This is a genomic window from Paenibacillus sp. MMO-58, from assembly GCF_037146255.1.
GTDB lineage: Bacteria > Bacillota > Bacilli > Paenibacillales > Paenibacillaceae > Pristimantibacillus.
Genome location: NZ_JBBCVY010000002.1, coordinates 1,149,802 through 1,207,472, shown reverse-complemented (window position 1 = coordinate 1,207,472; position 57,671 = coordinate 1,149,802). Strand labels below are relative to the sequence as shown.

Here is a 57,671-nt window from a genome sequence, read left to right as displayed (position 1 = left end):
AACCAAACATTGCGCCTCCGGCTATATCCGTTGCCCAGTTCCCCGGGTCCATGTAACCTACGGCCACCAGGTAGCCAGGTCCGGAAAAGGCTAACAACTTTTTCAACCAAGAGCCTTTGGTTGGTATGCGGAGCGAGCGGTGTACTTCTGGCAAGGATGGCTGCGTACCTTGTGTACGCCAAGCTTCATCTTGCGACTGCGTAACGGATGTCTCCATCATGAAAATCACCTCTTGTCTTTTCCTTAGCTAATATTGTTGCGCTAGTGCAACTTTTCTGTCTAAAAAAACCACATACTTAGGAGTATGCAGGGCGGATTTTATTGTTTCTTGATTTTATTGTACCAGTGCAACTTTTTTTGTCAATGACAACTTTCGCGCCTGGAAGATGGAATTACCACAAAGTATGGATTTGTTCTGCGTTTGGTGAAGAGAAAATACAAAGGGTCGTTCTTTTAAAAGAACAACCCTTTATTCCTTAGTCTTCATTATGATCATCGCGATGTTCATGATGTCCGTCGAAAGTATGCTGGACATTCTCCATGAATTCTTCGACGGCTTCGCTGACCATGTCTAGCGGACCAGAGTCCTCATGATCCTTGGGCGTATTGATTCCGGCTACCGTATTGGATGTTTCGTTATAGAACTCATCGTATTCATCATTATGCTTATCTCGTCTGTTCATGAAACAACAACCTCCTCAGCCAACATTCCAAGTCTTAAGGTAGTTTACCCAATCTAAACGAAATGAATCACAAGGACACTTTAAAGTGAGAAATTTATGGAAAGTAAATTATTTTCGTGTTTTATGGAATAAGTAAGGGGAGGATGGTTATGGTTTAAAAAATGATTACCCGATACTGTACATGCACACTTAGGCCTATGCCCACATACAATGTAGAACTGACGTAATAATGAGCCGGAGGATAGCATTGTACGGAGTCTTTCCACTACAGCATGGGGGTGTACAGTATGGGGTTGTTTGCAGCTATAGCGCTATTCATTAAGCAGTTATCACTGCTTGTATCTTATGTGAAAAATAATGCTTTCCCGCAGCCACTGCATGAAGAGGAAGAAATGAAGCATTTGCAATTGATGGCAGAGGGTAATGCTCATTCGCGCAACTTACTTATTGAACATAACCTTCGCTTGGTAGCCCATATAGTAAAAAAATTCGACAATACAGGCGAGGATCTTGAAGATCTGATTAGTATTGGTACCATTGGCTTGATAAAAGCCATTGAAAGCTTCCAGACCGGTAAGGGCACAAAATTGGCCACTTTTGCAGCTCGTTGTATTGAGAATGAAATACTTATGCATTTGCGTTCGCTTAAAAAGACACGTAAGGATGTTTCCTTGCATGACCCAATTGGTACGGACAAAGAGGGGAACGAGATTACGTTGATCGACATTCTCGGCACGGAAGCCGATGATGTCGTGGACCGGGTGCAGCTAAAAATTGAGAAAAGCAAGATCTACCGCAATCTCGATATCCTCGACGAACGAGAGCAGGAAGTGATCCGCGGCCGGTTCGGCCTGGATCATGGTGGAGACGAAAGGACGCAGCGGGAGATCGCGAAGGAATTGGGCATCAGTCGGAGCTATGTGTCAAGGATAGAGAAGCGGGCGCTTATGAAGCTGTATCATGAGTTTTATAAGGCGAAGAAGTGAATTAAACAGTAGGTCTTATCGCTGGCAGCCATGAGGTCAGGGGTTCGATCCTCCTTGGCTCCACCATAAAAAAACACTCAAAACCCTTGTGTATCAAGGGTTTTGAGTGTTTTATTGGGATGTATTATTTGTTTTGTATGAATATAGAAATTGGGGACCAAAAATTTATTTTGTGAAGCTTGAGGTATTAGAATAAACATAAGTTCTTACTTTAAAGTTTCCTCATCCATATGTTTTTGCCCGCCGGACTATTGTGAATTTGATTAAGATAATGCTTTAAATAATTCCTTCATTTGATTGCGTTATCCTACACGTTGTTGAATAACAGTTGAATAATGCAAGTCCTTTGCTCAAAAAACACCATTTAAAGAGGTAGCTTTTCAAATGACATTCTTGAATAGGGAACGTTTGTTCGTTAATAGCAGCTATGAGGTGTTTTGCGTAGATAAACGCGAACAGTAAGAAACTTCACGGCAATGGTCGATGGAATCATCCGGAATGATGCTTCCAGAGCACCGGGAGCAATATATTGAGCTCATGCAACGGAACGTATAAAAGCATCTGGTCAAAAGCCTGAGTCGCTTCCTGCGTCACTCGGGGAGCTGCAGCTGATGCATAATTTCGTTTTGCTACCGATGGCTTACGCAATAGCTAAGAAAAATCGCAGGCAAGTCGAAGAGAAGGCGCGATCGATGCGCGACCTCTTTACCAAGGCTACCGATATCGTTCTGAGCCGTATGCATGAAGATATAATCGAAATAAAACAAACGCTGAAGAGTGCGAATATCACGGTCATTGCCGGTGAAAGTATTGATGGAGTAGCAAGCTATTCCTACGTTTGCGATTACATGCGAGTATGCGAAAGACCAAATCGGCAAGATGATCGAACGATATATAAATGGATTATTATAAATTCAAATAAAGCTGTGCTCAAAGTAACACAGCATTATTTGTTAGAGGACAAATTCAACAAAACTAGGACTTCTCATGAATCCTTTTCTTGTCCAACATTGAAATTTTACCAGGCATGAAAGCTTTGGATCTATCTAAATGTTTATCCTCACCTGTCACCAGTTGCTCGTATATACCGGAGAAAGCTCCGAGCTTGAGGCGTAACAAACTCGGTAAGTCCAACATACTTTTGATCATTAACAAGACTCCAGCCGAAATCGCTTTTACGGTAGTTCAATCGTAAATCAAAACAATTGGGGAAAGTAAATAATTTATAAACAAGACAGGGGCATCCCAGTACGTTGGGATGCCCCTGTCTTGTTTACAAGATATATGCTAATTGATGGTATGTGTAGACCGTCTTTCGATAAGTTGTGTATCAACTGCGATTTTAGTCCGTACTGCATTGTCCTGTTCAATATCTTGAATAAGCACGTCCACAGCTTGTATAGCTAAACGTTCTTTATCGACGTGAATAGTAGTTAGTTCAGGTGTCACGATCCTTGCTTCGGTTATATTATCAAATCCCACCACGGATACGTCCTCGGGTACTTTGAAGCCCATCTCAGATAATGTTTTGAGTGCACTAATAGCAATGTAATCACATTCGCAGAAAAAGGCACTGGGCAGTTTTCTTCCGGAGGAAAGATAAGTTTCAAATTGATGTTTTAATGCTTCTTGAGAAGTCAGAATAGTTGGCGCTACCGAGAAAATACACTCTTCCTCAAGTACGATACCTCGTTCCTGAAGGGAAAATGCAAAACCTCGTTTACGCTCCTCAAAGTTGTGGATTCGATCATCAGATGCAATATAACCAATGTGCTGATGGCCTAGATCACAAAGGTGAACTCCTGCCTGATAAGCTCCCATCATATTATTAATGCCGACAAAGTGAAAAGGCAGTGACTCGTAGCAATTGTCTAACACCACCAGCGGTAATAGGAGTCTCTGTGCGATCGAAGCTACCCGCATACGAGACAAGTTTGTGCCAAGTAGGATAATACCCTGACTACGCTTTTCCTCGACTAACGCAGCGATTTCACTATCATCTTTATCTAACGCGACTGTGCTGAAGATTAGCGAATAACCGAGAGACCGGCACCTTTCTTCGATGTAATGGATTAGCTCACGGAAAAAAGGTTGTTGATAGTACTCATTATGCACGATGCCTGAATTAGCAAATACCAAAAAGGTAATAGACTTCTGAATTGCGTCGACATGCTCACTGCGTGATTTAGGTAAATATTCATTTTCTTTAGCTATTTGCAATATCCGGTCCCGGGTTTCCTGTCCAATCCCAGGTTTGCCGCTTAAAGCGAGAGAAACTGCGGATTTAGATACGCCGGCAAGTCGGGCGATGTCCTCCATCCTCACTGAAGAGGCCCCCTTAGTTGTTTAGTAAGTTAAGTTTACTATCATGCTCAACAATATGCAATGTTTAACTGAACAAAACTAAAATAAAACTAAACAAATAGATACAATTTATAAAATGCTACTAAATTATCGTTGACTACATCTTTAAGGCGTGATAATTTAAAGGTGTCTTAGTGATTTGGCTAAAGATAAACTAAATTGTTTAGTTTAGTTTAGTTACTATTTACTTCAGGGGGAACCACAATGAAAAAGTTGAAATTAGGTTACGCACCAACCAGACGCTTTGTATTTAGTGCTGAAGATGCTTTCCGGTACAAAGTAATGATTCGCGAGAAGATTGAAAGCTTTGGGCTTGATATTGATATTGTCGATTTGGAAGGTATCAATCAGGAAGGTTTGCTTTACGATGACCATATTAACGCAGAATTAATTATTGAGCGATTCCGACAAGAGAATGTTGACGCAGTATTTTTCCCTCACTGTAACTTTGGTACTGAAGATACAGTTGCACGGGTTGGAAAAGCACTAGGCAAGCCTGTATTGTTGTGGGGGCCAAGAGACGAGTCTCCTCTTGAGGACGGTATGAGATTAAGGGATACACAGTGTGGTTTATTTGCAACAGGTAAAGTATTGCGAAGGTTTAATGTTCCTTTTACTTATATAACCAACAGCAGAGTTGACGATCCGGTTTTCGAACGGGGTTTCACAAATTTCATTGCGGCTGCTAACGTTGTACGTCAATTCAGATCGCTTCGTATTTTGCAAATCGGACCACGTCCAGCTTCTTTCTGGACAATGATGTGTAATGAAGGGGAACTACTTGAACGATTTGGAATCGAAATTCATCCGATTACTCTTATTGATATTCAGAGAGCATCGAAACGTATTGAGAACGGTAATAGTCCTGAATTAGCGGAAGCTGTGGAGTATATCAAAGCTAAGCTAGATTGGTCAGAAGTGACTGAAGCAGATGTAAAAAGGATTGCAGCGCTGAAGGTCGCTATGAAGCAATATGCGATTCAGACTGGCAGCACGGCAATTGCGATCCAATGTTGGTCATCTTTACAGGATGCTATGGGCATTATGCCGTGTTTAGCTAATGCCATTCTTACAGACGAACAAATTCCGGTTACCTGTGAAACAGATATTCATGGAGCAATTACCTCTGTGATGGTTCAGGCAGCTACTATGAACCAACACCCTACATTTTTTGCAGACCTAACAGTGAGACATCCTGAGAATCCCAATGGTGAACTGCTGTTCCACTGCGGGAACTTCCCAGTATCCCTTAGTATAGAAGACAAACCAAAGCTCAGAAAACATTTCTTGTTCGATGATCATTCACCAGGAACACATGAAGGCGAAATTAAGGGTGGAAATATGACTTTGGCACGGTTCGATGGTGATCACGGTGAGTACCAGTTGTTCCTAGGCAAAGCAAGAGGCATCGAGGGGCCGTATACGCGAGGTTCATATGTATGGGTGGAAGTAAACGATTGGCCTCTCTGGGAAGAGAAGCTGGTTACTGGACCTTATGTTCATCACTCCGTTGGTATCCATGCAAACGCGATTCCAGTATTGTACGAAGCTTGCCGGTATATTCCGGGGTTGACTCCAGATCTTGTAGATCCAACGGAGCAAGAAATTCAGGCGTGGTTACGCGGCGCTGGATTATAAAGAAGGAGGCTTAACTATGGAGATCAAGGCATTGCAGGAAAAAGCTATTCACATTCGGATGGATCTTCTACGCATGATTCATGGTTCGAAAACAGGTCATACTGGCGGTTCGCTTAGCAATACAGACATTCTTACGGCTTTATATTATAAAATCATGAATATTGATCCCTTGAATCCTAAGGATCCTAATCGCGATCGCTTTATCGCAAGTAAAGGTCATTCGGTGGAATCTCTTTGGTGTATTTTGGCTGATCGTGGATTCTTTCCAAAGGAAGAGTTAAATACATTCAGTCAGTTCGGGACAAAGTTGATTGGTCACCCAAATAATAAAGTGCCTGGTATTGAAATGAATACAGGAGCATTAGGCCATGGGCTTGCAATTTCTGTTGGTATGGCGCTTGCTGCTAAACGTGATGGTAAATCGTATCGTGTGTTCTGCCTCATGGGAGATGGTGAGCAAGCAGAGGGATCAGTATGGGAAGCTGCCATGGCCGGTGCCCATTATAAACTCGATAATTTGGTTGGCATAATAGACCGGAACCGCCTGCAGATCAGCGGTTCTACAGAAGATGTTATGGGACTCGATCCGCTTGATGAGAAATGGGCATCGTTCGGATGGAATGTAATCGATCTTGACGGCAATGATTTAGAGGCCTTGGTTAAAGCCTTTGAGTCTATACCTACAGTACCGAATAAGCCAACGCTTATTATGGCAAATACCGTTAAAGGTAAAGGAATTTCGTTTGCTGAGAACGTACCGCATTGGCATCATCATGTACCAAGTGATGAGGAACTTACGAAGGCGCTTGCGGAACTGTCCGCGCGACTGAATAATTTGACAGAAAAAGGGCAGGTGCAAAGCCATGGCTAACAAAATACCTAATCGACAAGTTATTTGTGATACGCTTCTTGAACTGGCCAAAGACGACCGGGATATTATGGTGCTTGCAAGTGACTCCCGCGGCTCTGCTGCCATGGCACCATTTGCGAATACTTATCCGAATCAATTCGTTGAAGTAGGGATTGCCGAGCAAAATATTGTAGGCATTTCTGCAGGCCTAGCACACAGTGGTAAGAAACCGTTTGTTACTTCTCCAGCTTGTTTCCTAAGCATGCGCAGCATTGAACAAATAAAAGTAGATGTCGCTTACTCTGCAACGAATGTAAAGCTTGTTGGTATCAGTGGTGGAGTTAGTTATGGTGCACTAGGCATGTCCCATCATTCGGTTCAAGATTTAGCTGTAACACGTGCTATTCCCGGGCTTGCTGTGCTTATGCCAGCGGATCGACATGAAACTAAGAAAATGACAGAAGCATTGGTTGGTTATGAAGGTGGGGTCTATATCCGGATAGGCAGAAATCCAGTCGAGGATGTTTATGAATCCGACGAGTACGAGTTCAAGATTGGGAAAGCCGTAACAATGCGTGAAGGGAATGACTTGACAATCATTGCCTCTGGTGAAACTGTTCGTGTGGCACTGGATACGGAAGCATCCTTGAAGGAAAATGGAGTATCTTGCAGAGTACTAAATATGCACACAATTAAGCCTCTCGATGAGGAAGCTATTCTTTGTGCAGCGCGTGAGACTGGCCATATCATTACAGTTGAAGAGCATAGTATACATGGTGGACTTGGTGCTGCTGTAGCTGAAGTTGTCATTCAGAATTTTCCTGTACCAATGCGAATTATCGGCATTCCAGATGAGCCTGCCATCGCAGGAAAGACCGCTGAGGTGTTCGAGCACTATGGAATAAGTGTACAAGGCTTGAAAAAAGCAGCTCTAGAGCTCTTGGGACGCTAGGTGAGTGTCTATGGATAAATATATCCTAGCCATTGATCAAAGTACTTCAGGTACAAAGGCATTAATTGTTAACCATGATGGTTTGATGATTTCAAGTAGTACATCCTCACATACACAGTATTACCCGGCTCCAGGTTGGGTTGAGCATGATGTACTCGAGATTTATCAAAACGTATTACAGAATATAGCAGAGGTATTGGCCAACGCTGCGATATCATCTGAACAACTCGCAGCGATTACAATCACCAATCAACGTGAAACAGCTGTGATGTGGGATAAACGGACGGGCATTCCTATCTGCCATGCCATTGTATGGCAGTGTCAGCGGACCGCAGATTTATGTGAGCAATTAAAGTTAGAGGGAAATGAAAAAATCGTAAAGACGAGAACCGGTCTTGTGTTAGATCCTTATTTTTCTGCGACGAAATGGCGCTGGATGTTAGATCATGTGGAAGGCTCTCAAGAGAAGCTATCAGAGGGCCATTTGCTCGCAGGAACTATTGATAGCTGGCTGCTTTGGAAGTTGACAGGCGGAGCTGTCCATTCAACGGATTTCACAAATGCTAGCCGAACTTCTCTCTTTAACATTCACACACTGAAGTGGGATGAAGAACTATGTCAGTTGTTCGGCGTACCTTCAAGTATACTACCTAAAGTAAAGGCTTCGGACTCTATTTTCGGTTATACCCAGAAAGTCGGAATTCTATCCGATGGTATTCCAATTGCAGGTTTAATCGGAGATTCTCAAGCTGCTCTATTCGGGAATCATTGTTTTGATCAAGGAATGGCTAAAGCAACATATGGCACCGGTACTTCTGTGTTAATGAACGTTGGAACTACACCACCGCCTGCTCGAGATGGATTGGTTCAGGCAATAGCCTGGGGCCAAGGCGGTGTTGTAACTTATGCACTTGAGGCAGTTATTCGTTCGTCTGGTGACAGTATCAAATGGATCCGAGATAATTTAGGGATGTTTGATACGTTTGAAGAAATGGAGACACTGCTTGCACAATCTCCTGCTAATGAAGGAGTATATCTAGTGCCGGCATTTGTTGGTCTTGGTGCACCTTATTGGGAGCCAAATGCTAGAGCAGCAATAACGGGGATGAATCGGGGGACAGGTAAAGCTCAAATCATTCGTGCTGCAAATGAAAGTATTGCCTATCAAGTTTGTGATGCAGTAGAAATACTCGAGTCCCAGTCAGATGTCATTCTACGTGAGCTGCGAGTGGATGGAGGTGCTTCCAGCAATCGTACATTGATGCAATTTCAAGCAGATATGCTGGGTAAGAGAGTATTAAAATCCGGTGTAGCCGAACTTTCTGCACTCGGGTCTGTTTATATGGGTGGATTAGCTGTAGGCTATTGGTCTAACTTGAACGATATTTTAATAAGGGGTACCGATTCTCATGTATATGAGCCGAAAATGAAAGAAGGGGAAAGATCTGGCTTATATAATGGCTGGAAGAGAGCAGTAGCCTCTGTTATTAAATAGAAACGAATAAAAGACAATAGCTCTTATAAAACCCTTAGTCTGAGATAGGATAAACCTTTTGTTTATCTTTAACAGATTAGGGGTGTACTTTTAATAACAATAAGTAGCCCCAATAAGTATTTGAGGTTAAATGAATTCACAAATGAAAGTGCATAATCTAAATAAAGTCTTATATTCCTTCCAATAGGGCCTCTTATATACTGAATATAAGAGATCTCTTACGTATTAAGTCTTTTGGAAAGCGCATTCAATATGTAATGGGGGGGTAGCAAATGATATTTTCAAGAAAAATTAGCAATTCCACATCGCAATACAAACAAAAGTTTATTCGGAAAGCCTCATTTAGCTCTATGGTATTAATCATGCTCAGTTCATTATTAATGCCGAACATGGGGAATTCAGCTGCACAAGGGGGAAGTTCATTGCCCACAGACAAGTCCGCATTGACTACGATGGATAATATCGATCCGTTGTACGCTAACCCCGTTATTGATAAAGAGTCCGATTTAACTACACCGGTGCCGCATCGTAAAGTATCGGGTCACTTTGAAGGTACAAATAAGAAATTTAATTTTTATTTACCGCCAAAAGGCAAGTTTTCAGGACGGTTTTTCCAAATGGTATATCCACTACAAGACGAGAATGCTACTGATCTGAATGTTAGCTTTGGTGTGGATAACGGAGCTTATACTGTGCAAACAAACGGTGGTGGAGGTTACATGGTGGATGCAGCTGCAGCCAAGTTTTCTAAGGCGGTTGCAGCGAAGTACTACGGATGGTCAGGCCGCATATATGGATATATTTATGGAGGTAGCGGTGGCTCTTATCAGACAATCGGTGCCTTGGAGGGAACTAATGGGGTATGGGATGGTGCCGTACCTTATATAACAGGGGTTCCAACTTCTATTCCTAATAACTTTTTTATTCGAGCTTTCGCACGCTTTGTTCTAGAGAAGAAAGCTCCGCAAATCGCAGATGCGGTGAGCCCAGGTGGAAATGGGAATCCATACGCTAAACTAAATGATATGGAGCAATCAGTACTACGAGAGGTGACCAAGCTTGGAGTTCCTTTAAGAGCATGGGAAGATTATTCTTATTTGCTGGGTTTAAAGGATTCTGAGGGCTTACTTGGTTTTTTAGCAGTACTTCGGACTATAGATCCTTCATATGTTGAGGATTTTTGGAATAAACCGGGTTATTTGGGGACTGAGCAATCGGCACTTGGTGAACTGTTCCGTTCGTCTAAGATTGATTATACCTCTAACATCACACAAGTTGTACGTAACGCACAGAACGGTGTAACTAGTTTAACACTCGATAGTGTACCAACCGTTTCGACCCCAAGCTATTGGCTTGATTATACGTTATTTGCATCGGACGGAACGACTGCGGTTGGGAAATTATCTGGTTCATTTGATCCAAAGACCAAAGTATTCACTATTGGAGAAGGAAACTCAGAAGCAGTATTAAATGCCGTTAGTACTGGTGCTAGACTCAAGATTGACAACCGTTGGTATCTTGCCGCTCTCTCATACCATAGATATCAAGTTCCTAAAGCGTTAGATTATACCGCCTGGAATCAGTTTAGAGCGACGGATGGTACACCTATTTATCCGCAGCGTCCTTTAGAGATTGGACCGCTTATTTCTGGTGGTGTAACCGGCGGTGCAACATACAATGGTAATATTCATGCTAAAGTTATAATGGTCGTTAACTTGCTCGATGTTGATGCTTATCCTTGGAATGCCGATTGGTATAGTGCAAAAGTCAAGTCGGCTCTTGGAGATCGATATGATGATAATTTCCGAGTATGGTATAACGATAATGCTGATCATATCAGTCCAGCACGCACTTCACGACTCGTACAATATGATGGTCTTCTTCAGCAAGCACTTCTTGACGTAAGTGCTTGGGTCGAAAAAGGTGTATCACCTGCCCGATCGACCAAATATAAAGTGGTTGACGGACAGGTTAATGTAGCGCAAAAAGCAGCTGTACGCAAAGGTATACAACCTGTTGTTGATTTGACGGTCAATGGTACTGACAGAATTGATATTAAAGCAGGGCAGACTGTAAGCTTTAAAGTGAAGGTTCAAGTCCCACCAGGAGCAGGGAAGATTGTAAAAACGGAGTGGGATTACGCGGGAACAGGCGATTTTAAGGTGTTGAAAATTGGGAATCCTAAAGATACGGTAGAATTAAAAATGGAATACAAGTTCACAAAAGCAGGAACTTACTACCCAGCAATTCGCGCTACCTCTCAGCGAGAAGGTGATATAAAAACACTCTTTACGCAGATTCAGAATATTGGTCGGGTTCGAGTTGTAGTACATTAGACAAATTGATACTAGGAGTAATATAGCTTTATCAATTCCGGACTCGATCTGCTTTGATCGGGTCTGTTTATTTTTAAGTTAGCCTAGGTGTTAGTTGAAGACGGTTTGATTATGATAACTTCATTGCTATTGCAGCTTAATGGACGATAAGATAAGGTGTACTGTTTTGTATCCGAATTCAAGGTACGCAATAAAATAAGGATTTCAACAAAAGGACTGATGTTCTATGAGACTAATCAAACGAATCGGCTCTTTACCTATTTTGCCGAAACTTGCATTGACTTTCCTCATTGTATTAACGCCGCTATTCTATATTGGATTACAAATGGGGGAGTCAGGCTCGGACATTGTCCGTGATGAAATCTCAAACTCATTAGCATCGCGTACCGAACTTTACATGGACCTGTTGGACAGTGATTTTGATAGGACGATTCGACTTCTAGGAGAGTATATGTATGACGAGGATTTAATGAAGCTTAGTACATCATCAGAAGTTATGCCTGTCATTGATCGGACTTATGCAGTACTTCGCTTGAAAAATCGAATGGACCAGTTGAGTCGTTCGAGTTCATTTGTCAAAAATGCAATGGCTTTTATTCCGGGGATGAATCGAATGGTGAGTTCTAAGGAGAACTCTATATCTGATTTCGATAATGAACTCTTTCAAGCATTGTCGCAACGTCAAAATAATTATGCAGAACCGTTCCTTGTGTGGAAGGGCCGCATCTTTATTAGTATGCCTTATCCAGGAGAAAATGAGCCATTATTTCTAGTCGCTGTTGAAATTTCCAGCACACAGCTTTCATCTAAACTCAAACAATTCATGCAAGATAATAGTATGGCGGCTTTGGTAAGTAACAACATGGAGTGGGCGGTTTCCGGAGAGTTCGATCAGGTACTAAGTAATGAGTTACCTGATAAATTGGACACAATAGAGGTTGATGGCACTCAAATAATTAATCTAAATCATATCCAATACCTATTCGTTAGTAAAGAATCAGAGATCATTAATGCGAAATTGATGATGTTTGTGCCTGTCAAGCAAGTAGAGAGGCCATTAGAGCGGTACAAAAATTGGGTGTTTGCGTTATATGGAGTATCTGTACTTGTCACGATCGCATTCTCATTTGGCATGTATCGAATTATTCATAGACCGCTCAAACTGCTCGTCAAATCATTCCGCAGAATCGAACAAGGAAAGTTTGATATCTCAATTGAATACCCGTTTACTGACGAGTTTGGTTATCTATACAAGCAATTGAATGCAATGGTAAGGGAACTTAAGAGATTGATTCATGAGGTATATGAACAAGAATATCGAGCACGTGTAGCAGAACTTAGACATTTGCAATCTCAAATCAACCCGCATTTTCTATATAATACGTTTTTTATTCTCTACCGTCTTGCTAAGCAAGAGGAAAATGAAAGCATCGCAAGGCTGACTAATCATCTAGGTGAATATTTCGAGTTCATTACACGAGATGGTTCACAGGAAGTTACGCTTGCAAGCGAGGCAGCTCATGCCAAATCTTATACGGATATTCAGACAATTAGGTTTTCCAATCGTATTGAAGTTAAATTCTCTGAAGTTCCTAAAGAGGCAGAGCAATTTATCGTACCTCGACTTATCATGCAGCCGATTATTGAGAACGCATACGAGCATGCGCTGGAGAAAAAGGCAAGAGGTGGTGTACTTGAGGTTGATATTCAAATAACTGCATCTGAGCTGCTTATCAGAGTCGAAGACTCCGGTGAGATTAATGACGATACACTAAAAAACCTTCATATTATGTTGAATAGTCAACAGGATGTGGCAGAAAGTACTGGATTAATAAATGTTCATAGGCGCCTTAGGATTAACTATGGTGACAAGGCAGGCTTACGCTTGAGCCGCGGAGAACTTGGGGGACTTAAAGTCATTCTGGTTATACCGATTAAGGAGGAAGATTCGAATGCTTCGATTACTGATCGTTGACGATGAACCGGTTACCGCTGATGGGCTGTTTGAAATGCTGTCTGAGGTACCGGATCTCGAACTGGATTTATATAAAGCGACATCTGCAGAAGAAGCGATCAGTCGTCTTTCCCGCACGAAGATGGATATTGTTTTAAGTGATATTCGAATGCCGGAGATGGATGGACTGCAACTCCAGCAATGGATTCAGTCTCGCTGGCCGCGCTGTAAAGTTATCTTCTTGACAGGTATTCGGGATATCCAGTATGCACAACAAGTATTAAGAAGTGGTGGTGTTGACTATATTCTAAAGACGGAGGGCGATGATGCGATTGTACGGAGCATACATCAGGCAACCTCTAAAATCTTTGAGGAAATGAAGAATGAAGAATTTTTACTACGGGCTAAAGGGCAACGGAAAGATGTATTGCCGATGTTGCGTCGTGAATGGTTCGCTTCACTCCAAGACCAAGGAGATCTGACAAATGTGAATCATCACGCTCGTCTTCAGGATTTGGATACACCACTTAATCCGGATAGAAAGGTCATTCTTGTTTGCGGTCGTGTTGACCGTTGGAAAGAGGATTACAATAGCTCTGACCAAACGTTGTTATTATATGCTGTGCAGAATATTGCTGAGGAATACATGCAGAGAGCGTATATGCTTCCTGTTATGTTAGGTAGCTCTTATTTTGTATGGATAATTCAATTAAAGTCACCTGATGAAATGTCATGGGAAGAAATGCTACCTTATGTACAAGGGACTCTAGAAAGCGTCCAAAATACGAGTAGAGAGATGCTTGGTATACCTGTCTCGTTTATCTGTCATGAACAGCCACTATCATGGGATGAAATCCCCAAGGCATATAAGCTTTTAAAGCAGAATCTCATTCTTGGTCTTGGCAGCGGTGAGGAAATGATCCTTATCTTCCGTGAACAGGATAAGGATCATTTCGCATCTGATGTTCCAGGCCTTCTCTTGACACGGATTGAGAATACATTTGATATGGGTCAAGATTCATTGTTTGAGGAGCTGTTATCTGAGTTGTTTCAACGTGTGCCTAATCACTTTAGCATATATGCTCAAGCTTATTACGCAGTCGCTGTCATTTTACTGAATCAATGGAACAAAATTTATAAAAGTGGTATGAAGCCCGATGTGCAAGATGAGCAGATGATTGGCAGGTTGCTTGATGTCAATTCTCACGCTACTAAAGAACAAGCATTTAGGTTTCTCTGTAAAATTGGACGAGAGATATTTTTACAAGGGAAGCAGGAACAAGATGAACGAACATACCGCATTATTCAGAAAATAAACAAGTACATCGCAGATCATCTTAACAACGATCTATCACTTGCTATTCTTGCAGAAGCTGTTTATTTAAACCCATCTTATTTATCTAACTTATATAAGACCATTACTGGACGTAACATATCCGACTACATTACAGAATTGAGAGTCGAGAGAGCAAAGAAGCTGCTTGAAGAATCACATGCTAAGGTACAGGATATTGCCTTAGCGGTTGGTTTTGATACAGCAGGTTACTTTACCCGCTTTTTCAAGAGACATGTTGGCGTTACTCCACAAGAGTATCGAAGTCGACTTAAAACAGAGTAATATTCAATACTTAAAAACAAACTCCAGTGTCTAATAAACACTGGAGTTTGTTTTTAAGGTAAGAATCAAACCAAGTCCACATTCAATAGACTAATCATTTATGGAACAAATAAGGCACGGAAGTTTGTTAACTTTGTCTTTGTGGAATGTTTTTATTGTAAACCTGGATTTGCTGCAATTGAAATAACTCTTTCAATCAACTCTTCACGGTCATCGTGAAGGATAAAGCCAAGTGGGATGGCGTTGTCAGTATTTATTATAAGGAGACGATTTATTAGGGGACTACACATTATTTGGATTCTGAGTTCGATCTGTATTGTTCCAGTACTTCAGTTTATTGATTTTAATAGGTAAACAGGGGCTTCCCATGAATTGGGGAGCCCCATTTTTTGGCGATTAAAAGTCGCTGTTGACGATAAGAATAAAAGTAATTGAGGCAATACAAGAAACAAACAAAGGGAAGATAAGAATACAAACAGAGTGTCATATACGCTTAATCCTTCAACTTATATACTAAATGACAAGAGATCTCTTAATTATGATACGGGGGGAAGACAGAATGAGAAATAAGGCTGGAATATTGGCACTATCTTCGGTTCTAGCATTGAGTTTGGTTGTAAGCGCTTGTAGCTCGAATAACACGAATGAATCATCTTCTTCGAGTAAGAGTAATTCGCAAAGTGGTACCTCTAACACAGGCACAACACCAGCTAATGAGTCGACAAATCCCGAAGATCTTTACTTGGGGAAATACGAACCTGCTATTGATGTCTCCACAGTACGTATACTTAGTTCTACAGTGAAATTCCCGGAAGACCAAACGATTGATAAGAATGTTTATTATGACGAGTATGCAAAGAAGCTAGGTATTAATCTTAAAAATGAATGGACTGTAACTGGTGACGAGCCTGGTGGTCAAGGCGAACAAAAAATGAACGTATCAATTGCTTCAGGCGATCTACCAGATATTGTACCACTAAATGCATCACAATTACGTTCATTGGCCGATGCAGGGAAGTTAGCAGATTTGACTGAAATTTATGAGAAGTATGCTTCACCAATTACAAAGCAAGTATTAACTTCATCCGGAACAACAGCGTTGGATTCTGCTAAGTTTGATGGGAAATTGCTAGCAATTCCAGCTCCTACATCGTCAGTTGACCTGGCACCGCTCGTATGGATTCGGACCGATTGGTTGAAAAAGTTAAATCTGCAGCCACCGAAGACTATGGATGACGTTTTTAATATCATGGATGCGTTTGTAAATCAAGATCCAGACGGTAATGGTAAAAAAGATACGTACGGTATGGCAATGAACAAGGATCTATATGGTTTTTTCGGCGGTCTTGAAGGCTTTTTCGATAGCTATCACGCATATGCTCGCCAAGACGGGAAAGGCAACTGGGTTAAAGATGCTGACGGAAACCTTGTTTTCGGTAGTATTCAACCCGAAGTTAAGAATGCTCTTGGCAAGCTGCAGGAATTGTATAAAAAAGGATATATTGATCCCGAGTTTGGTGTAAAGAGTTGGGACAAGGAGAAGGAACTTGTAGTTGCCGGTAAAATTGGATTGCACTTCTCCACTATGTCAACTCCGTTGATTATCCAAGATATTAAGAAAAATGATCCAAATGCTGACTGGCAAGCCTTCCCGCTCGTATCTGTTGATGACCAACCTGCTAAAGCACAAGTACCAGCCATTTCCCTTAAAACACCGCAATACTTTGCGGTAACTAAAGACTTTAAGAATCCTGAAGCTTTAATCAAAATGATTAACCTCTTTATGGAAATATCTTACGGTACAAGCTATACCAAAGAAGAGAATAAACAATTAAATGGTTATAAAGACTATGAGTCTTGGATGTGGGGCATCTATTCAGCTGAACCTGAAAAAAATCTCAATACGCATCGTTTAATCAAAGAAATCGTGAATGGCAGCAAGAAAGAATCGGATTTGATGACTGAACAAACATTTGCATATGAGAGATCTCGCGATTATTTAGCTGGAAAGAGAGAAGTATTGGATTGGGCCTTTTACCGTATCTTTGGACCTGAAGAATCCGCCTTTAGTGTGGTTGATGGTTATGTGAACAACAATTTGTTGATGCGCAATGGTTTTGACCAAATCATGACGGATACCATGGTAAAACGAGACTCAACACTTTTAAAACTGGAGCTAGAGACGTTTACTAAGATTATTTTAGGTGATTCACTCGATAGTTTTGATACTTTTGTGAAGAATTGGAAGAAGCTTGGTGGAGATGAAATGACAAAAGAAGTTAATGAGTTGGTTAAGTCAAAATAATCGCCCGGACCCGAATTCTGTCCTTTAAAGGACAGAATTCGGTCATCTTGTTAAGAGAGGAAGAACCGACGTGTTAAAACAAATGACGGAGAGTCAACCAGTTGTAATTGAAAAAGCCCAACTAAAAGAAAAGGGAAAGCGGATGAAGTGGTCGCAATTACCGCTCCACCTTATGATTTTACCGGGCCTTCTGTTGATTATCGTCTACAGCTATGGTCCTATGTTAGGGGCAATTATCGCATTCCAAGATTTTAATCCTGCACGTGGAATTTTCGATTCTAAGTGGACCGGTTTAGAAAATTTCCGGTATGTAATGGCTTTGCCAGGCTCATTCCAAGTTATCTGGAATACTCTCATTATAGCCGTGATGAAGATAGTCATCGGTCTGTTAGTTCCTATTGTTATTGCTTTGCTGCTTAACGAAATTCGTAAGGAAACTTTTAAGCGTAGTGTCCAAACCTTGATTTATTTACCGCATTTTTTGTCTTGGATCATTTTAGGTGGCGTTTTAATTGATATTTTGTCTCCTACTAGTGGAATAGTCAACCAAGTACTAAATTGGTTTGGCATCGATTCAATCTACTTCTTGGGAAATAATACTTGGTTCCGTCCTGTACTCGTGATCTCTGATGTGTGGAAGGAATTCGGTTTTAATACAATTGTTTACTTAGCAGCGCTTACAGGCATTAACCCTTCACTATATGAAGCAGCTGTTATTGATGGTGCTAATCGATGGAAGCAAACGCTTTATGTGACATTACCAGGAATGGCTCCAATTATAATTTTGACAGCTACGTTGGCCCTAGGACAAGTACTCAATGCTGGCTTTGATCAGGTATTTAATTTGTATAGCCCTCAGGTATATCAATCAGGCGATATTATTGATACGTTTGTTTACCGCTTAGGTATAGTAGATGCGCAATATGGTGTCGCAACAGCTGTCGGACTCTTTAAGTCTGTTGTATCTCTAATTTTGCTTTCGGTATCTTACTTCCTAGCCTACCGATTTGCCAACTACAGAATCTTTTAATAGGGAGGAGACGATTCGGTTATGGTAGAACGATTTACACTGAGCCGCAGAGTTTTTGTAGGATTTAACTATGTTTTCCTAGCGCTTTTATCAATTTTATGTATTTTGCCTCTGATTCATGTTTTGGCTGTTTCATTTAGTGCGAGCTCTGCCGCAACAGCAGGTTATGTTAAACTTTGGCCAGTTGATTTTACATTAGAATCTTATAAATATGTGTTAGGAAAAGATGAGTTTTTTCGATCTATCCTAATGACCATAAAACGCGCCTCGGTTGGTTTAGTTATTAATATGGTGCTTACAATTTTAGTGGCTTATCCATTGTCTAAAGAAGTTAAAAAGTTTCGTGGACGTACAATTTATGCCTGGGTATTCGTATTCACGATGCTATTTAACGGAGGTCTCATTCCTCTCTATATGATGGTTAAATACACCGGAATTCTTGATAGTGTTTGGGCGCTTGTTCTACCGCAGGCAATTCCGATTTTTAATATGATATTACTGCTCAACTTTTTTAGGGGCTTACCAAAGGAACTCGAAGAGGCTGCCTTCATGGATGGTGCAGGTCATTGGACTACTCTTTGGAGAATATTTGTACCACTTTCAGCACCTGCTCTGGCTACTATAACGTTATTTACATTGGTTTTCCATTGGAATTCCTGGTTCGATGGACTCATATTTATGAACTCTCCTAAAAATTATCCATTGCAAAGTTATTTGCAAACAGTTGTTATACAACAGAATTTTAGTTCTGCCAGTCTTGAAAGTATTGCGGAGTTGCAGAAGGTCAGTGATCGTACGTTTAAGTCAGCACAAATTTTTCTAGGCTCGCTTCCGATTCTAATTGTATATCCGTTCTTGCAAAGATTCTTTATGAAAGGGATCGTGCTCGGTAGCGTAAAAGAATAGAAAGAATTTGGAGTGTGGGACATGATTGAACATCTGGTTTTATTTAAATTTAATAAATCGATAACCTTGGACAAAGAACTGAGACTACTGGAGAAAATGCAAAATTTTCAGAAACTAATTCCAGGTATCGCTTATTTAACGGCCGGACGTAATATCACTAATGAAACGGAGCGTCAACAGGGTTATACGTTGGCGCTTCGTATCACATTTAAGGACCAGGCTGCTTTAGAAACATATGGATCACACCCTGTACATCAAGAATTTGTATCCTCGCTTGATGGGGTCATTGATAATATTATCGTGGCAGATTATCCGATACATGGGTAAGAAAGCTTTGTATATAAGGGAAAAGAAATGCTTAGCTTCAAACTAGTTTTTTTGTAGCTGAAGGGAATAGACAAGATGAAATATAACTCAATCAAACCTGGTCAGATATGGCTGGATACTGAAGGCAAGCGTATTCAAGCTCATGGAGGATCAATTATTGCGGTAGGAGATACCTTTTATTGGTACGGCGAGAATAAGGAGAAAACGAAAGTTGGAAGCGGAATTTGGCATTGGGGCATAAGATGTTATGCCTCTAAAGATTTATATAATTGGGAGGACAAAGGAGTTATTATCCCTCCTGATGAAGATGATATCGCATCACCACTGCATCCTACGCAGTTTGTGGATAGACCTCATATTATTTTTAATCAAAGAACCGGAAAATTCGTATGCTGGATTAAAGTAATGAGACCAGATGGGCAGAAATCAACAATACTGATTTCAGATCACATTCTAGGTCCGTATACAATTATAAAAAAAGATATTCGCCCCCTAAATATGGGAGCAGGCGATTTCGACTTAGTGGTCGGTCATGACGATAAAGCGTATTACTATTTTGAAAGAGTTCACAGCGAATTGATTTGTGCAGACTTGACAGAGGATTATACCGATGTAACTGGTTATTATTCGACTCATTTTCCGAATATTCAACCTCCTTATGTGCGTGAAGCTCCTGCGTATTTCCATAGAAAAGGAGTGCATTATTTATTTACATCCGGTACTACAGGTTATCATCCCAATCCATCTGAAGTAGCTTGTGCGCAAAGTTATCATGGCCCATGGAAGGTATTGGGGAACCCGCATCCGGACGATCCTTCTTGTACATCTTACAATTCACAAATTACGTCAGTATTCAAGCATCCCTTTAAAAAAGACTTATATATTGCTTTGGCGGACAGGTGGATGCCAAATCTTCCTCTTTTGGTTAGGGAAGATTTCACAAACGGGCAGCAATACCGGAAAGCTGCTGAGATATATAAGTCTATCTTCAATCCTGAGATCAATTATGAAGTGAAAGAGGAAGATCAGATCGCCATGTCGCTTGATATTGATACATCGGTTTCTGATTATGTCTGGCTCCCGATTAGGTTTGTAGGAGAAATGGCGTATTTAGATTGGAAAGATGAATGGAAGGTTGAAGATTATGATTAACAGGCACAAATATTTAGATCCTTCTCTCTCTGCTGAAGAAAGAGCAAATGATTTGTTGCAACACATGAGCCTTGAAGAGAAAATGGGGCAAATTGTCTGCTATATGCCTGATAAAGAAACATTAGATTCATTTGAAAAAGACTATCCACATGGAGCCGGTGAAGTATCCATGTTATTTGTCGGGGAATTGCTCAGTAAGGAAGCCGTGGTTGAGAAAGTAACCTATATTCAAAAAAAGCTTATGGGTCTAAGTAAACATCGTATTCCGGCTATTTTTCATATGGAAACTTTAGCTGGTGCATTTGCTCCCGAAGCTACAAGCTTTCCAAGTGGAATTGGACAAGCCTCGACATGGAACCCAGAGCTTCAAAAAGAATTGTCTAAGATTATTGGAAAACAAGCTAGAGCAATTGGCGCGACACATGCTTTTGCACCTGTATTGGATATATCACGAGATTCGCGTTTTGGTCGCCAAGGTGAAACTTATGGAGAAGACCCTGCATTGGCTTCCGCCATGGGAACCGCTTATGTGTCAGGTTTGCAGCAAGATGGTGATCTAAAAAAGAGTGTTTTGGCATGTGCAAAACATTTTGTAGGCTACCATGCTACACAAGGTGGTATTCACGCGGCATCAACAGCTATTCCCCCTAGATTACTTCGAGAGGTGTATGCTAAACCATTTCAGGCAGCTATTTCAATTTCCAATATGAAGTCAGTCATGAAGACCTATAGTTCGATTGATGGTGAAGCGGTTGCAGGTTCTAAGAGGATATTGACACAATTGCTACGAGATGAAATGGGGTTTCAAGGTCTTGTCGTTTCTGACTATACCTCTATTGCGGAACAGCATACCCGACTGATGGTTAGCGGAAGTAAAACGGATGCGGGAGAACGTTCATTACTAGCCGGTATGGATGTAGAATTGCCATCTAAGGATTGCTATAACGAAGAATTAATGCAGCGCATTCAGGATGGAAAAATTGAAATGGAATTTCTTGATCGTGCAGTCCGAAACTTACTAGTTGCAAAGTTCGAGTTAGGTTTATTTGAGAACCCATTTCCAATGTCAGAGAAGGAAGTCAGAGAAGCGTATTCCGACCCAATGAATCATCGGATTAGTTTGGATGCTGCCCGTCAATCAATGGTGTTGTTAAAGAATAATGACATTCTTCCTTTAGAGCGTAAGAAACAGAAAATCGCGGTGATTGGATATCACGCCATTTCGAGACGTTCATTATTTGGAGGCTATTCATTCACAAGTTTATTCGACGCATTGCTAAATGCAGGAAATACGATGGCCGGTGTCGATTTTGAACAAATTTCAGATTTAAGTAATCAAGGAATCAATACAAAAGAAGAAAACAACATTTACCCTGGTAGCAACGTGAAGATCGAGACTAAGAAAACAGAAGAATTAGTACGAAAACATTATCCTCAATGTAACAATCTTCTGCATCAATTGAAATTGGAATGTCCAACCGCAGAATTGATTTATTCAATCGGATACGCATATGCAGGGAATGATACTTCACTACATGACGAAGCATTGGCCGCTGCTGCAACAGCAGATCTAGTTATATTTACATTAGGTGGAAAGCATGGTTGGGGAATGTCTTGTACAACAGGTGAAGGAATTGATTCAACAGATATTGGTTTGCCGGAGTGTCAAGAAAGCTTTATTAGGAAATTGGCGCAATTAAATAAGCCAACGGTTGCTATCCATTTCGATGGACGACCTATTTCAAGTGATATGGCTGATCAATATGCAGGTGCAATTATTGAAGCTTGGAATCCAGGTCAATTCGGTGCCAAAGCCATCACAGACATCTTATTTGGCGATTATAATCCGTCAGGGAAATTACCTGTTTCAATAGCCTACAACGCTGGACAGATTCCAGTGTTCTATAATCACGATAACGGTTCGAGCTATCATGTTGGGACGATGAACGAGTTTAAAAGCTACTTAGATTGTCCACGTGAGCCTAGGTATTATTTTGGATTTGGACTCTCCTACACCACATTCGAATATTCTAACCTTCGAATTGAAAAAGAAGTGTATAGGCCGCATGAACCGTTATACATCTCTGTTGATATTACCAATACTGGAGATTTATTCGGAGAAGAAGTAGTCCAACTGTATATTCGAGACAAGTATGCAAGCATGGTTCGTCCAGCCCTTGAGTTAGCGGGTTTTATTAGAGTACCACTAAAATCGAAGGAAACCAAGAAAGTCCATTTTACAATGGAATTGAGTCAACTAGCATTCCTTGATGCGGACATGAGATGGAAAATTGAAGCTGGTGAAATCGAGGTCCTGATCGGTACATCTTCAAATGATTTACGAGTTTCTAGCTCTTTTAATATTAGTTCCAATCAATATATCGATGGTAAGACAAGAGGTTTTTATGCACAAGCAGAAGTAAGGTAAGTAGAGAATTGTTAGGTACATTCAAAAATAAGCGTGGTAATGAAGTTTGGTATATGGGCAATATTTAAAGGGTTTAAAGGAGGCAATGAAGATGGAATTGTCGTTTCAAGTTCCTGACCAAAAGAGGGTAAGACTTTTAATTAATTCAGATGTCAAGAACGAAGCAGACGACCAATATGCGATTGTTCATGCATTACTTACTCCGATGTTTATTAACAAGGGGATTATAGCAGCACATTTCGGTACTTGGCGAACAACATTATCAATGGAAGAAAGTTATGCTGAGGCACATCATGTCTTGAATTTAATGGGAGACAAAGGGAAAGTTCCGGTTTATAAGGGAGCCCCTGCTGCATTGCCAGATGAAAAAACACCAGTCGTCTCAGAAGGGGCAAAAGCTATTATTAAAGAAGCTCTATCTGATGATCCGCATCGTTTGTTTGTTGTCTTTCTTGGACCTTTAACGGATCTAGCATCGGCCTATCTTATGGAGCCTCGTATAGAGGAACGACTAACAGCGATTTGGATTGGCGGAGGATCTTACCCAAACGGAGAAACAGAATTTAATCTTATGAATGATATACACGCTGCTAATGTAGTTATGAATTCTCATATTCCACTTTGGCAGGTACCTCGTAATGTATATGGAATGATGCGGGTAAGTTTAGCTGAGTTGGAATGCAGAGTAAAGCCGCATGGTGAAATAGGTAAATACCTGTTTGAACAGCTAATTAAATTTAATGATGAGCAAGCAAATGGCTGGCCGAGAGGTGAGTCATGGAGCTTAGGGGACTCTCCTGCCATTAGTCTGATTATGGATGATCATGAATTTGGGTATGTAATGAAGCCTGCTCCTCGAATCACTAATGATATGCATTATGTTCATCATCAAGAAGAGCGTTTGATACGCGTATACCATCATGTAGATGCAAGGTATACCTTAGAAGATATGTACGCAAAACTAGAACTGTTTGCTAAGAAGCGCTAATTGTCCTAATGAAAGATGAAACCAAAAGGAGAAAAGAATATGGAGTTTCTACAGCAGGTTGAGCAATGGGGAGTTTTCGAGATAGAGCTGCATGCATCGAAGAACTTTGAAAATCCCTTTCGGGATGTTTGGGTGCAAGCAACATTTAAGATAGGTAATGAGTATAAACGTGCTAATGGCTTCTATGATGGCGGGAACGTTTGGCGAATACGCTTTATGCCCGAAAAGATCGGTAGCTATCACTTCCAACTAGAGTCTAACATCAGTGATTTTCAAAGTCTGGAGGGTGATTTCCTCTCGGTACCACCTTCAGAAGGAAACCATGGACCTGTTCAAGTGAACGGGATACATTTCAATTACGCGGATGGGACTCCTTTCTTTGTAATGGGTACAACAGCATACGCATGGACCTATCGTCCAGAAGAAGTCAGGAATCGTACACTCGATTCATTTGCTAAGTATGGTTTTAATAAAATTAGGATGCTTTTTTTTCCAAAATTCTATGGTGGAATGCACAATGATGTGAAAATTGACTACGATCCTCCTGTGTTTCCGTTTGCCGGTAGTCCGAATAACTTTGACTTCAAGACCTTTGTTCCCGAGTACTTCCGAAATTATGAAGACCGGGTAAAAGATTTAATGAGGTTAGGCATTGAAGCTGATGTTATATTGTTCCATCCTTACGATAAATGGGGCATTGATAGCAGCATGCGGCAAGCTGATGATCTATTCTATGTCAACTACATGATTGCTAGACTCTCTGCTTATAGAAACGTATGGTGGTCACTCGCCAATGAATTCGATATCTCAAGCACACCTGAGGGTTTATTCTGCGCAAGTATGGATCGTAAAGATTGGGATCTTATAGGTGCGACGATCAAGGCGAACGATCCGCACGGGCACTTGATCTCCGTGCATAATCTGCCGATGCGTTTTATTTATCCGGATAGGGATTGGTTGAGTCATGTTTCTATTCAACATCCCGATACGTATAACTTCCTTTTAGAACTGAAGCAACAATATAATAAGCCGGTTGTTAACGACGAATATCAATATGAAGGTAACACCAAAGATGAGTGGGGGAACAGCGATGGAGAAACTACTTTATTCCGTCACTGGTTGTCAGCAATGGCCGGAGCCTATGCTTCACATGGCGAGGTGTTCAAAATTGATGGCAACGAAACTGATTTATTTTGGTCCTATGGTGGAACCTTTATTGGTGAAAGCGCCCCTAGACTTAAATTCATGAAAGAGATAATTGAATCCACTCCATACCAAGAGATGGAACGTGATTGGGCAAATACAGATGGTCATCACTACTTTGCCCTAAATAAAGGGATTGACGAATATTTGTTCTTCTGTAGATACGATCTACCTGGGAAGGGGTTTTGGTTCGGTTCTTATGATGGGCACCGACAGGAATATGACGTTTCCGTCTACGATGCTTGGAACTGTGTAGAAAGGGAAACGTTGACAGTAAAAGAATTAGAAGGGAACCATCTTCTGCCGATCAAAGCGTGGACGGTTTATAAACTAAAGAGAAGAAAATAAATCAATATTGGGAAAATCCACAATCTTATTAAGTTGTGGATTTTCTTACGAATAAGAAGGTTCTTGGTAAGTTAATCGTGGAAGGAGAAGAAAATGTCAACTAATGAACGTTATATCAACCCGATCATTCCAGGTTTTAATCCAGATCCGAGTATTTGCCGAGTAGGATCGGATTATTATCTAGTTACCAGTACATTTCAATATTTTCCTGGCGTACCCATTTACCATAGTAGAGATCTTGTTCATTGGGATCAGATTGGGTATTGCTTAACTCGAGAGAGTCAGTTGGATTTAGAGGGTTGCAAAAGTTCGATGGGCATATATGCTCCAACTCTTCGGTATCATGAAGGACGATTCTACATGATTACTACAAATATGAATCGTTACCGTAATTTCTTTGTTTGGTCTGAAAAGCCGGAAGGGCCATGGTCAGACCCGATATGGCTAGATTGGCCAGGAATTGATCCCTCTCTTTTCTTTGATGAAGATGGGCGTGTTTATCTATCTGGGACTAATGTACTCGGATCGGATGAAATTCCTGGTATTTATCAAGCTGAGATTGATATTGCAACAGGGAATCTTTTGACCAAACGGCAATTGGTATGGGGAGGGACTGGTGCTCAAGCACCTGAGGGACCACACTTATACCGAATTGAGGGGATGTACTATCTGCTTATTGCAGAGGGAGGAACTGAATACGGGCATATGGTGACAATTGCTCGCAGCAAATCGCCGAACGGACCGTTTGAAAGTAATCCAAACAATCCAATTCTCAGCCACCGGAGCTCAAACCATGCGATTCAAGCGACAGGACATGCGGATTTTGTGCAAAAAGAGGACGGCAGCTGGTGGGCCGTGTTTTTAGGTATTCGTCCGGTGTCAGTTCCATTTGTAGGTAGGTACCATCACTTGGGGCGGGAGACATTTCTTGCGCCAGTCAGTTGGTCCATAGAGAATTGGCCCGTTATAGATTTCAGAAAAGAAACATTTGAGAAAATGCAGCTTGTTCAATGTCTAGTTGAATCACAACAGAAAACCGAAATCGATGAATTTGATGCTAAGCTACTTCAACTTAACTGGAACTTTTTGAGGAATCCCAAAGCTGAGGATTGGTCTCTTGAAGAACGTCCTGGATGGCTCACCCTTCATGGTTCAGAGACAAGCTTGAATGATATCGGCTCTCCGGCTTTTATAGGGAGACGGCAGCAACATTTCCGGTGTACAGTTTCAACACTGCTGAACTTCCAGCCTGCAGGTGAAGGTGAAGAGGCCGGATTAACTGTGTTCATGAATGAACGATTCCATTATGAGATTGCTATGACTCTTGATTTATATAAACGCCGCAAAGTAATTCTTCGACGCAGGATAGGTTCCTTATGGAAAATCGAACATGAAGTCGTAATTGATTACTCAACTATTGTTTTTGGGATAGAAGCAGATCCATCTAATTATAGATTTTTTTATTCAGAACCGAAGGGACCAACCAAATACCTCGGTAGCGGTGAATGTTCAATGCTCTCCACCGAAGTAGCTGGTGGCTTCACAGGGGTATATTTTGGGCTATATGCAACAGGTAATGGTCGAGCGTGTACAGTCCCTGCACATTTTGATTGGTTTTCATATAAGTCAGAATAATAAATATTTAAGCAATTCTTTTAAAGTAACAACATACAAGGGGGTAATTATGTGTCGGTTACATTCTTACAAGAACCGGTCATACCAGGGTTTTATCCAGATCCTAGTCTTTGCCGAGTAGGATCTGATTATTATTTAGTTACAAGTACTTTTCATTATTCTCCAGGTGTACCGATATTTCATAGTCGAGATCTTGTTCATTGGAGACAGATAGGACATTGTTTAACCAGAAGAAGTCAGTTGGTATTAGATGGATGCAGAAGTTCGTTAGGGAATTGGGCTCCAACGCTGCGTTATCATAATGGAAAATTCTATATGATTACCACGAATGTAAACATTGGCAGTTTTTACGTATGGTCCGAAAAACCAGAAGCACCATGGTCCGATCCAGTATGGGTGGATTGGCTTGGCATTGATCCTTCACTATTTTTTGACGAGGATGGACGAGTATATATTACTGGTACTGCGGGACCGGAAGAACCTGTGGGCATATATCAGTCCGAAATTGATATGGAGACTGGTAAGATACTTACCGAACGCCGGCTTCTCTGGAGTGGCTCAGGTGGCCATGCACCTGAGGGGCCGCATATGTATCGTGTTGATGGAATGTATTATCTAATGATTGCTGAAGGCGGAACTGAATATGGGCATATGGTTACAATTGCACGTGCAAACTCACCTTATGGACCATTCGAAGGCAACCCAGATAACCCGATTCTTAGCCACAGGAGTACAAACCATTCGATACAAGCCACTGGTCATGCCGATCTCGTACAAATGGAGGATGGAAGCTGGTGGGCATTGTTCTTGGGCATTCGACCAGTTTCGGTTCCATTTGTAGGACGTTACCATCATCTAGGCAGAGAAACCTTTTTGGCCCCGGTCACATGGTCTGCGGAAGGGTGGCCAGTAATTGGAGATCAGAGTAAGATGACGGAAAGGTTGACTGCCCAGACACTCATACAAGGAGATGAGTACCTACCGGTTAGTATAGATAACTTTGATAGTACGCAGCTTCAACTTTGTTGGAACTTCTTGAGGAATCCAAAGTCTGGGGATTGGTCCCTTGATGAACGTCCAGGCTGGCTCGCCCTGCATGGCTCTGCGACGACCTTGAATGATATCGGCTCTCCGGCTTTTATAGGGAGACGGCAACAGCATTTCAACTGTACCAGTTCAACTTTTCTCAGCTTTAATCCTTTGCGTGAAGGAGATGAAGCTGGACTTACGGTGTATATGAACGAGCATTACCACTATGAAATCGCATTGACTTATGATTCGAAAATTGGTCGTAAGGTGATTTTTAGACGTAGAATTGGTTCTCTGTGGAAAATTGAACTCGAGGCCAAAGTTAAAGGCTCGAGTATCATTTTAGGTTTAGATGCAGAACCGTCGACATACTCGTTCTACTATGCAGAACCCAACGGAGAGAAAATTCCCTTTGGTGCAGGTGAATGTTCAATGTTATCCACCGAGGTAGCAGGAGGTTTCACAGGTGTTTATTTTGGACTTTATGCTACTGGAAATGGGGAACTTTGTTCGGTTCCAGCGTACTTTGACTGGTTTGAATATACACAGCAATGACATAAAGGAGCAATGAAAATGAATAACTTTTCAGTTACGAACTTACGTGTTAATTATAGAAGAAACCCACTAGGTATTGATGATTACAAACCAAGACTCAGTTGGGAGATCATTTCGGAAAAGAGAGGTTTTATTCAGTCCGCCTATCAAATTGAAGTAGCTACTGAAAAGGGCTTTCAGTCTGAAGCTACATGGGATTCCGGAATAATAACCACAGAACAAAATATTCATATTGAATATTCAGGTCCAACTTTAAAGTCTCGTACACGGTATTACTTCAGAGTACGAGTGTGGGACAATCAAGAAACTGCCTCAGATTGGAGTGATCCATCTTTTTGGGAAACGGCTTTTTTAACTCCAACTGAGGAGCTAAAAGCAAACTGGTTAACAGCGGCACCTAGGCTAAATGCTGCCGATCAAGATAAGTGTGATTATCTACGCACAGAATTTAACATACCTGGAAAAGTTGTTTCCGCTAGGGCATATGCAACCTCCCTTGGTTTGTATCGATTATTTGTGAACGGTATGCCTGCAGATGATACACTTTTTAATCCTGGTTGGACAAGCTATAATAAACGCCTTCAATATCAAACGTATGACGTGACATCATTGATTCAACAAGGGGTAAATGCGATTGGTTGTATGGTAGGGAATGGCTGGTATAAAGGATATCTTGCATGGGAAGGTGACAAGGAATTCTTTGGATCGAGACGTTCCGTTATGATTCAGATACACATTACACTGGATGACGGATCAGAATCTGTTATCATGACGGACGGTAGTTGGCGAGTGTCGACAGGGCCTCTTCTCATGTCAGAACTTTATCATGGAGAATACTACGATGCCAGGCTAGAGAGAGCCGGTTGGGCTTTACCGGGATTTGCAGCTGATGATTGGGAGAAGGTAGTAGTACATGCTGTCCCTGAATCTGTATTAGTTGCTCAAGAAAACGAACCTGCTAGAGTAACAGAAATCATTAAACCTGATACTGTCATTATTACACCACAGGGGGATACTGTGATTGATATGGGTCAGAACATGGTTGGATGGGTAAGGTTTTCTGTGACTGCAGAAGCTGGGACTGTCATAACACTTGAGCATGCTGAAGTTTTGGATCGCGATGGGAATTTCTACACTGGGAATCTTCGATCTGCAAAACAAACTGTAACATATATATGTCGAGGTGGGGAAGAAGAATCATATGAACCTTACTTCTCATTCCAAGGCTTCCGCTATGTTAAAGTTACTGGTGTTTCCAGAGATCAATTGACGAACCAATTTTCTGGTCATGTTATTCATACGGATCTTGAAATGACGGGGAGTTTCCGTTGTTCGGATGAACTCGTTAATCAACTGCAGCAAAATATTATTTGGGGTCAAAGAGGGAATTTTCTAGATATCCCTACAGACTGCCCACAACGTGATGAACGACTAGGCTGGACTGGAGATGCACAAGTTTTTATTCGTACATCTGCTTATAATATGAATGTGGTCCCGTTCTTTGAGAAATGGCTTAAAGATCTGGCTGCCGATCAGGAAACTGATGGAAGAGTCCCGCATGTTATCCCAGACATACCAGCAGCAGGATATGGTTCTTCTGCATGGGGAGATGCCGCGGTTATTTGTCCTTGGACGCTTTATCAGTGCTATGGTGATACACGAGTGCTGGAAACTCAATATGCGAGTATGAAAGCATGGGTTGAATACATGCGTAGACAAGGTGATAATGAGTACTTGTGGAATACTGGCTTTCATTTCGGAGACTGGCTTGGACTCGATGCCAAAGAAAATAGTTATACAGGCTCAACTCCAAAAGATTTAATAGCGACAGCTTTCTTTGCCCATTCGACAGATCTATTGGCAAAAACTGCTTCTACTCTTAATAATACTGAAGATGAGAAGGAATATCGAAACCTGCATAAAAAAATTCTTTCAGCGTTCCGAACGGAATTTGTGACTCCGAGTGGACGAGTGGCATCACCGACGCAGACTGCATATGTACTGGCATTGATGTTTGACTTACTCGAGGAAAAAGACCGGCCACGTGTAGCCAAGATGTTGGCGGAACATATTGAAGAAAATGGAATTCATTTAACTACAGGATTTGTGGGTACACCTTATTTGAATTTAGTGTTATCGCGCTTTGGTTATACGGATCTTGCTTACAAACTATTATTGCAGACTGAGTATCCTTCCTGGTTGTTCTCTGTTGTTCAAGGGGCCACTACGATCTGGGAACATTGGGATGGTATTAAACAGGATGGGTCTTTCTGGAGCGATAATATGAACTCTTATAATCATTATGCTTATGGTGCAATCGGGGATTGGCTTTATCAAGTCGTCGGAGGAATTGATCTGAAGAAACCGGGGTATAAGGAGATTCTAATCAGACCACAAATAAGTGAGCACCTGTCATGGGCTGAGGCCTCTTATAATTCAATTCACGGGAATATTTCGGTATCATGGAAGAAATTTAACGAGGTTAGTGTAGAAATGTTGGTAACAATTCCAGCAAATACCTTAGCAGAAGTAATTGTTCCAGTTAGTCAATATACAGAGATACGTGAAAATGGAGTTCAGTTGGACCAAGTAATTGGAGTAGCTCAAGTGAAACCTATGGAAAGCGGCTGTTCGTTTAATATTGGATCCGGCAGCTATCGTTTTACTTTCCCTATCTGATGTCAAAATAATAAATAACTACCGGGTTCCAGATTGGACCCGGTTTTTCAATATCGGTATATCTTTTGCTTGGGACTTGAGTATATTTCATTTTCTGTGACCCAAAGTCGTGAAACGTCATTCACGAGGATTACATCAAACGCTTACCTATTGCAACCTATAATGCGACAGCCGATCTGTAATCAGCTGTCGCTTTTTATTGAAGGCGTGCCCAGAGGCACGCATCATCTAGCCGGTGAAGTCATGGGAGGGGCCAAGCCCCCATGTAGCTTGGGTGCCTGCATAGGGCGAAAGCTTTGTGTAGAAGCGCATCGACCAAAGCTCTGTCGGAGACAGAGCGAGCCACATACCAGGCCGTAACATAATGTGAATCCTGCCGCGTCGTCAAAAAGGCCTCGCAAGAGGGACAAGGGGGAGCCGAACCTTGCTTCAATAGGTGAAGGCCATGGAAACTGCTAAGTACTTGGAGCGGCAGTGAAGAACCCTCTGGCATAAAGGGATCGGCATGGTATGAAAGAGGATGCAGTGAACTGGGGAGACCCTCCCCTACACGGAGTTTTTTTCTAACCCGTAGCGAAGTGATCTATAAGTCCAAAAGATGAAATGATTGACTTGCAGGAAGGGAGTACCCAACGTATTGAAAAAACTTGGGTTTCTCTACAGCCTGTATCTCCACTGGAGGTTGTTTTTTGTTAAAGAACTTAAAATTAACTGTAACTCAGTGGGTTAGTTATAGGCTGGTGAAACCAAAAAGTTTAGTGCTGCTTGGTTTTTTAAAATAATCTAGAACAAAGTCAATAAACAGTTTAGTTTGTTTATGAAAATGAATTAGTGAATATCACGTGAAAAGTCCAAAAAAAATCATTTGACCAAAGAAAAGAACAGTGATAAATTTGATTTGTTACTTAAAAAGAGAGATAAATATTTAGTTATGTTTAGTAAACGGCAGTCCTAAAGCATGCATAGGTTATAAAAGGAGAGTAGTAAATGATGAAAATAACAAGAGACACAAAAATAGGTAATATATGGTCAAGTGAAGTTGGGAAATCAATCATTCTCAAACACGCTCCAGATATCGAAAAAGAACCTCTTTTTGTTATTGTTCAAGCAAGTACACTAGCAGAATATGCAGCTAAAAAGTTAGTTCATCCGAATCCGAACGATTGGCTTCATAACGTTTTAATGGAACTTGAAGGAGTTGAACTTTCGAGAAAATGGGAAAATAATAACGCTCCCCCTGAGAATTATGAGGATTTGTCCATTGAAATTGGTAGTGCCCCTTTTAATGCTATAGATAGTGTTGAAAAGTGGTGTGTTTTCGAGCTTGAACTTCAAGGTCCAAGTCATGGAAACCCTTATATTGATGTTGTACTTGGAGCTCAATTCACATGCGATGAAAAAACTGTCAATGTAAAAGGATTCTATGACGGTGATGGAGTTTATCGTATTCGTTTTATGCCAAATATCGAAGGCGAGTGGGTTTACCGCACAAATAGTAATAGTCGATCAATGAGTGGTATTGTAGGGGGCTTTATCTGTACATCTCCAGGTGAAGGCAATCATGGACCAGTCCGTGTTGCCGATACCTTCCATTTCGCATACGAAGATGGTACCCGTTATTTGCCGATTGGTACAACTTGTTACGTATGGACGCATCAGGATGAGAAATTAGAGGAACAGTCATTGTCGACACTGTCAGAATCGGCCTTCAATAAAATGAGGATGTGTGTATTTCCAAAATCATTTATTTTCAATGAGAATGAGCCACTTCGCTATCCATTCTTGGGTTCTGTAGAAGAAGGTTGGGATTTTAATCGATTTAATCCTGAGTTTTTTAAGCATCTTGAGCGAAGAGTGATCGATTTAGGTAAACTCGGTATTGAGGTGGATTTAATATTATTTCATCCTTACGATCGCTGGGGTTTTTCAACTATGACTCCATCTGAAGATACCCTCTACCTTAAATATATAACGGCAAGATTGTCTGCCTTCCGGAATATCTGGTGGTCACTTGCAAATGAGCATGAATTGCTTTGGGATAAACCAGATGAAGACTGGGAGCGCTTTGGTCAAATTGTAACGGAAAACGATCCATATGACCATCTTATATCGATTCATAATTTTGTAAACGTCTTTGATTATTCGCGGCCTTGGATTTCACATTGTAGTCTTCAAAAATCGGAAACCGACCGATCGGCGGAGTGGAGAAAACAATGGAATAAACCAGTAGTTATTGATGAATGTGCTTACGAAGGAAACATAAGTCCTTTTTGGGGCAATATTACTGGTGAGGATATGGTACGTAGATTTTGGGAAGCAGCAGTGCGCGGCGGGTATGCTGGTCATGGGGAGACTTACTTGGATCCTGAAGATATTCTTTGGTGGTCTAAAGGCGGACATTTGCGGGGTTCCAGCCCGGATAGGATCAAATTTTTAAAAGAAATCATAGAGCAGGCACCGACAGGTGTACTTAACCCAATTATGACTGAATTTGAGTTCATAGCAGGAATTACAGATGAGTTTTATCTTTATTATTTTAGTTCAAGACAACCGTGTTATCACGATTTCATGTTGAAACCTGGAATTTCTTATAAAGCAGATATTATTGATACTTGGAATATGAACGTTGAGACGATAGAAGGCACTTTTGAAGGGACTTTTCAGATCAAGCTACCAGGGCGGTCATATATAGCAGTACGGCTGACGCGGATATAATTCAACGAAAAAAGCCATTATATGAAGAAATTAATTGAAGTGTTACTTCTAAAATAGCCGTATTGGTTCATTTAGATCATGTAAACTATAAATAAAGTTAGGCTGCCGGTAACGGTAGCCTTTAATTTTGGAAGACTCATAAGGGGAATTGGAGAATTTCTAAACTTGTAAAAGGGTTATAAAAGGTTAGACGGGGTTTTAGAGCTACATATCGGTAGGGCCAAAAACAAATTTTTCAATAAAGATGTTACGGACATTACGATATGCTAAAAACCAAAGAATGACCATTGAATTTATATCTAATCTATTCGGCAGATCAACTTAGAGAGAGATTTGGTGACTCTATTATAAACGAGTTAGGGGCTGGAGAAGAATCTATACCAAGCTAATTATGATAACCGCAATTGGGTTTCATAAAAGCAAGTATCCATTACTTCGTGTCAAAGTTAATCCGGTTGCCATAAATACATTAACAAAATGAATTATATATTAAGTAAATTGCAAAAACCATCGTCAGTATTAACGATGGTTTTTCAATGATTTATGCCGTTGTTTGCTTATTAGGTAGTTCAGATTTCTTATTCTTGAATAGCTGTAACTAATCCATTACGGATCGCTAGACAATTGGATGAAGCAGGATTAGAAAGAACTTTGTTAAGCATAGGATTATGTATGTGAATGCTTCGGGTGTTCCGTTGTATGAAAAAAAGAAAACCCAAGATACGGTTTTCTTTTTCGTAGTTGACGTATTATCTCTTAATTAGTATTGAGTTGAGTTAAATGTATTTGCTGCAGCCTGATCAACTGGATCTAAGAGTTCGAATGGAGATCCTTCTATCGCGTTAAAGTGGGATGAGATACATCTAGAGATGGAATGTTCAAGCATCTTTGAGTGGTTCTATGAAGCGAGCGCAGTCATTCCAACGTTTCGTTGAATGACATCGTTTCGTGTTCACATCGTAAAAAAATTCGATAACACGGGAGAAGATCTCGAGGATCTTATCTCGATCGGAACGAGACTTATTAAAGCGATTGAGAGTTTTCAGACGGGAAAAGGCACGAAACTGGCAACATTCGCCGCTCGTTGTATTGAGAATGAAATACTTATGCACTTGAGGTCTTTGAAGAAGACACGCAAGGACGTTTCCTTGCATGACCCGATTGGCACGGACAAAGAGGGTAACGAGATTACGCTGATCGACATCCTCGGCACGGAAGCCGATGATGTCGTGGACCGCGTGCAGCTGAAAATCGAGAAAAGCAAGATCTACCGCAACCTTGATATTCTCGATGAGCGGGAGCAGGAAGTAATCCGCGGGCGGTTCGGCCTGGATCATGGCGGGATGAGCGGACGCAGCGGGAGATCGCGAAGGAGCTAGGCATTAGTCGTAGCTACGTTTCGCGAATTGAGAAGCGGGCACTTATGAAGCTTTATCATGAGTTTTATAAGGCGAAGAAGTGAGAGTAAGGAATTATGATTATATCATAGCATTGTACAAAGAAAAGACAATTCTCTTTAGTTTTCAAAAGAGAATTGTCTTTATGTGCGCTTGGCAGCGTACTCGACTAAGGAGTGAAAGTCTCCAGTACACCGCGAGGTGGCGGAAGTGCCTAGCTGACACATAGTGCGTAGTCCGTGAGGATAGGTGCGGAGGATGTGAAGGCAAAACCCGGAACAGGCAGCGCAACAAGAAGAGAGATTGAGGGAAGCCATGTGCCAGACAGGAACCGGTGAGCTAGGGTGTGCGAAGAACCGGGGAATGAACACAAGGAGAAGCCGTCTGGGGCGAGTACCAACAGGGAAATAGAGATTGCCGAAGGGCTACAAGCCATGGAACTGAAAGGGAAAAGAGTAGGAGAAGAGTTGGAACCCATCTTTGAAGCCAGGTTCATGGATTGTAGTTACCGGATTTCGACCAGGGGGAAGTGCGCACATGGCCCTGCAGAAGATAAGAAAGGATCTGGATGACGGATATCGGTACGTCATCGATGCAGACTTGAAATCGTACTTCGACCAGTATTTTTATGTACTACGGCTTAGTACGGCACAGGCATCAATTTAATTCTCGGTGAAGATGCTCATAGAAATAAATATGTTTGTAATTCAATTTGCAATAAGCAGCATGCTATCCAGTGGTATGAAGGCTAAAAAATTCTTCGCTTTCTGTTAAATTATTCTGCTGTTTTCCCCGCCTAAACCTTCTATACTTTTAATGAACGCGCTTACATTTCCAGTTGACAGCAAAGACAAGCAGCGCTTTCGAAAGCGGTTGAACTTGCAGAGGAGGGGTGTGCCACGTTAACGGCCCGAACGAAGAAGGCTACGGAGTATCGAAGGCCGAAGGCTTGAATTGAATTGGCATTCATCATCAAAACTGGGGGCATTGGCCATGAGAAAACGTAATTCTGTAGTGGTAGCATTTATGCTTCTTTGCAGCTTGGCTCTGGCAGGCTGCGGTACGAACAACGGAAGCACCGGGGGCGCCTCGAATGCAGCTGCCGAAGCTAACGATGCGGCAAGGAAGACGACAGCTAATGACGGGGCATCATCTGCGGAAACCAGCGGACCGATCACGATTAATCAGGCCCTGCCGGATAAAGAAATTCTAAGCAAAGGGCCGGACGGCGAGAGTGCCGTCTCCGCCAAAACGCTGCAATTGACGGAAGAAGAGCTGACAAAGATAAAGTCCGGTCATTACACGGCAGCTATCTCCATGCATTATGCCGGTAACGACTGGTCCGCGGCGCAGTTGAAGGGACTAAAGGATACATTCACCAGGATGAATATCGAAATTGTTGCCACAACCGATGCGAACTTCAAAGCAGAAACGCAGGTAGCCAACATTGAAACGATACTCGCCAAAAAGCCCAACATCCTGGTAAGTATTCCGGTCGATGCCGTCTCGACGGCGAGCGTTTTCAAGAAAGCCGCGGATGAAGGCGTGAAGCTCGTGTTCATGGACAACAAAGCAAGCGGACTGCAGGCCGGCAAAGATTACGTCAGCGTGGTCTCTGCCGATAACTACGGCAATGGCGTAGAGGCCGCACATGTTCTGGCGAAAGCGATCGGCGAAGAAGGCGAGGTCGGCGTGATCTACCATGATGCGGACTTCTTCGTCACGAAGCAAAGAACCGAGGCATTCGAGAAAACGATCAAAGACGAGTATCCGAATATCAAAATCGTAGACCGAGGCGGAATCGTTGGTCCTAACGACGGCGAGAAGGTCGCTGCCGCACTGCTGACGAAACATCCGAAGCTGAAAGGAATGTTCGTGGTGTGGGACGTACCGGCCGAAGGCGCGCTCGCTGCCGCACGTTCCGCTGGCCGAAACGATCTGGTGATTTCCACGATCGACCTTGGCACGAACGTGGCATTGGACATTGCCAAGGGCGGCATGATCAAAGGTCTAGGCGCCCAGCTGCCATACGATCAAGGCGTTGCGGAAGCGATTCTGGCGGCGTACTCCTTGTTGGGAAAAGAAGCGCCGGCGTATGTAGCGGTGCCGTCGCTGCAGGTAAATAAGGAGAACGTCCTGGAATCCTGGAAAACCGTTTACCATTCGGATGCACCTGCAGCGATTCAAGATATGGCGAAGTAATTCGTCACCTGTTATAAACGAACAAGTCTCGGTAATCCATTAATCGTACCTGTGAAGGAGAGAATACAATGCGTACGTTAAACGTAGGGATGATTGGCGGAGGTTTCATGGGGAAGGCGCATTCGCTGGCTTATGCGGGAATGCCAATGTTTTTCTGGCCCGCGCCTGCCATTCCGTACCGCAAAACGGTAGTCGATATCAATGAGGAGCTGGCAAAAGAGGCTGCTGCCCGCTACGGCTTCGATTCGTACTCTTCTGATTGGAGAAGGGTGATCGAAGATCCGAGCATCGATATCATCGATATCGTCACGCCGAATAATACGCATGCCGAAATCGCCATCGCCGCGGCCAAAGCAGGGAAGCATATTATCTCCGAGAAACCGCTTGCCCGGACGACAGAAGAAGCAAAGCAGATGCTGGATGCCGTGAACGAAGCCGGCGTGAAGCATATGGTGGCGTTTAACTATCGCCGGACGCCTGCCGTCACGCTTGCGAAGAAATATATTGAGGAAGGTGCGATCGGCAACATTTTGAACTTCCGGGGCACCTATTTGCAGGATTGGTCAGCCGATCCGAATTCGCCGCTGTCTTGGCGTTTCCGCAAGGATGTGGCCGGTTCGGGTACGCTTGGGGACATTGGCACGCATGTAATTGATTTCGCCCGTTATTTGGTAGGAGAAATTACTGAAGTGATGGGTACGGCCAATACGTGGATCAAAGAGCGTCCGGTATCCGCCAGCATCGTGGATAAGCTGGGTACGGTAAAATCAACTGGCGACTTGCAGAAAGCAGTAGTTGACGTGGATGATGAGATCAGTACGCTGCTTCGATTCGAGAACGGCGCTGTTGGGAGCATCGAAGCGACCCGTAATGCTTGGGGAAGAAATAACTTCCTGACCTTTGAAATTCATGGCGACAAAGGATCCATTGCTTTTAATTACGAACGACGAGACGAGCTGCAGGTTTGCTTCTCGGATGACCCGGATGACAGACGCGGATTCCGTACGATTTATACCGGTCCTGCCCATCCGAACGGTGCGGCGTTGTGGCCTATCCCAGCTCTCGGAATCGGCTACGGCGAGACAAAAATCATCGAAGCGCATGATTTCATATCTGCTATCGTTAATGATACGGCCGTCTCTCCGAACTTTCATGACGGGTATCGTATCCATGTAATTTCTGATGCGATTCTGGAATCCGCAAGCAGCGGCAGATGGGTAAGAACGACCTCACCGCAGCCGGCAACGGCATCAGTTGGAACAGTTCAAGAAGCATAGCAAACAAGAGGTAGCCATAATGGTTACCTCTTTGTTTGCTCCACGGGATCTTCGAATCATGATCGGCGATTCGAGCGATTAAGCCGGGCCTCGATTTTGGTGTCCGTAAGGGACTTTGAATTCAAACCGGGTGCCGTGCTCCGGCGTGCTTTCGACAGAAAGTTGAACCTGATCGCCATAGACCAGCATTAATCTGCGGTACGTATTGAAAATGCCGGTATGCTTACGGAAATATGGATCCTTGGTCGTTCCCTTTCCTTGAATCAACTGCCTAAGCTTGTCCAGCACATCCTTGGATATCCCGGTTCCCGTATCGCATATGACAATCATTAAGGCATCCGCGAGGGCCTGAACCTTGACGGTGAGCTGAAACTCGTCGGTGCTCATATTCGGGCTCCAACCGTATTTGATTGCATTCTCGATGTAAGGCTGAATGCTGAGCTTCATGATCGGAAAATCGAGCAGCTCGGGGGCGATCTCGAAATGGGCATGGACATCTTTACCGTTGCGATAGTAATGGATCGTCAGGAAATTGCGAATGTACGCCATCTCCTCTTTTAGTGTGGTCCATCCATCGTCACTTCTAATCGTGTATCGCATCATGCGGGAGACGGACTGTACCATATCGCCGACAGCCTCGCCATTGTTTCTGACCGCGTAGGATTCGATCGTCTCCAGCGTATTAAACAGAAAGTGTGGATTGATCTGAGCCTGCAGCTGAAGCAGCTCGCGTTCCTTCTCTCTCATGTTGGCTTGATATACTTCCCGTTCCATGAACTGAAGCTTGTCGAGCGTTTGGTTATAGCTGTTGATTAAAAATCCGATCTCATCATAGTTGTGCTTCATCGGCACAGGGACATAGACGCCGCGCCCTAAGCTCTGCATCCCTTTCTTCAACCTGAACAAGGGCTGAAGAATGTTGCTCATGACAGGGAAGGCGATAATCAAGGCGGTTACTAGGCTGAAGGCAGCAATCAGAAGCGTAAGCTGATACGTTTGCCGAACCCCGTTATTAATGCTGCTAAGGGGAGCCGTCCATACGATCTTCCAATCGCTGCCTGGAAGATCGGCGTAGATGGCCTGATATTCTCGCGCGCCGGATGTGAACAGCAGCTGCCTGCTTGTCTTATGAGTTTGCAGTCTGGCTTGTTGGAAATCTTGCATCAGAGCGGCGGCATCGGGCGATTCGGATACGGTCGTATCCTTCTTCTCATGATACAAAATAACTTGCCCTTCCTCGCCCTGCCGATTGCTGCTAAGCATGCTCTTGATTTTCTCTTCCTTGATTTCTATGATGAACAAGGCCTCAGTTTGGCCCGTGTCTGTATCCAATATTGGCCTGATATAAGAGAATGCATTTGCTTTGCTATACAAAATATAAGGCAATCGATGGGGCGCAGTGAGCTCCGGCTTGCTGTTTGCAAATGCAGCCTTATAGGGATGGTCCGCTCCGAACGAATACGAGGGGTTCAATTGATTTTGGTACGAATCGAAATATATTTTCCCCAAGCGGTCGATGTACAGTACACCGAGTACCTCGGGGTGAAATTGCAGCGAGTTCCGGACTATTGGCCGAAATCGCATCATATCATTGGCCTGCTCGGTTAATTGGTCGGCAGGTGTTCCAAGATAGTTAAGGAAGCTTGTGTTAATAAAGACACTGTCGAACGATTCATTCATGGCTTGCAAATAATCGGAGAGCTCCTTGGAGACGAATTCCACATACTGTGAAGAAATGGATGCCGAATACTCCGTGCTGGAGCGAAACATAAAGTACTCGGAGCTATAGCTAACCAACGATATGGGAATGATCGAAATCAGAATCAACAGCACGAACAACTTGTACTTCAGCGACATGCGTTGTATGATACGCTTCAAATAAGTGAATAAGAACAAAAACGGGCTCCCCCTCGTTCGCGTCATTTTCTATAGGCTTCGCTTTAGGTTTGCATAAAGGAGTTGGATTTATTGTGAAAATCTGCGTCGTTGACGATGAAAGTGAAGTGCGGGTCAGCATTATTCAAAAGCTGACGGCGCTTTTTCCGCATGAGCAAGTGTTTAATGCGGAATTTGGATATGAAGCCCTGAAGCGAATCGAGCTTATTCAACCCGATCTTGTTTTTCTGGACATCCGCATGCCGGAGTTTGACGGACTGAATATTCTTCAGCGCATACATGAGAAGTATCCTGCTATTCATGTGGTCATTATATCAGGGTATGATGATTTTGAATATGCGAGGAGAGCGCTCACACTCGGCGCCACCGGCTTTTTGCTCAAGCCGGCAGATCGCGGAGAACTGTCGGATATTGTCCTTAAGGTGAAAGGAATGCTGGTGCAGACTTTTATTAAGGAGCTGGATCAGCTTATGAGGGTCACCCCGATTCCGCATGTTTCCATTGAGCAGGTACAGCCTTTTAATGTCAGCCTGTGGTTTGATGAACGCGAATGGAAGCAAATCGAGCTAGGGAATCGCGCAGCACTATTGGATCAATACAACACTTCCCACGATATACTGCTCACATTGACGCTGGATTCCGACCTGGAAGCCATCGTATTAAGAGCGCCATTGGAAGAATCCGCTAGCGGCTTCAGAGAGAGAAAAGCTTTTTTACCCGCATTGCAGTCGCAAATGCGCATGAAGAGGGAGCTCCGATTTTTTCAGATGAACGATGCTCCTCCTTCCGGCAAACGTGCCGGACAGAAAGAGTGGGCGAATCAAGCCGCGAAGCACAGGCAGATCATAATACAACATGCGCGGACCGGTGAGATCTCAGAGCTGGAAATGGGATTGAATGCATGGTTCGAATGCTTGACGAATGTGACTTACGATGAGCTTCGGAAGGAATGCGCATACCTTATGGCTGTACTGGATGAAGGTCTGGGCAGGAACAATGTGATTATGGTGGACGAAGAAACGCTTTATTATTGGCATGAATGGATAGGACGGCATCATACATGGGAAGTTTTGAAGGACCGGATTCGCCATATGGTGATAAACGGGGTCAGGGCACTTAAGAAGCTTGATCAGCAAGATCGCGAGATTCCGCAAGCGGTTAACTGGTTTAAGCAGGCTCTGCAAGTAATCGAGAATTCAAATGAGAAAAACTTGAGTCTGGAGGTTGTGTCGGAAGCGGTAAATGTCCACCCCGTTACATTAAGCCGCATGTTCAAACAGCAAATGGGCATCACCTTCGTCCGGTATCTTACTCGCAGAAGAATGAAGCATGCAAGCGCGCTCCTGCTGAACACGAGAAAGAAGGTGAACGAAATATCGGAGGATATCGGGTATGCCGATTATGCCTACTTCAGAAGCTTGTTCAAGAAGGAGTTCGGTTATTCGCCCTCGGAATTTAGGAAGAATAATGGTATCCTGACCGAACCGGACGAAGGTGAGTAAGAAGACAGAAAAGAAGGGCGTGGCGCAGGTGTTCAGACTAAGGATACATATGCTTATGCTATTCATGATCGCGATAAGCTGCTCCGGATGTACGGATGGCAGCATATATCGTTCCGGTTCGCAGGACGAATTGGATTCCCTTTCTTCAAGCACTAAGCTGAAGGTATTATATGCAACGGTAGAAGCTGGGTCTGAGGCGGTCGTTAACGCGGCCGAAAACTACGAGAAGCAGACAGGGATTAGCGTTGAAGTAAGCACGTTTCCGTATAACAGCCTGCAGGAAAAGGTGTTTACGGAGTTGTCCCGGATGAGCAGTGAATATGATCTTATTGCCGTCGATACTCCATGGATACCGAAAATTATTCAACATCTGGAACCGATGACGCCTTTTATCCTTCAAGCGGAATCGACTGTGGATATAAACGATTTCATCGCGAAATTATTTTTGGATAGTTCTGTCTTTGACAAGGACATGCCGCAAAGGGTGCCGCCTGGGATGGATACGATCAATCTGGATCGTATAACAGCAGCGGGCTTCGATATTTGGAGCTTGCCGATTCAGTCGAACGTGCTTACCGTCAGCTACCGGAAAGATTTATTCCAAGATGAGGCCAATCGGGCCGCCTTTAAAAGTAGGTTTAAACGCGAACTCAGCATCCCGACTACGCTGGACGAATATATGGACATTGCCAAGTTCTTTACCCGCGATATCAATCACGACGGGACGATCGATATGTACGGCACAACATTGATGGCGGGTAAGCATGAAGCCGGCTTCGTCGATTACAAATCATTTCTGAGCGTTTTCGGTGGAAAGCTGTTCGATGAGAAGTTTAATCCCGTATTTAATTCCGAAAGCGGAGTGAAGGCCCTGGAGACTTATGGAAGCTGGATACTTAAGGACAAGGTGACCCCGCCAGACGTTCTTTCCTACACATGGGATGAGGTCGAGATCGCTTTTGGCTTCGGGCAAGTGGCCATGGGAATGAATTTCCACGATATGAAGCTTCAACCGAACCTGCAAGGCGGCCAGGTCGGCTATTTCATGCTTCCCGGCGTGAAAAATGGGGATGTACTGGTACGAGGGCCCCATTTCGGCTCGTGGGGGCTAGCAATAAACAAGTATTCGAAGCATAAGGAAGAAGCTTATGAATTGGCTGACTACTTGACCAGCGCTGATGTACAGCGCGATTACTTGCGATTTCGGCAGCACGTGACCCGGAAGTCAGCTTATGCGACAGCCAAGACTGTACCCGACGAGTCGCTTCGTGAGTATTACGAGGTGCTCGGCCAATCCTTGAGCGTGGGTATGGGAAGGCCGCGAATCAAAAATTACGACCAAGTGTCGGAGACCGTCCAAACGGCGGTGCAGCAGTATTTGACCGGGAAGAAGGATGCGAGGACCGCACTGGATGAAGCGGCTGTTAAGGTCGAGCAATTGATGAGAGAGAGCGGCTATTAACGAACGAAAATTAGTTTACTAAGTAAAAAGAAGGACTGTGTGATTTCAAAACATCGCACGGTCCTTCTTTACGTTCGCGTGAATTCTCCACTAAAAAGTTCCCCCTTCAGGTTAAATTCATCGTCTATTTTGGTAACCACGTTCGCCCTATACTCAAGTTAATCGATTGTTCAGCTAAGCTAATGCGAAGGAATCGATCTACAACTTATATAAAGTGAGGGGCAACAGAATATGAAGAAAAGATTTATATCATCACTTGCTTTGCTGCTTGTATGCGGTTTGACGATAGCAGGCTGCGGAAACGCCGGACAAAACAAGACGGAGGCACCGAAAGAACATGAGGGCTATACGGCTTCCGGACCACTGACGATTAATCCGAATATTCCTGATCTGCCGGTTCAGGACATTGGCCCAAATGGAGAGAAGGCGGTATCGGCGAAGAGCCTGCAGCTCTCTGAAGACGAGTTGAAGAAGATCAAGGATGGGAAGTACAAGGCTGCGATCGTCATGCATTATTCCGGTACCGACTATATGACAGCTGCTGTAAGCGCAATGGAAAATACGTTCAAGAAAATGGGTATTGAAGTTGTCGCGGTAACAGATGCCCAGTTTAAGGCCGAAAAGCAGGTCAACGACATTGAAACGGTTTTGGCGAAAAAACCAGATATTATGATCTCTGTACCAGTCGATGCTGTATCCACTGCAAGCGCATACAAGAAAGCCGTCGATCAAGGCGTGAAGCTGGTATTCATGGATGGTGCGGCGAAAGGGCTTGTCCCTGGCAAGGATTATATCAGTATCGTATCCGGCGACAACTATGGTAACGGTGCGTTAGCCGCAGATATTATGGCGGAGAAGCTAGGCGGGAAAGGGAAGGTCGGCATTGTGTTTCATGATGTGAACTTTTTCGTGACAAAGAACCGTTCCGATGCGTTCGAAGCCCGCATTAAAGAGAAGTATCCGGATATCGAAATTGTCGCTAAAGGCGGAATTACCGATCCGAACAAGGGTGAGGAAGTTGCGTCGGCGATGCTGACGAGAAACCCGGATATTAACGGGATATTCGCACCGTGGGACGTTCCGGCAGAGGGCGTTATGGCTGCTGCAAGAACGGCGGGGCGGAACGATCTGATTGTCACTACAGTCGACCTTGGTACTAACGTAGCCTTATCGATCGCTTCCGACGGTATCGTTCGTGGTCTTGGCGCACAGCTTCCGTATGACCAAGGCGTAGCGCAAGCCATTCTGTCCGGTTATGCTCTGCTTGGCAAGGAAGCCCCTGCCTATGTTGCATCGCCTGCTATCAAAGTAACCAAAGAAAATGTGCTGGAAAACTGGAAGCTGATTTATGGCACAGACGCACCGGCAAGTATACAGGATGCAATGAAGAAGTAAACATCCAATTTACGGAGGCTGCTTATTGGCGGCCTCCAAATAAAGAAGGTGAGTGCAGTGGAACAACCCATTCTCGAAATGAAAAATATCTCTAAAGCATTTAATGGCATTAGTGTTCTGAATGATGTTAGCTTTTCGGTGCAGCAAGGCGAGGTTCATGCGCTAATGGGCGGGAACGGAGCCGGCAAGTCGACGCTTATGAAGATTCTTACCGGCGTCTACACGGCCGACAAAGGAGACATCGTGATCGAAGGCAAGCCGGTTAGCATTAAAAGTTATGAAGATGCAAGAGCGAATAAAATATCGATGATTTTTCAGGAGTTCAGTTTAATTCCGACATTAACCGTCTCTCAGAATATTTATCTAACTCGTGAAGCCAAAACCTCTTTGGGGCTGCTCGATGACAAAGACAATGCGCGCAAGACTGAAAAGCTGCTCAAAGAACTAGGTGTTGATATAAAACCGTCAGATGTTGTACAGGAGCTCGGAGTTGGCTATTGGCAGATGACCGAAATCGCAAAGGCCTTGTCGCAGGAAGCGAAGGTTCTCATCATGGACGAACCGACCTCGTCACTGACGAAGACGGAGACGGAAGTACTGTTTAAATTCATTAATCAGCTTAAGGCAAAGGGTTATGCGATCATTTATATTTCCCACCGCATGGATGAAATTTTTCAGATCTGTGACCGCATTACTATTTTGCGGGATGGACGTAAAATCACGACGGAAATTATCAAGGAAACAACGCTTGACTCGGTCATTCAGCATATCGTTGGCGCGGAGTTCGACAAAGCGTTTGAGTGGGTGGAACGCGACTATGCTACCGATGTACCGCCCGTATTCGAGATTCGGAACGTCACAGCGGGAACGAAGGTGGACAATGTCAGCCTGAAAATCCAGCCCGGTGAAATCATCGGCGTGGCCGGTCTCATGGGGAGCGGGCGAACAGAGTTGCTGCGTACGATCTTTGGCATTGATCCGATGGACAAAGGCGAGGTTTATGTAAACGGGAAGAAGCGGAAAATTCAAAGCGCACGGCACGCAATTGATGCGGGGATTGCCTTAATTCCGGAAGATCGCCGGATGCAGGGACTGGTTTTACAGCACAGTATCCGTGATAACATGATCCTCCCGATTCTCTCAAAGGTGAAAAAAGGGATGCTGATCGATAACAAGAAATCCAATGAGATCAGCAAGCGTCTCGTTGAAAGGCTAAATATCAAGACCGACAACATTTATAAGCAAAGCGGCCTGTTATCCGGCGGTAACCAGCAAAAGATTGTTCTGGCCAAGTGGCTTGCCACTGAACCGGATGTTCTGCTGCTGGACGAACCGACAATCGGCGTCGATATCGGCGCCAAAACCGAAATTATCGATATCATCCGCGAAATGGCCGCAAACGGCAAGGCGATACTCGTTGTTTCTTCAGAACTCCCGGAGCTTCTTGCACTAAGTGATCGCGTGCTTGTCATGCACGAAGGCAAGATCAATCGGGAGATGAAGCGCAAGGAGATTCAATCTGAGGAGGAGCTGCAATATGCAATCCAGGGATATTAGTATAACCAAATCTGTCACCAAACCGGGCGTGCTCGGATCCATAAAAAGTTTTCAATGGAGAAACTACATCGTTTATCTGGCCTTTATCGGCGTATTTATTTATTTCTCGGCTACTTTGTTCGATGATGGTTTTCTGACATCGGGCAATCTGCTCAACATCGTGCGACAGACGGCCACTATTTCGTTGATGGGCCTTGCGATGACATTTGTTATCAGCACGGGCGAAATCGATCTGTCCGTAGGGTCTATCGCCGCCTTATCCTCGCTAACGGGCGCGCTGGCTCTTCAATCCGGCTTTGGATTGATCGGCGGACTCATCGCCGGTGTCGGCACGGGGCTTGCGATCGGTCTTATAAATGGCTTGCTTGTAACGAAGGCGGCTATTCCTTCCTTTCTCGTAACGCTTGGTTCAATGGGAGCTGTTAAAGGGATGGCAATGTGGATCACCGATACGGCGCCGATTCCGATCATCAATAACCATTTTAATTTCATCTTCGGCTCGGGCGATATCGGTCCGGTTCCTGTTCTATTGCTGTGGGTTGTCGTGTTTACGATCATCGCGCATGTGCTCCTGCGCAAAACCTCGTTCGGCAGACAGACGCTTGCTACAGGCGGCAATGAGAATGCAGCTAAATTCTCCGGTGTGAAGACCGCGCGCATCAAGCTTATGGTTTTCCTCGGTACGGGTGTAATGGCTGGCCTGGCTGGTCTGCTCTATGCCGGGCGGATGAATGCGGGACGCTTCTCCTTCGGAGAAGGCGATGAGCTGTCCGTCATTGCGGCCGTCATTCTCGGCGGAACGAGCTTGTTCGGAGGCGTCGGCACGATTATCGGTACCTTAGTGGGCGCACTTATGATTGGCACGATCAATAACGGACTCATTATTATGGGCCTGGATGTCAGTCAACAAATGATGATTAAAGGTCTCATTATTATTTTGGCTGTCTTGTTCGGCAAGAAGGCTATAAAAAAATGAATAATAAAATTAAAGCGGGTATTATCGGAACCGGTTTTATTGGACCTGCCCATATTGAAGCCGTACGCAGGCTGGAATTTGTAGAAGTAATAGCCTTGGCTCAGAACGGTGAGGAAAGCGCAAGAAATAAAGCCGATCAGCTCGGCGTGCCGCTTGCCTATGGAGATTATAAGGATTTGCTCCGCAATCCTGACATTGAGGTCGTTCACAATTGCACGCCGAATCATCTGCATTATCAGATCAACCGCGAAATCATCGAGGCCGGCAAGCATGTACTGTCCGAGAAGCCGCTGGCCATGTCGAGTGCCGAATCTGCAGAGCTGGTGGCACTAGCCCGCAAGCACGGCGTCGTGCACGGCGTTAATTTTAACTACCGGCAATATCCGATGATGAAGCAGCTGTCGGAAATGGTGAAGCAGGATGAATTCGGCAGGATCAATGCGGTACACGGCAGCTATCTGCAGGACTGGCTGCTGTACGAAACGGATTACAATTGGCGATTGGATGAAAAAAGTGGCGGCAGGTCACGAGCTATTGCGGATATCGGCTCCCATTGGTGCGATACCGTTCAATATGTAACAGGGAAGAAAATTACGCAAGTATTCGCTGATCTATGGACCGTGCATCCAATCCGAAAGAAGCCAGTATCCCATGCGATTACATTCGGTGCAAGCAAAGGGGAGCAGGTTTTAGAATATGAAGATATACCTGTCAATACGGAGGATTATGCATCGGTTCTTATCCGCTTCGACGATGGCAGTAAGGGAGCCTTTACGGTATCACAGGTTAGCGCCGGCAGGAAGAATGCGCTTAGCTTTGAATTGAACGGCAGCCGTAAATCCGCCTATTGGAAGCAGGAGGAGCCGGCTAGTTTATGGATTGGCCACCGCGATCGTTTCAATGAGGTACTGATGGCAGATCCGGCATTGTTCCTCGAAGAAGCCAGACCTTCCATTCATCATCCTGGCGGGCATACGGAAGGTTGGCCTGATTCGGTGAAGAACATGATGCTGCAGTATTACAAGTATATTCGGGAAGGCAAGAACCCGCAGAAGGATAAGGCGAATTTCGCCACCTTCGAAGACGGGCATCTATCGATGTGTATTATGGAAGCGATTCTTATAAGCGATAAAGAAGAGCGCTGGGTTCAAGTTGAACATTAATGGAGGGAATAGGGATGAAGATGAAAGCTGTTGTTTTTCCAGGCGATAAACAAGTGGAAGTGAAAGAAGTACCAATTCCTGTTCCAGGCAGCGGCGAGGTACTAATTAAGATGAAGGCATCAGCCATTTGCCGCAGCGACATGAGCCTCTACTACGGCAGCAATCCGGTCGTAGGAGGAGAGACGACGAAATCCGGCTGCATCCATCCTGGACATGAGCCAGCCGGTGAAATTACACAGGTAGGAAACGGGGTTGCGCGCTTCAAGATTGGTGATCGCGTTGCCGTCTACTTGGCGATCGGCTGCGGGGAGTGCGAATATTGCAAGAGCGGCTACAAGATGTTCTGTCCGGAATGGAAATGCATCGGCTTTGATACGCACGGCGGCGATGCCGATTACGTCGTAGTTCCGGAAGAGAACTGTATGCGTATTCCGGATGAGATGAGCTACCTCGTCGCGGCGGTTTCCACCGATGCGGTTGGTACGCTGTACCATGCCCAGAAGCGCCTGAGCATTAACGGCAGAGACACACTCGTTATTTTCGGTTTAGGGCCCATGGGCGGAGCGGGCGTCATGGTTGCTAAAGGCTTAGGAGCGACCGTCATAGCGGTTGACATGCTGGATGAACGTCTTGAAGTGGCCAAAGAGCTTGGCGCGGACCACGTTATTAACGCGAAAGAAAAAGTGCTGGAACGTATCTTGGAAATTACGAACGGCCGCGGCGCGGATGCGGCGATCGATTGCTCCGGCAGTCCGCATGCGCAGAACACGGCGTTGAACTGCCTGCGGGCGCATGGCCGTGCAGCCTTTATCGGCGAAGGCCGGGAGCTGACGATTAATCCGAGCAATCAGCTGATCCGTAAGCAAATCACGGTTATGGGCTCCTGGTACTTCCCCATCTTCGAGTACGATGAAATTACACGCTTCATTATCGAGCGTAAGCTGCCTGTCGAGAAGTTAGTTTCTCATACGTTTAAGCTGGATGAAGCTGCGACCGCATTCCGGATGTTTGATGAGCGATTAACGGAAAAGGCAGTGTTTATCTGGGATTGATCCATTCAAGATTGAAATAAATAAATACGAGAGGTTGTGTTTAGTGTGAAAGGAATTTCGTTTAATACATGGGTGTACAGCAGCTTTCCGGTGTGGGTGCCTTCATATCCGTTAGAAGAAGTCATCCATCGTCTTGCTTCCTTTGGCTACGATGGCATTGAAATCGGCTGCGCCAGCCCGCACGCATGGCCTGATCATGTGTCCGCGCAGCGTCGCAAAGATATTCTCCAGCTGCTGAAGAAAGAGAATTTGAGCGTATCCTCTTTGCTGCCGGCTCCTGGAGGCGGTCCGGGCCACAATCCAAGTTCGCCGGTTGCGGAGGAAAGAGCATATACGATCAATCACTATAAAGAAGTACTTCGCTTAGCGCATGATTGGGAGTGTCCAACCGTCATTTACCTGGCTGGTTGGGCTGTATTCGGAACTTCGAAGAAGCAAGCATGGGATTACAGTCTTGAGGCACTCGTCGAAGTTGCGAAATATGCGAAGGAGCTTGGCATTACTATGGTCGTCGAACCGACGCCGACTGACAGCAATCTCGTTGAATCCGCGGATGATGCGCTACTTCTGAGCGAGCAGTCCGGTCAGGATAACGTCAAGCTCATGTTCGATACGTTCCACTCATTGTACCGAAATGAAGTCGCAAGTGATTATGTGTACCGCATGGCCGATAAGCTTCATCATATTCATCTCTCCGATAGCGACCGGCTTCCGCCAGGTCATGGACGCTGCGACTTTGATGGCGTACTCCGCGCATTGAAGGAAGTCGGCTACAAAGGCTATCTTACGTCGGAAATCGGGTTCCACTCGCGTCAATCCGATCCAGACTGGTACGCGAAGCAGAACATTGCCTTCTTGCAGTCCAAACTGGTCGAACTGGATTGGAAGAAAGAGCAATAAGCATATCCCGAAATGAGCCTGCCATGTGCACAATGTCATTAAGTTAATGCGCAGAACCTAAAATCAAGTATAAGAGCAGGTTATCGAAAAGATAACCCGCTCTTTTTTAGTGCGCCCAGCATGGGCGCTATCTCTAGGGTTCAAGTCCCGAATGACGAAGGCAGTAGTAGTCATTAGCTTAAGGCAAGGGTGTCCACCGTGAGGTGGAATCTGAAGGAAGCCAGCGGCAAATCTCCGGTCTGAGGAACACGAACTTCATATAAGGCTAGCGTACGTTGGATGAGGTTGCTAAACAAACCGAAGCCCATACTGCCGAAGGCGTACAAAAGTAAATGAAGCAGATGGATGGAGAGGAAGATAGCGTTCTTACCTGGGGAGACCTGTACAAGAAGCGACTGAAAGTCGTAAGCAAGTCCGAGAGGGCTAGTTGAATGTTCAGAAGTCAGCAGAAGCCATAGTAGGCAAGTTGTTGAAACAGCTTGCTGAAGGGCTGAACATGGAATAGGAACGGAACGACTTGGAGTTCGTGGATGGGCGCTGAAAGCAGACAATCCCAATTTTTTTTGAAAGGGACTTCTCTGAGGAAAGTAGCGGTGAATACGCGAGGGTACTCAGAAGGGCCGAGTTCATCCACGGCACAAAGAGAAGAATCGTTCACGCAAGGAGTGTATCAATAAGATGATCGAGGAAGTACTGTCACGAGCAAATATGTTGTCGGCTCTAGCAAGAGTCGAGGAGAATAAGGGAAGCCATGGCGTAGATGGCATGTCGGTAAAAACCTTACGCGGACACCTCTTACAAAACTGGTCAAACATTCGAGAGAGCATACGAAAGGGAACTTACGAACCGAGTCCAGTCCGTCGGGTCGAAATCCCGAAGCCGAACGGCGGAACAAGGTCGTTAGGAATTCCAACCGTGACAGACCGACTTATTCAGCAAGCAATTACCCAAGTATTGCCCCCTGTGTTTGACCCTACGTTCTCCGAGCACAGCTATGGACTTCGTCCGCAAAGACAAGGACATGATGCGGTAAGGAAAGCAAGGAGCTTTAGGGATACCGAATCGTAGTCGACATCGATCTTGAGAAATTCTTCGACCGCGTCCATCATGACCGCCTGATGGCAAGACTAACAGAACGAGTCAAGGACAAAGCACTGTTGAAGCTTATCCGTTCGTACCTGCAAGCAGGTGTACTGGAGGATGGACTCGTTCGAGCAACAGAGGAAGGAACACATGGGATATATGAAAGTGCGAACGGAAGACATTACACCCAACCGTACAAATTGTTCAAGTGTCAGAACTATTGAGTCATTCCAAGTTTCTTCATACTTTAGTTCCAGACAGAAGATGAGGTAGATTACAAAACTGGGACTTAAACACTTACGTTTGGTATTGAGTGACTTGAATCTCTATGTGTCAAAAAATTCGACAACACAGGTGAGAATTTAGAGGATCTGATCTCGAACGGCACGATAGGGCAGAGGCAAAAAAAGCAACTATTTCAAGAGAAAGTTGCTAGATTACATCTTATTGTGGTAGATCAATGGATAGCCCCAAAAAAATAATAGAATCTACCAAAAAATTCAACATGCTTATTTCAGGGATAATGGACCTGAGACACTTGAGAGAATTCATGCAAGCAGATCACTTTGTTTTTATGAGATTTATAATAGCAACAGACGTACGATAGCTTTAAGTACGTCTGTTCAATGATTTTTAGAAATGCTGCTCCGCTTTAATTATCAAGTTATGTTATACTTTCGTTATAAGATAGCGATTGGAAGGTGATAAAGTTCAATCGATTACAGGATTTAAGTAAGTTCATAAAATTAACTGGTGACAGAGCCAAATTAGATGCCAAAGCAAATGGTACCTACATTGTATATAAGACGCGTGAAGGTGAGTTTCTTAAGGAATACAGTAGTGGTGAAATAGAACGTATACATCAACAAGGTTCTAAACATGAATGAACCAATTGCGACAATGTTTGTGTTCGCAGGGAATAATGGAAGCGGCAAAAGTACAATTCGGACGTCATGAGACTTCATTGGAAAATTTAATTGAACACTTGGAGCTTATTGATCATCTGATTGTTATAGACAATAGCAGTACCGAAGGCGAAATTGTTTTGGAAGCTGATCAAGCTTCAATAAAATATTATGATAAATTGCTGCCTGAGTGGATACGAAGTATCGAACTCCACTTAAAAAGAAGAGTAGCTCCAGATTAAATAAACCGATTACTGTCTCTGACAGTGAACGGTTTATTTTTTTGAAATTACATCGTTTCGTGTTCACAATGTCAAAAAATCGATAACACGGGCGAGGACCTCGAGGATCTGATCTCGATAGGAACTATCGGGCTTTTAAAGCAATCGAAAGTTTCCAGACCGGAAAAGGAACAAAGTTGGCAACGTTTGCGGCTCGTTGTATCGAGAATGAAATACTTATGCACTTGCGTTCATTGAAGAAGACACGTAAAGACGTCTCCTTGCATGACCCGATTGGTACGGACAAAGAGGGGAACGAAATTAAGCTGATCGACATCCTCGGCACGGAAGCCGACGATGTTGTGGATCGGGTGCAGCTGAAAATCGAGAAGAGCAAGATCTACCGCAATCTCGATATTCTTGATGAGCGGGAGCAGGAAGTGATCCGCGGCCGGTTCGGCCTGGATCATGGCGGGGATGAGCGGACGCAGCGGGAGATCGCGAAGGAGCTGGGGATTAGCCGGAGCTACGTGTCGCGAATTGAGAAGAGAGCGCTCATGAAGCTGTATCATGAGTTATATAAGGCGAAGAAGTAAGGTTTTTAGAACACTATGTAAAAATATTTATGGTAGAAAGTTCAGGGCTATGTATGAGCAGTTGCCGCGAAGGCAGCTGCTTCTTTTTTTTATTATGTTGATTTGGGAGCAATGATAAGATTTCTCCATATTCAGGATCATAAGCCTAAATATAATGACTAACCGGAAGAATTTATGAAATGTTAAGAAGGCATCAGATTCGTTGACCGTACATTGATAGAGTTTTTATTATGTTAATAATTATTTACGAGCATTCTTCAAGCGTCAAGTATTGCTATGGAAGCATCTGCTATTTGATGAGACCGAAGGAATTCACGAAAGTCGTGAGTAATTTTGTCTCTCAGCCTATTCAGACGAGGGAATTAATGAATGTTGATGAGCATGAATAAGCGCGCAAAATAATGAAGAAGGGTTGCCATTGGGCAGCCCTTACTTTTTTAAGTTTACGGATTGAAAAAGGTGATATAGGTTCTCTTTACATTAAAAATGGGGTAGCGAGAGGTATTCCTTTTATGACAAGACGCCAAATCTATCCTGAATTTCTTTTAAAAACAAAGCGGCAGCGGCTGAAAAGACGGGATGCTTTTTCCAAACCACACTTAAACCTGATTCAAGCTTTGGCTCTAGCGCCCTGAAACAAAGGCGACTATCACTAGACGTGTTTACAATTTTATCTAGCGTTATTGCATAGCCAGTGCCTTCTTCAACCATAACTGCGGCATTATAGGCTAGATTGTAAGTTGCCACGACATTTAATTTATCAAAATCATCACCAAACCAATCTGCAAATTCATTTTTAGAAAAAGTCTGCTTTATCGCTTGTCGTGAACATATGAGTGGAACATGAATTAAATCGGCCGCCTGTATGGTAGCTTTGGCTGCCAGAGGGCTATCTTTTCGCATAACAACACCCCAAACATCCTTATCCGGGATATTCAGATAATTATATTTTGACAAGGCGGCCGGCTGAATTAAAATGCCAAAGTCCAGCAGTCCTTTCTCAAGCCGTTCGGTTACATCATCTTCGTTTCCGCTGTATAGATGGTACTTGATATTGGGATAGATTGACTGCAGGTCTTTAACGATCCTTGCAATATGCTTCATGGCATTTGTTTCTCCGCCGCCTATATAGATATCTCCACTAACGGTTTCTTCGATCGACTTAAAATCCGCCTCTAACTTATCCACCATCTCAACGATCTCTTCTGCTCTCTTTCTTAAAAGCATTCCTTCATCGGTAAGCAGGATACTATGGCTGCTGCGAACAAATAGTTTTTTTCCCAACGTTTGTTCAAGGTCTTTTAATTGCCTTGAAAGGGTTGGCTGTGTGAGATGCAAATAATCAGCCGCCGCCGTGATGCTTCCTTCTCTTGCAACCGCAAGAAAATATCGCAAAACTCTAATTTCCATTTGCATCCCTCCTAAAAGGCCAATATTATTTTTGCTATCATTTTGAAAGCTGAAGCAGCTAGCCTATGAATGACTATACCTGTTTTAGATATGCTTATCAAGCATATCTTGATATCAGATATAGGTATTTGTTATGTAGAAAAAGCCCGTTAAAATAAATACATAGATGCGATTTGTTTATAAGAAAAAGAAAGGAATTGATCGCTATGGATCAGAAAAAGGTGTGGTTTATCACTGGTGCCGGTCGAGGTATGGGCGCTAGTATCGCAAGAGCTGCTTTAAGCGCCGGGCACAGAGTAGTGGCTACCGGCCGGAATCCGGAGGCTGTAGCCAAAGTAATTGGTGACAACGAGAATGGATTGGTCGTTCCATTGGACGTTACCCGGACAGTGGATGCAGAATCTGCCGTTAAGAGTGCGGTCGAACGGTTCGGAACCATCGATGTACTCGTCAATAATGCCGCACACTTCTTCGGAGGCTTTTTTGAGGAATTGACAGTTGATCAGATTGAACGTCAGTTGCAAGTAGCATTGATCGGCCCTATGAACGTAACCCGGTCGGTATTGCCTGTTATGCGCAAGCAGCGTTCCGGTCACATTATCTCGATCTCCTCGGGCGCAGGTATTTCCGGATTCGAATTTAATTCTGCTTATTCTGCCTCGAAATTCGCGCTTGAGGGGTGGATGGAGTCGTTGGCTCCCGAGGTAACACACTTTGGCATTCATACGACCATTGTGAATCCGGGCTTCTTCCGGACGGAGCTTCTTACGGAGACATCGTCGACTTACGCTAAACTGTCCTTTAAGGACTATGCGGAACGCAGAGCAAGTTATATGGCATTTTTTGAGAAACAGAATGGACGGCAATCCGGTGACCCGAACAAGCTTGCCCATGCTCTTCTCCAAATTGCGAACGAATCACAGCCGCCTCGGCGCTTTATTGCAGGCGCGGATGCGATAGGCATTGCGGAGCAGAAAATTGCTGACCTTAAGACGCAGATCGATGCTTACCGCGAGCTCTCGTCATCCATGGCTTATGACGACTAAACAAAATCAGTTGCTTGTTTATATTTTAACGCTGGGTGTATTCGGAATATTGAATACCGAGATGGGCGTCATCGGAATATTGCCGCTGATCGCGGAACAATATCATGTCAGCATCTCAACCGCAGGGTTAATCGTCAGTCTTTTTGCGCTTGCTGTTGCCGTCTCCGGCCCCATACTGCCCTCTTTGCTATCGGGCATGAACCGAAAGACAGTTATGCTGCTTGTACTTGGCCTATTTATAGCAGGCAATCTGGTGTCCGCTATTACGACAAACTTTACCGTGTTATTGATCGCACGTGTTGTTCCGGCATTTTTCCATCCTGTTTATTGTTCATTGGCATTTACCGTTGCAGCTGCTTCCGTCAGCAAGGAAAACGCTTCGAAGGCAGTAGCCAAAGTATTTGTGGGCGTGTCTGCAGGAATGGTGCTTGGCGTACCAATCTCAAGCTTGATTGCGACTACGACTTCGCTTGCCCTTGCCATGTTGTTCTTTGCTGCCGTTACGACAGTCGCATTTATTGCAACCCTTCTGTTAGTACCATCGATGCCTGTCCGGACAAGGATTTCTTACGGTACTCAAATACGCGTATTAAGGAGATCTATGACCTGGCTCTCCATCGCTGCAGTGATTTTCATGAATGGGGCCGTATTCGGGGTGTACAGTTATCTTTCCGAGTATCTAAAGACCGTAACCCTCTATGATTGGAATACAATCAGTTTAATGTTATTCCTATACGGTGCAGCCAATATGGTTGGAAATATGATGGCAGGGAAGCTGCTTGCCAAAAATGCGATACGAACAGTAAAGGTTTATCCATTTGCGCTGGGAGCCGTGTACATTATGCTTTTCATTATGGGACAGTTTAGTGTGCCAATGTTCGTCCTTATTTTGATTTGGGGGGTACTGGGAGGCATAGGAGGGAACCTTACACAATATTGGATCGTGTCCGCAGCGCCGGAGGCGCCTGAATTGGCGAATGGACTTTTTCTGACATCCGCCAATTTGGGCACAACAATTGGTGCAAGTATATGTGGACTATTTATATCAGGATTAAGTACGCAATACGTTATACTTGGGGGAATCTTATTCCTCATGTTAAGCATTGCCGCTATTTATCCAGGGGTTTCCATGCGCAAAAGAGTGAACAGTACTAACTTGTAATTATACCGATTGGAGTGGGGTTTCCATATGCAGATGCAAGATAAGCGAGTAGCGCTTGTTACAGGCGCAAATCGGGGAATCGATTAGTAATCTGCCAGGGCGTCCCAAAGTCAAGCCCCTTTGATAGGATGGGCAAGGACTAGCCGTTACTCTTTCAGCGCGTCAATCAAAACGCCGTGCACAAAGTATTTTTGCAGAAACGGATACAGGACCAATATCGGCAAAGTAGATTCGATGATCGTTGCGTACTTAATCGTTACTCCAATGTCCATGCGATCGCCGTTTATCCCTTC

General features: G+C 43.7%; 40 protein-coding genes and 4 pseudogenes (1 of these 44 running past the window's edge). 38 read left to right on the top strand and 6 right to left on the bottom strand.

Going from position 1 to position 57,671, the window contains the following annotated elements; genetic code table 11:
- Both WFJ73_RS10980 and WFJ73_RS10975 read right to left on the bottom strand, forming a co-directional pair.
- A protein-coding gene (locus WFJ73_RS10980; protein WP_336773065.1) for an Nramp family divalent metal transporter crosses the window boundary here: on the bottom strand, positions 1-220 show its 5' portion. 1,127 nt of this gene lie to the left of the window's left edge; only the first 220 of its 1,347 coding nucleotides appear in the window; it begins with the start codon at positions 218-220; the stop codon falls past the left edge of the window.
- 256 nt (positions 221-476) lie between these two features.
- On the bottom strand, positions 477-683 hold the full coding sequence (locus WFJ73_RS10975) for a hypothetical protein (RefSeq protein WP_336773064.1): 207 nt from the start codon (positions 681-683) through the stop codon (positions 477-479).
- A 287-nt stretch (positions 684-970) separates the two neighbouring features.
- Between WFJ73_RS10975 and sigK (WFJ73_RS10970) the strand changes: the two genes are divergently transcribed.
- Together sigK (WFJ73_RS10970) and WFJ73_RS10965 are read left to right on the top strand one after the other, a co-directional pair.
- Positions 971-1,669: an RNA polymerase sporulation sigma factor SigK gene (gene sigK / locus WFJ73_RS10970; protein ID WP_015845870.1), complete on the top strand. Its 699-nt coding sequence runs from the start codon at positions 971-973 to the stop codon at positions 1,667-1,669.
- Between the two features lie 611 nt (positions 1,670-2,280).
- Positions 2,281-2,700 carry a hypothetical protein gene (locus tag WFJ73_RS10965; protein WP_336773063.1) on the top strand — a complete coding sequence of 140 codons (420 nt, stop codon included), beginning with the start codon at positions 2,281-2,283 and terminating at the stop codon, positions 2,698-2,700.
- A gap of 256 nt (positions 2,701-2,956) precedes the next feature.
- On the opposite strand, the gene WFJ73_RS10960 is transcribed toward WFJ73_RS10965, so the two are convergent.
- Positions 2,957-3,994, bottom strand: a complete 1,038-nt coding sequence (locus tag WFJ73_RS10960; protein ID WP_336773062.1) for a LacI family DNA-binding transcriptional regulator — start codon at positions 3,992-3,994, stop codon at positions 2,957-2,959.
- Positions 3,995-4,237: 243 nt separating this feature from the next.
- Here WFJ73_RS10960 and WFJ73_RS10955 point away from each other — a divergent pair, with 243 nt between their 5' ends.
- The 22 genes and pseudogenes from WFJ73_RS10955 (at position 4,238) to WFJ73_RS10850 (ending at position 39,052) form a co-directional block, all read left to right on the top strand.
- Positions 4,238-5,671, top strand: coding sequence for an L-fucose/L-arabinose isomerase family protein (locus tag WFJ73_RS10955; RefSeq protein WP_336773061.1), 1,434 nt, complete (start codon positions 4,238-4,240; stop codon positions 5,669-5,671).
- Between the two features lie 16 nt (positions 5,672-5,687).
- On the top strand, positions 5,688-6,542 hold the full coding sequence (locus WFJ73_RS10950) for a transketolase (protein WP_336773060.1): 855 nt from the start codon (positions 5,688-5,690) through the stop codon (positions 6,540-6,542).
- The gene (locus WFJ73_RS10945; RefSeq protein WP_336773059.1) at positions 6,535-7,473 is read left to right on the top strand and encodes a transketolase family protein; all 939 of its coding nucleotides are present in this window, start codon (positions 6,535-6,537) and stop codon (positions 7,471-7,473) included. Before WFJ73_RS10950 ends, WFJ73_RS10945 begins: the two co-directional genes overlap by 8 nt.
- Before the next feature lie 10 nt (positions 7,474-7,483).
- Positions 7,484-8,968 (top strand): glycerol kinase GlpK, encoded by a 1,485-nt coding sequence (gene glpK / locus WFJ73_RS10940; RefSeq protein WP_336773058.1) that lies wholly within the window; start codon positions 7,484-7,486, stop codon positions 8,966-8,968.
- A 272-nt stretch (positions 8,969-9,240) separates the two neighbouring features.
- The gene (locus WFJ73_RS10935; RefSeq protein WP_336773057.1) at positions 9,241-11,304 is read left to right on the top strand and encodes a Tat pathway signal sequence domain protein; all 2,064 of its coding nucleotides are present in this window, start codon (positions 9,241-9,243) and stop codon (positions 11,302-11,304) included.
- A 226-nt stretch (positions 11,305-11,530) separates the two neighbouring features.
- Complete coding sequence (locus WFJ73_RS10930; RefSeq protein ID WP_336773056.1) at positions 11,531-13,279, top strand: sensor histidine kinase; 1,749 nt, start codon at positions 11,531-11,533, stop codon at positions 13,277-13,279.
- On the top strand, positions 13,257-14,876 hold the full coding sequence (locus WFJ73_RS10925; RefSeq protein ID WP_336773055.1) for a response regulator: 1,620 nt from the start codon (positions 13,257-13,259) through the stop codon (positions 14,874-14,876). Before WFJ73_RS10930 ends, WFJ73_RS10925 begins: the two co-directional genes overlap by 23 nt.
- Before the next feature lie 559 nt (positions 14,877-15,435).
- The gene (locus tag WFJ73_RS10920; RefSeq protein ID WP_336773054.1) at positions 15,436-17,181 is read left to right on the top strand and encodes an extracellular solute-binding protein; all 1,746 of its coding nucleotides are present in this window, start codon (positions 15,436-15,438) and stop codon (positions 17,179-17,181) included.
- A gap of 142 nt (positions 17,182-17,323) precedes the next feature.
- Positions 17,324-18,211: an ABC transporter permease gene (locus WFJ73_RS10915; RefSeq protein ID WP_336773099.1), complete on the top strand. Its 888-nt coding sequence runs from the start codon at positions 17,324-17,326 to the stop codon at positions 18,209-18,211.
- Positions 18,212-18,232: 21 nt separating this feature from the next.
- The gene (locus WFJ73_RS10910) at positions 18,233-19,117 is read left to right on the top strand and encodes a carbohydrate ABC transporter permease (RefSeq protein WP_336773053.1); all 885 of its coding nucleotides are present in this window, start codon (positions 18,233-18,235) and stop codon (positions 19,115-19,117) included.
- Between the two features lie 21 nt (positions 19,118-19,138).
- Complete coding sequence (locus WFJ73_RS10905) at positions 19,139-19,444, top strand: Dabb family protein (RefSeq protein WP_336773052.1); 306 nt, start codon at positions 19,139-19,141, stop codon at positions 19,442-19,444.
- Positions 19,445-19,519: 75 nt separating this feature from the next.
- Entirely contained in the window at positions 19,520-20,596 is a 1,077-nt protein-coding gene (locus WFJ73_RS10900; protein WP_336773051.1) for a family 43 glycosylhydrolase, read from the top strand.
- Positions 20,589-23,024, top strand: a complete 2,436-nt coding sequence (locus WFJ73_RS10895) for a glycoside hydrolase family 3 N-terminal domain-containing protein (RefSeq protein WP_336773050.1) — start codon at positions 20,589-20,591, stop codon at positions 23,022-23,024. The genes WFJ73_RS10900 and WFJ73_RS10895 overlap by 8 nt, the downstream gene beginning before the upstream one ends.
- A 91-nt stretch (positions 23,025-23,115) precedes the next feature.
- The gene (locus WFJ73_RS10890; protein WP_336773049.1) at positions 23,116-24,012 is read left to right on the top strand and encodes a nucleoside hydrolase; all 897 of its coding nucleotides are present in this window, start codon (positions 23,116-23,118) and stop codon (positions 24,010-24,012) included.
- Between the two features lie 39 nt (positions 24,013-24,051).
- Positions 24,052-25,563: a DUF5060 domain-containing protein gene (locus WFJ73_RS10885; RefSeq protein WP_336773048.1), complete on the top strand. Its 1,512-nt coding sequence runs from the start codon at positions 24,052-24,054 to the stop codon at positions 25,561-25,563.
- Positions 25,564-25,656: 93 nt separating this feature from the next.
- Positions 25,657-27,198 carry a glycoside hydrolase family 43 protein gene (locus tag WFJ73_RS10880; RefSeq protein ID WP_336773047.1) on the top strand — a complete coding sequence of 514 codons (1,542 nt, stop codon included), beginning with the start codon at positions 25,657-25,659 and terminating at the stop codon, positions 27,196-27,198.
- Positions 27,199-27,249: 51 nt separating this feature from the next.
- Positions 27,250-28,782 (top strand): glycoside hydrolase family 43 protein, encoded by a 1,533-nt coding sequence (locus WFJ73_RS10875; RefSeq protein ID WP_336773046.1) that lies wholly within the window; start codon positions 27,250-27,252, stop codon positions 28,780-28,782.
- A gap of 18 nt (positions 28,783-28,800) precedes the next feature.
- A complete protein-coding gene (locus WFJ73_RS10870; RefSeq protein ID WP_336773045.1) occupies positions 28,801-31,461 on the top strand; it encodes a family 78 glycoside hydrolase catalytic domain in 2,661 nt (886 codons plus the stop codon).
- 987 nt (positions 31,462-32,448) lie between these two features.
- On the top strand, positions 32,449-34,176 hold the full coding sequence (locus tag WFJ73_RS10865; RefSeq protein ID WP_336773044.1) for a DUF5605 domain-containing protein: 1,728 nt from the start codon (positions 32,449-32,451) through the stop codon (positions 34,174-34,176).
- Positions 34,177-35,111: 935 nt separating this feature from the next.
- Positions 35,112-35,638 (top strand): annotated as a pseudogene (gene sigK / locus WFJ73_RS10860) (RNA polymerase sporulation sigma factor SigK).
- Positions 35,639-36,566: 928 nt separating this feature from the next.
- Positions 36,567-37,775, top strand: coding sequence for a substrate-binding domain-containing protein (locus WFJ73_RS10855; RefSeq protein ID WP_336773043.1), 1,209 nt, complete (start codon positions 36,567-36,569; stop codon positions 37,773-37,775).
- A gap of 68 nt (positions 37,776-37,843) precedes the next feature.
- On the top strand, positions 37,844-39,052 hold the full coding sequence (locus WFJ73_RS10850; RefSeq protein ID WP_336773042.1) for a Gfo/Idh/MocA family protein: 1,209 nt from the start codon (positions 37,844-37,846) through the stop codon (positions 39,050-39,052).
- A 78-nt stretch (positions 39,053-39,130) separates the two neighbouring features.
- Here WFJ73_RS10850 and WFJ73_RS10845 read toward each other — a convergent pair whose 3' ends face one another.
- Complete coding sequence (locus tag WFJ73_RS10845) at positions 39,131-40,948, bottom strand: cache domain-containing sensor histidine kinase (protein ID WP_336773041.1); 1,818 nt, start codon at positions 40,946-40,948, stop codon at positions 39,131-39,133.
- Between the two features lie 74 nt (positions 40,949-41,022).
- Here WFJ73_RS10845 and WFJ73_RS10840 point away from each other — a divergent pair, with 74 nt between their 5' ends.
- From WFJ73_RS10840 to sigK (WFJ73_RS10785), 12 genes and pseudogenes are all read left to right on the top strand, one after another.
- A complete protein-coding gene (locus tag WFJ73_RS10840) occupies positions 41,023-42,450 on the top strand; it encodes a response regulator transcription factor (protein WP_336773040.1) in 1,428 nt (475 codons plus the stop codon).
- A gap of 55 nt (positions 42,451-42,505) precedes the next feature.
- Entirely contained in the window at positions 42,506-43,912 is a 1,407-nt protein-coding gene (locus WFJ73_RS10835) for an ABC transporter substrate-binding protein (protein WP_336773039.1), read from the top strand.
- A gap of 231 nt (positions 43,913-44,143) precedes the next feature.
- Positions 44,144-45,307 carry a substrate-binding domain-containing protein gene (locus WFJ73_RS10830; RefSeq protein WP_336773038.1) on the top strand — a complete coding sequence of 388 codons (1,164 nt, stop codon included), beginning with the start codon at positions 44,144-44,146 and terminating at the stop codon, positions 45,305-45,307.
- Between the two features lie 57 nt (positions 45,308-45,364).
- Positions 45,365-46,864: a sugar ABC transporter ATP-binding protein gene (locus tag WFJ73_RS10825; protein WP_336773037.1), complete on the top strand. Its 1,500-nt coding sequence runs from the start codon at positions 45,365-45,367 to the stop codon at positions 46,862-46,864.
- Positions 46,845-47,840, top strand: coding sequence for an ABC transporter permease (locus tag WFJ73_RS10820; RefSeq protein WP_336773036.1), 996 nt, complete (start codon positions 46,845-46,847; stop codon positions 47,838-47,840). The genes WFJ73_RS10825 and WFJ73_RS10820 overlap by 20 nt, the downstream gene beginning before the upstream one ends.
- Positions 47,837-49,003, top strand: coding sequence for a Gfo/Idh/MocA family protein (locus WFJ73_RS10815; protein ID WP_336773035.1), 1,167 nt, complete (start codon positions 47,837-47,839; stop codon positions 49,001-49,003). The genes WFJ73_RS10820 and WFJ73_RS10815 overlap by 4 nt, the downstream gene beginning before the upstream one ends.
- A gap of 14 nt (positions 49,004-49,017) precedes the next feature.
- Positions 49,018-50,055, top strand: coding sequence for a zinc-dependent alcohol dehydrogenase family protein (locus WFJ73_RS10810; RefSeq protein ID WP_336773034.1), 1,038 nt, complete (start codon positions 49,018-49,020; stop codon positions 50,053-50,055).
- A gap of 45 nt (positions 50,056-50,100) precedes the next feature.
- Positions 50,101-50,955, top strand: coding sequence for a sugar phosphate isomerase/epimerase family protein (locus WFJ73_RS10805; protein WP_336773033.1), 855 nt, complete (start codon positions 50,101-50,103; stop codon positions 50,953-50,955).
- Positions 50,956-51,633: 678 nt separating this feature from the next.
- A pseudogene (locus WFJ73_RS10800) lies at positions 51,634-52,187 on the top strand (reverse transcriptase domain-containing protein); the annotation flags it as partial.
- Between the two features lie 555 nt (positions 52,188-52,742).
- Positions 52,743-52,925: a hypothetical protein gene (locus tag WFJ73_RS10795; RefSeq protein WP_336773098.1), complete on the top strand. Its 183-nt coding sequence runs from the start codon at positions 52,743-52,745 to the stop codon at positions 52,923-52,925.
- A 35-nt stretch (positions 52,926-52,960) separates the two neighbouring features.
- Positions 52,961-53,185, top strand: a complete 225-nt coding sequence (locus tag WFJ73_RS10790; protein ID WP_336773032.1) for a hypothetical protein — start codon at positions 52,961-52,963, stop codon at positions 53,183-53,185.
- 72 nt (positions 53,186-53,257) lie between these two features.
- Positions 53,258-53,760: pseudogene (gene sigK, locus WFJ73_RS10785) on the top strand (RNA polymerase sporulation sigma factor SigK); the annotation flags it as partial.
- Positions 53,761-54,270: 510 nt separating this feature from the next.
- On the opposite strand, the gene WFJ73_RS10780 reads toward sigK (WFJ73_RS10785), so the two are convergent.
- Positions 54,271-55,170, bottom strand: a complete 900-nt coding sequence (locus WFJ73_RS10780) for a LysR family transcriptional regulator (protein WP_336773031.1) — start codon at positions 55,168-55,170, stop codon at positions 54,271-54,273.
- Positions 55,171-55,376: 206 nt separating this feature from the next.
- Between WFJ73_RS10780 and WFJ73_RS10775 the strand changes: the two genes are divergently transcribed.
- Both WFJ73_RS10775 and WFJ73_RS10770 read left to right on the top strand, forming a co-directional pair.
- Positions 55,377-56,216 (top strand): SDR family NAD(P)-dependent oxidoreductase, encoded by an 840-nt coding sequence (locus WFJ73_RS10775; RefSeq protein WP_336773030.1) that lies wholly within the window; start codon positions 55,377-55,379, stop codon positions 56,214-56,216.
- Complete coding sequence (locus WFJ73_RS10770) at positions 56,206-57,378, top strand: MFS transporter (RefSeq protein ID WP_336773029.1); 1,173 nt, start codon at positions 56,206-56,208, stop codon at positions 57,376-57,378. Before WFJ73_RS10775 ends, WFJ73_RS10770 begins: the two co-directional genes overlap by 11 nt.
- Positions 57,379-57,524: 146 nt before the next feature.
- Here WFJ73_RS10770 and WFJ73_RS10765 read toward each other — a convergent pair.
- A pseudogene (locus tag WFJ73_RS10765) lies at positions 57,525-57,659 on the bottom strand (carbohydrate ABC transporter permease); the annotation flags it as partial.
- Positions 57,660-57,671: the final 12 nt, after the last annotated feature.

Bases quoted from the DNA above. Each gene is read 5' to 3' on its own strand.
- WFJ73_RS10975 (WP_336773064.1), bottom strand. From the start codon at position 683: ATGAACAGACGAGATAAGCATAATGATGAATACGATGAGTTCTATAAC.
- sigK (WP_015845870.1), top strand. From the start codon at position 971: ATGGGGTTGTTTGCAGCTATAGCGCTATTCATTAAGCAGTTATCACTG.
- WFJ73_RS10965 (WP_336773063.1), top strand. From the start codon at position 2,281: ATGCATAATTTCGTTTTGCTACCGATGGCTTACGCAATAGCTAAGAAA.
- WFJ73_RS10955 (WP_336773061.1), top strand. From the start codon at position 4,238: ATGAAAAAGTTGAAATTAGGTTACGCACCAACCAGACGCTTTGTATTT.
- WFJ73_RS10950 (WP_336773060.1), top strand. From the start codon at position 5,688: ATGGAGATCAAGGCATTGCAGGAAAAAGCTATTCACATTCGGATGGAT.
- WFJ73_RS10945 (WP_336773059.1), top strand. From the start codon at position 6,535: ATGGCTAACAAAATACCTAATCGACAAGTTATTTGTGATACGCTTCTT.
- glpK (WP_336773058.1), top strand. From the start codon at position 7,484: ATGGATAAATATATCCTAGCCATTGATCAAAGTACTTCAGGTACAAAG.
- WFJ73_RS10935 (WP_336773057.1), top strand. From the start codon at position 9,241: ATGATATTTTCAAGAAAAATTAGCAATTCCACATCGCAATACAAACAA.
- WFJ73_RS10930 (WP_336773056.1), top strand. From the start codon at position 11,531: ATGAGACTAATCAAACGAATCGGCTCTTTACCTATTTTGCCGAAACTT.
- WFJ73_RS10925 (WP_336773055.1), top strand. From the start codon at position 13,257: ATGCTTCGATTACTGATCGTTGACGATGAACCGGTTACCGCTGATGGG.
- WFJ73_RS10920 (WP_336773054.1), top strand. From the start codon at position 15,436: ATGAGAAATAAGGCTGGAATATTGGCACTATCTTCGGTTCTAGCATTG.
- WFJ73_RS10915 (WP_336773099.1), top strand. From the start codon at position 17,324: ATGAAGTGGTCGCAATTACCGCTCCACCTTATGATTTTACCGGGCCTT.
- WFJ73_RS10910 (WP_336773053.1), top strand. From the start codon at position 18,233: ATGGTAGAACGATTTACACTGAGCCGCAGAGTTTTTGTAGGATTTAAC.
- WFJ73_RS10905 (WP_336773052.1), top strand. From the start codon at position 19,139: ATGATTGAACATCTGGTTTTATTTAAATTTAATAAATCGATAACCTTG.
- WFJ73_RS10900 (WP_336773051.1), top strand. From the start codon at position 19,520: ATGAAATATAACTCAATCAAACCTGGTCAGATATGGCTGGATACTGAA.
- WFJ73_RS10895 (WP_336773050.1), top strand. From the start codon at position 20,589: ATGATTAACAGGCACAAATATTTAGATCCTTCTCTCTCTGCTGAAGAA.
- WFJ73_RS10890 (WP_336773049.1), top strand. From the start codon at position 23,116: ATGGAATTGTCGTTTCAAGTTCCTGACCAAAAGAGGGTAAGACTTTTA.
- WFJ73_RS10885 (WP_336773048.1), top strand. From the start codon at position 24,052: ATGGAGTTTCTACAGCAGGTTGAGCAATGGGGAGTTTTCGAGATAGAG.
- WFJ73_RS10880 (WP_336773047.1), top strand. From the start codon at position 25,657: ATGTCAACTAATGAACGTTATATCAACCCGATCATTCCAGGTTTTAAT.
- WFJ73_RS10870 (WP_336773045.1), top strand. From the start codon at position 28,801: ATGAATAACTTTTCAGTTACGAACTTACGTGTTAATTATAGAAGAAAC.
- WFJ73_RS10865 (WP_336773044.1), top strand. From the start codon at position 32,449: ATGATGAAAATAACAAGAGACACAAAAATAGGTAATATATGGTCAAGT.
- WFJ73_RS10855 (WP_336773043.1), top strand. From the start codon at position 36,567: ATGAGAAAACGTAATTCTGTAGTGGTAGCATTTATGCTTCTTTGCAGC.
- WFJ73_RS10850 (WP_336773042.1), top strand. From the start codon at position 37,844: ATGCGTACGTTAAACGTAGGGATGATTGGCGGAGGTTTCATGGGGAAG.
- WFJ73_RS10835 (WP_336773039.1), top strand. From the start codon at position 42,506: ATGCTATTCATGATCGCGATAAGCTGCTCCGGATGTACGGATGGCAGC.
- WFJ73_RS10830 (WP_336773038.1), top strand. From the start codon at position 44,144: ATGAAGAAAAGATTTATATCATCACTTGCTTTGCTGCTTGTATGCGGT.
- WFJ73_RS10820 (WP_336773036.1), top strand. From the start codon at position 46,845: ATGCAATCCAGGGATATTAGTATAACCAAATCTGTCACCAAACCGGGC.
- WFJ73_RS10815 (WP_336773035.1), top strand. From the start codon at position 47,837: ATGAATAATAAAATTAAAGCGGGTATTATCGGAACCGGTTTTATTGGA.
- WFJ73_RS10810 (WP_336773034.1), top strand. From the start codon at position 49,018: ATGAAGATGAAAGCTGTTGTTTTTCCAGGCGATAAACAAGTGGAAGTG.
- WFJ73_RS10790 (WP_336773032.1), top strand. From the start codon at position 52,961: ATGGAAGCGGCAAAAGTACAATTCGGACGTCATGAGACTTCATTGGAA.
- WFJ73_RS10780 (WP_336773031.1), bottom strand. From the start codon at position 55,170: ATGGAAATTAGAGTTTTGCGATATTTTCTTGCGGTTGCAAGAGAAGGA.
- WFJ73_RS10775 (WP_336773030.1), top strand. From the start codon at position 55,377: ATGGATCAGAAAAAGGTGTGGTTTATCACTGGTGCCGGTCGAGGTATG.
- WFJ73_RS10770 (WP_336773029.1), top strand. From the start codon at position 56,206: ATGACGACTAAACAAAATCAGTTGCTTGTTTATATTTTAACGCTGGGT.